The organism is Bradyrhizobium campsiandrae (genome assembly GCF_014529705.1).
Lineage (GTDB): Bacteria > Pseudomonadota > Alphaproteobacteria > Rhizobiales > Xanthobacteraceae > Bradyrhizobium > Bradyrhizobium campsiandrae.
The window spans coordinates 57,672-113,244 of the sequence record NZ_JAANIH010000026.1; the positions used below are offsets into that span (position 1 = coordinate 57,672).

Annotated in this window: 46 protein-coding genes, 1 tRNA gene and 2 pseudogenes (1 of these 49 running past the window's edge); 27 read left to right on the plus strand and 22 right to left on the minus strand. The window is 64.7% G+C overall.

Annotation, left to right across the window (positions count from 1 at the left end; genetic code table 11):
* On the plus strand, positions 1-314 hold the 3' portion of the coding sequence (locus G8O24_RS20315) for a LysR family transcriptional regulator (RefSeq protein ID WP_188102372.1). 646 nt of this gene lie to the left of the window's left edge; only the last 314 of its 960 coding nucleotides appear in the window; its start codon lies beyond the left edge, outside the window; its stop codon occupies positions 312-314.
* A 38-nt stretch (positions 315-352) separates the two neighbouring features.
* On the opposite strand, the gene G8O24_RS20320 is transcribed toward G8O24_RS20315, so the two are convergent.
* Positions 353-1,849: an aldehyde dehydrogenase family protein gene (locus G8O24_RS20320; RefSeq protein WP_188102374.1), complete on the minus strand. Its 1,497-nt coding sequence runs from the start codon at positions 1,847-1,849 to the stop codon at positions 353-355.
* 186 nt (positions 1,850-2,035) lie between these two features.
* Here G8O24_RS20320 and G8O24_RS20325 point away from each other — a divergent pair, with 186 nt between their 5' ends.
* Positions 2,036-2,878 carry an SDR family NAD(P)-dependent oxidoreductase gene (locus G8O24_RS20325; protein WP_188102376.1) on the plus strand — a complete coding sequence of 281 codons (843 nt, stop codon included), beginning with the start codon at positions 2,036-2,038 and terminating at the stop codon, positions 2,876-2,878.
* A gap of 9 nt (positions 2,879-2,887) precedes the next feature.
* On the opposite strand, the gene G8O24_RS20330 is transcribed toward G8O24_RS20325, so the two are convergent.
* The 8 genes from G8O24_RS20330 to G8O24_RS20365 all read right to left on the minus strand — a co-directional run bounded on the left by G8O24_RS20330 (position 2,888) and on the right by G8O24_RS20365 (position 9,364).
* Positions 2,888-3,094, minus strand: a complete 207-nt coding sequence (locus G8O24_RS20330; protein ID WP_188102378.1) for a hypothetical protein — start codon at positions 3,092-3,094, stop codon at positions 2,888-2,890.
* A 72-nt stretch (positions 3,095-3,166) separates the two neighbouring features.
* On the minus strand, positions 3,167-3,580 hold the full coding sequence (locus G8O24_RS20335; RefSeq protein ID WP_188102380.1) for a Rieske (2Fe-2S) protein: 414 nt from the start codon (positions 3,578-3,580) through the stop codon (positions 3,167-3,169).
* Positions 3,581-3,613: 33 nt separating this feature from the next.
* Positions 3,614-4,726 (minus strand): amidohydrolase family protein, encoded by a 1,113-nt coding sequence (locus G8O24_RS20340; RefSeq protein WP_188102382.1) that lies wholly within the window; start codon positions 4,724-4,726, stop codon positions 3,614-3,616.
* A gap of 16 nt (positions 4,727-4,742) precedes the next feature.
* Positions 4,743-5,807, minus strand: coding sequence for an amidohydrolase family protein (locus G8O24_RS20345; RefSeq protein WP_188102384.1), 1,065 nt, complete (start codon positions 5,805-5,807; stop codon positions 4,743-4,745).
* 140 nt (positions 5,808-5,947) lie between these two features.
* Positions 5,948-7,138 carry a hypothetical protein gene (locus G8O24_RS20350; protein ID WP_188102387.1) on the minus strand — a complete coding sequence of 397 codons (1,191 nt, stop codon included), beginning with the start codon at positions 7,136-7,138 and terminating at the stop codon, positions 5,948-5,950.
* The gene (locus G8O24_RS20355; RefSeq protein WP_188102389.1) at positions 7,135-8,160 is read right to left on the minus strand and encodes a hypothetical protein; all 1,026 of its coding nucleotides are present in this window, start codon (positions 8,158-8,160) and stop codon (positions 7,135-7,137) included. Before G8O24_RS20355 ends, G8O24_RS20350 begins: the two co-directional genes overlap by 4 nt.
* Before the next feature lie 177 nt (positions 8,161-8,337).
* On the minus strand, positions 8,338-8,622 hold the full coding sequence (locus G8O24_RS20360; protein ID WP_188102391.1) for a YiaA/YiaB family inner membrane protein: 285 nt from the start codon (positions 8,620-8,622) through the stop codon (positions 8,338-8,340).
* Positions 8,623-8,668: 46 nt separating this feature from the next.
* Positions 8,669-9,364, minus strand: coding sequence for a PspA/IM30 family protein (locus tag G8O24_RS20365; RefSeq protein WP_188102393.1), 696 nt, complete (start codon positions 9,362-9,364; stop codon positions 8,669-8,671).
* Positions 9,365-9,467: 103 nt separating this feature from the next.
* On the opposite strand from G8O24_RS20365, the gene G8O24_RS20370 reads away from it, so the two are divergent.
* The 3 genes from G8O24_RS20370 to G8O24_RS20380 all read left to right on the plus strand — a co-directional run bounded on the left by G8O24_RS20370 (position 9,468) and on the right by G8O24_RS20380 (position 13,361).
* Entirely contained in the window at positions 9,468-10,076 is a 609-nt protein-coding gene (locus G8O24_RS20370; protein WP_188102395.1) for a TetR/AcrR family transcriptional regulator, read from the plus strand.
* Positions 10,077-10,195: 119 nt separating this feature from the next.
* Positions 10,196-11,650, plus strand: coding sequence for a dihydropyrimidinase (hydA, locus tag G8O24_RS20375; RefSeq protein ID WP_188102396.1), 1,455 nt, complete (start codon positions 10,196-10,198; stop codon positions 11,648-11,650).
* 91 nt (positions 11,651-11,741) lie between these two features.
* The gene (locus G8O24_RS20380) at positions 11,742-13,361 is read left to right on the plus strand and encodes an ABC transporter substrate-binding protein (protein WP_188102398.1); all 1,620 of its coding nucleotides are present in this window, start codon (positions 11,742-11,744) and stop codon (positions 13,359-13,361) included.
* On the opposite strand, the gene G8O24_RS20385 is transcribed toward G8O24_RS20380, so the two are convergent.
* Entirely contained in the window at positions 13,337-14,701 is a 1,365-nt protein-coding gene (locus tag G8O24_RS20385) for a glycoside hydrolase family 3 N-terminal domain-containing protein (protein WP_188102450.1), read from the minus strand. The two genes, G8O24_RS20380 and G8O24_RS20385, sit on opposite strands and share 25 nt — an antisense overlap.
* Positions 14,702-14,889: 188 nt before the next feature.
* Here G8O24_RS20385 and G8O24_RS20390 point away from each other — a divergent pair, with 188 nt between their 5' ends.
* From G8O24_RS20390 to G8O24_RS20400, 3 genes are read left to right on the plus strand one after another with little or no spacing between them, the layout of a single operon-like run.
* Positions 14,890-16,389, plus strand: coding sequence for a DUF4153 domain-containing protein (locus G8O24_RS20390; protein ID WP_188102400.1), 1,500 nt, complete (start codon positions 14,890-14,892; stop codon positions 16,387-16,389).
* Positions 16,390-16,402: 13 nt separating this feature from the next.
* Positions 16,403-17,107: a response regulator transcription factor gene (locus G8O24_RS20395; protein WP_188102402.1), complete on the plus strand. Its 705-nt coding sequence runs from the start codon at positions 16,403-16,405 to the stop codon at positions 17,105-17,107.
* Complete coding sequence (locus tag G8O24_RS20400) at positions 17,104-18,690, plus strand: ATP-binding protein (protein WP_188102404.1); 1,587 nt, start codon at positions 17,104-17,106, stop codon at positions 18,688-18,690. The genes G8O24_RS20395 and G8O24_RS20400 overlap by 4 nt, the downstream gene beginning before the upstream one ends.
* Here G8O24_RS20400 and G8O24_RS20405 read toward each other — a convergent pair.
* The gene (locus tag G8O24_RS20405) at positions 18,687-18,827 is read right to left on the minus strand and encodes a hypothetical protein (RefSeq protein ID WP_164938899.1); all 141 of its coding nucleotides are present in this window, start codon (positions 18,825-18,827) and stop codon (positions 18,687-18,689) included. The two genes, G8O24_RS20400 and G8O24_RS20405, sit on opposite strands and share 4 nt — an antisense overlap.
* An 80-nt stretch (positions 18,828-18,907) precedes the next feature.
* On the opposite strand from G8O24_RS20405, the gene G8O24_RS20410 reads away from it, so the two are divergent.
* The 5 genes and pseudogenes from G8O24_RS20410 to G8O24_RS20430 form a co-directional block, all read left to right on the plus strand.
* Entirely contained in the window at positions 18,908-19,477 is a 570-nt protein-coding gene (locus G8O24_RS20410) for an alpha-ketoglutarate-dependent dioxygenase AlkB (protein WP_188102406.1), read from the plus strand.
* Positions 19,478-19,855: 378 nt separating this feature from the next.
* Entirely contained in the window at positions 19,856-21,430 is a 1,575-nt protein-coding gene (locus tag G8O24_RS20415; protein WP_188102408.1) for a S53 family peptidase, read from the plus strand.
* A gap of 225 nt (positions 21,431-21,655) precedes the next feature.
* Positions 21,656-22,153: a hypothetical protein gene (locus G8O24_RS20420; RefSeq protein ID WP_188102409.1), complete on the plus strand. Its 498-nt coding sequence runs from the start codon at positions 21,656-21,658 to the stop codon at positions 22,151-22,153.
* A gap of 134 nt (positions 22,154-22,287) precedes the next feature.
* A complete protein-coding gene (locus G8O24_RS20425) occupies positions 22,288-23,223 on the plus strand; it encodes an alpha/beta hydrolase (protein WP_376708126.1) in 936 nt (311 codons plus the stop codon).
* 235 nt (positions 23,224-23,458) lie between these two features.
* Positions 23,459-23,974 (plus strand): annotated as a pseudogene (locus G8O24_RS20430) (transposase family protein); the annotation flags it as partial.
* On the opposite strand, the pseudogene G8O24_RS20435 reads toward G8O24_RS20430, so the two are convergent.
* Positions 23,971-25,140, minus strand: a pseudogene (locus tag G8O24_RS20435) (c-type heme family protein); the annotation flags it as partial. The pseudogenes G8O24_RS20430 and G8O24_RS20435 sit on opposite strands and share 4 nt — an antisense overlap.
* Before the next feature lie 190 nt (positions 25,141-25,330).
* Between G8O24_RS20435 and G8O24_RS20440 the strand changes: the two are divergent.
* From G8O24_RS20440 to G8O24_RS20450, 3 genes are all read left to right on the plus strand, one after another.
* Positions 25,331-26,422, plus strand: coding sequence for an enolase C-terminal domain-like protein (locus G8O24_RS20440; RefSeq protein ID WP_188102411.1), 1,092 nt, complete (start codon positions 25,331-25,333; stop codon positions 26,420-26,422).
* Positions 26,423-26,430: 8 nt separating this feature from the next.
* Positions 26,431-26,898 carry an NUDIX hydrolase gene (locus G8O24_RS20445; protein WP_188102413.1) on the plus strand — a complete coding sequence of 156 codons (468 nt, stop codon included), beginning with the start codon at positions 26,431-26,433 and terminating at the stop codon, positions 26,896-26,898.
* A gap of 421 nt (positions 26,899-27,319) precedes the next feature.
* Positions 27,320-28,606: a heme-binding protein gene (locus tag G8O24_RS20450; RefSeq protein ID WP_188102415.1), complete on the plus strand. Its 1,287-nt coding sequence runs from the start codon at positions 27,320-27,322 to the stop codon at positions 28,604-28,606.
* A gap of 25 nt (positions 28,607-28,631) precedes the next feature.
* Here G8O24_RS20450 and G8O24_RS20455 read toward each other — a convergent pair whose 3' ends face one another.
* Positions 28,632-29,699, minus strand: coding sequence for an alkene reductase (locus tag G8O24_RS20455; RefSeq protein ID WP_188102417.1), 1,068 nt, complete (start codon positions 29,697-29,699; stop codon positions 28,632-28,634).
* A gap of 111 nt (positions 29,700-29,810) precedes the next feature.
* Positions 29,811-30,794, minus strand: a complete 984-nt coding sequence (locus tag G8O24_RS20460; protein WP_188102419.1) for a zinc-binding dehydrogenase — start codon at positions 30,792-30,794, stop codon at positions 29,811-29,813.
* Between the two features lie 132 nt (positions 30,795-30,926).
* On the opposite strand from G8O24_RS20460, the gene G8O24_RS20465 reads away from it, so the two are divergent.
* On the plus strand, positions 30,927-31,502 hold the full coding sequence (locus G8O24_RS20465) for a TetR/AcrR family transcriptional regulator (protein WP_188102421.1): 576 nt from the start codon (positions 30,927-30,929) through the stop codon (positions 31,500-31,502).
* A gap of 39 nt (positions 31,503-31,541) precedes the next feature.
* Here the strand turns inward: G8O24_RS20465 and G8O24_RS20470 are convergent, their stop codons facing one another.
* From G8O24_RS20470 to cpdR, 3 genes are all read right to left on the minus strand, one after another.
* Entirely contained in the window at positions 31,542-31,769 is a 228-nt protein-coding gene (locus tag G8O24_RS20470) for a hypervirulence associated TUDOR domain-containing protein (protein ID WP_188102423.1), read from the minus strand.
* Positions 31,770-31,912: 143 nt separating this feature from the next.
* A tRNA-Val gene (locus G8O24_RS20475) sits at positions 31,913-31,987 on the minus strand.
* A 74-nt stretch (positions 31,988-32,061) separates the two neighbouring features.
* Positions 32,062-32,421 (minus strand): cell cycle two-component system response regulator CpdR, encoded by a 360-nt coding sequence (gene cpdR, locus G8O24_RS20480; RefSeq protein WP_007597092.1) that lies wholly within the window; start codon positions 32,419-32,421, stop codon positions 32,062-32,064.
* Positions 32,422-32,752: 331 nt separating this feature from the next.
* Here cpdR and G8O24_RS20485 point away from each other — a divergent pair, with 331 nt between their 5' ends.
* The 3 genes from G8O24_RS20485 to G8O24_RS20495 all read left to right on the plus strand — a co-directional run bounded on the left by G8O24_RS20485 (position 32,753) and on the right by G8O24_RS20495 (position 35,964).
* Complete coding sequence (locus tag G8O24_RS20485; protein ID WP_188102425.1) at positions 32,753-33,643, plus strand: N-formylglutamate amidohydrolase; 891 nt, start codon at positions 32,753-32,755, stop codon at positions 33,641-33,643.
* Between the two features lie 526 nt (positions 33,644-34,169).
* Positions 34,170-34,952 (plus strand): histidinol-phosphatase, encoded by a 783-nt coding sequence (hisN, locus tag G8O24_RS20490; RefSeq protein ID WP_188102427.1) that lies wholly within the window; start codon positions 34,170-34,172, stop codon positions 34,950-34,952.
* A gap of 22 nt (positions 34,953-34,974) precedes the next feature.
* Positions 34,975-35,964, plus strand: coding sequence for a Bug family tripartite tricarboxylate transporter substrate binding protein (locus G8O24_RS20495; protein ID WP_188102428.1), 990 nt, complete (start codon positions 34,975-34,977; stop codon positions 35,962-35,964).
* Positions 35,965-36,132: 168 nt separating this feature from the next.
* Here the strand turns inward: G8O24_RS20495 and G8O24_RS20500 are convergent, their stop codons facing one another.
* Positions 36,133-37,023: a LysR substrate-binding domain-containing protein gene (locus G8O24_RS20500; protein WP_188102430.1), complete on the minus strand. Its 891-nt coding sequence runs from the start codon at positions 37,021-37,023 to the stop codon at positions 36,133-36,135.
* Between the two features lie 96 nt (positions 37,024-37,119).
* Here G8O24_RS20500 and G8O24_RS20505 point away from each other — a divergent pair, with 96 nt between their 5' ends.
* On the plus strand, positions 37,120-37,872 hold the full coding sequence (locus tag G8O24_RS20505) for a sulfite exporter TauE/SafE family protein (protein ID WP_188102431.1): 753 nt from the start codon (positions 37,120-37,122) through the stop codon (positions 37,870-37,872).
* A gap of 46 nt (positions 37,873-37,918) precedes the next feature.
* Here the strand turns inward: G8O24_RS20505 and G8O24_RS20510 are convergent, their stop codons facing one another.
* Positions 37,919-38,551, minus strand: coding sequence for a LysE family translocator (locus G8O24_RS20510; RefSeq protein ID WP_188102433.1), 633 nt, complete (start codon positions 38,549-38,551; stop codon positions 37,919-37,921).
* A 224-nt stretch (positions 38,552-38,775) separates the two neighbouring features.
* Between G8O24_RS20510 and G8O24_RS20515 the strand changes: the two genes are divergently transcribed.
* Positions 38,776-40,572: an adenylate/guanylate cyclase domain-containing protein gene (locus G8O24_RS20515; protein WP_188102435.1), complete on the plus strand. Its 1,797-nt coding sequence runs from the start codon at positions 38,776-38,778 to the stop codon at positions 40,570-40,572.
* A gap of 185 nt (positions 40,573-40,757) precedes the next feature.
* Positions 40,758-43,565, plus strand: coding sequence for a di-heme-cytochrome C peroxidase (locus G8O24_RS20520; RefSeq protein WP_188102436.1), 2,808 nt, complete (start codon positions 40,758-40,760; stop codon positions 43,563-43,565).
* 118 nt (positions 43,566-43,683) lie between these two features.
* Here the strand turns inward: G8O24_RS20520 and G8O24_RS20525 are convergent, their stop codons facing one another.
* A complete protein-coding gene (locus G8O24_RS20525) occupies positions 43,684-44,631 on the minus strand; it encodes an alpha/beta fold hydrolase (RefSeq protein WP_188102438.1) in 948 nt (315 codons plus the stop codon).
* 216 nt (positions 44,632-44,847) lie between these two features.
* Here G8O24_RS20525 and G8O24_RS20530 point away from each other — a divergent pair, with 216 nt between their 5' ends.
* Both G8O24_RS20530 and G8O24_RS20535 read left to right on the plus strand, forming a co-directional pair.
* Positions 44,848-45,312: an Hsp20 family protein gene (locus G8O24_RS20530; protein ID WP_188102440.1), complete on the plus strand. Its 465-nt coding sequence runs from the start codon at positions 44,848-44,850 to the stop codon at positions 45,310-45,312.
* 158 nt (positions 45,313-45,470) lie between these two features.
* Positions 45,471-46,241, plus strand: coding sequence for an alpha/beta fold hydrolase (locus G8O24_RS20535; RefSeq protein ID WP_188102441.1), 771 nt, complete (start codon positions 45,471-45,473; stop codon positions 46,239-46,241).
* A 141-nt stretch (positions 46,242-46,382) separates the two neighbouring features.
* Here the strand turns inward: G8O24_RS20535 and G8O24_RS20540 are convergent, their stop codons facing one another.
* Positions 46,383-47,114, minus strand: a complete 732-nt coding sequence (locus G8O24_RS20540; RefSeq protein ID WP_188102443.1) for a hypothetical protein — start codon at positions 47,112-47,114, stop codon at positions 46,383-46,385.
* A gap of 491 nt (positions 47,115-47,605) precedes the next feature.
* Here G8O24_RS20540 and gltB point away from each other — a divergent pair, with 491 nt between their 5' ends.
* A complete protein-coding gene (gltB, locus tag G8O24_RS20545; protein ID WP_188102444.1) occupies positions 47,606-52,339 on the plus strand; it encodes a glutamate synthase large subunit in 4,734 nt (1,577 codons plus the stop codon).
* Between the two features lie 146 nt (positions 52,340-52,485).
* Positions 52,486-53,937, plus strand: coding sequence for a glutamate synthase subunit beta (locus G8O24_RS20550; RefSeq protein WP_188102446.1), 1,452 nt, complete (start codon positions 52,486-52,488; stop codon positions 53,935-53,937).
* 257 nt (positions 53,938-54,194) lie between these two features.
* Here the strand turns inward: G8O24_RS20550 and G8O24_RS20555 are convergent.
* Positions 54,195-55,573 (minus strand): outer membrane beta-barrel protein (locus G8O24_RS20555; protein WP_438503268.1); only part of this gene is annotated, 1,379 nt, incomplete at its 5' end.

Genomic DNA, 55,573 nt, shown 5'->3' on the forward strand with positions numbered 1-55,573 from the left:
CGCTACCACCGCCAGCGGCGCGCGCCAGCGACGGCGAAGCGGCCCGCAATCTCGCGCTCGGCGGGGTCGGGCTCGCGCGGCTGGCGCTCTTTCATATCGGTCCGGATATCGAGGCCGGGCGCCTGATCCCGGTGCTGCAGGGCTACAATCCGGGCGACCGCGAGGATATCCACGCAGTCTATGTCGGCCACAGTGGACCGCTGCCGGCGCGCGTCCGCACCTTCATCGATTTTCTGGCCCAGCATGTCAGCGTCGGAGACCCCGCGCTCAAGCGCACAGCCGACGGGAAATGGAAGGTGCAGAGAGGTAGCTGACCGCGGGACTGCCGCTTCGCACTCTTTCGGATCATTCTTTAACCCGTCTTGATCCAGACGGCCTTCACGTTGAGATATTCCTCGACGTGCTGCTTGCCGGATTCGCGGCCGTAGCCGCTCATCTTGTAGCCGCCGAACGGCACGGCCGGGTCCATCGCCTGATAGCAATTCACCCACACCGAGCCGGCCCGCAGGCGCTTTGCGACCGCATGCGCCTTGGTGACGTCGCGCGTCCACAGGCCGGAGCCGAGGCCGAATGTGGTGTTGTTGGCGCGCTTGACCAGTTCGTCCATGTCCTTGAAGGCGATCGCGGAGATGACGGGACCAAAGATCTCCTCCTGCGCGATGCGCATGTTGTCCTGGACGCCCGCGAACACCGTCGGCGAGACGAAGAAGCCTTTTGACAATGCGCCCTCGGTGACCCGGCCGCCGCCGGCGAGAGCCTTTGCCCCTTCCTTCTGGCCGATGTCGAGATAGCCGGTGACGCGCTCGAGCTGCTGCTCGGAGACTAGCGGGCCGATCTGCACGTTGGGATCGAGCCCGTTGCCGACCTGCAGCTTCTTGCCGAACTCGGCGACGCGGCCGACGAACTCCTCGTAGATCGCCTGCTCGACGAACAGGCGCGTGCCGGCGCTGCAGATCTGGCCGGAATTGGCGAACACCGCCATCGCCGCACCCGGCACGGCAGCGTCGAGATCGGCATCGGCGAACACGATGTCCGGCGACTTGCCGCCGAGTTCGAGCGAGACGCGCTTGAGGTTGCCGGCCGAGGCACGGATGATCGACTGGCCCGTGATATGCGAGCCGGTGAAGGCGACCTTGTCGACGTCATGGTGCGCGGCGAGTGCCGCGCCCGCGGTCTCGCCATAGCCGGGCACGACATTGACGACGCCGGGCGGAATGCCGGCTTCCATCGCGAGCTCCGCGATCCGCAGCGAGGTGAGCGGCGCTTCTTCCGCCGGCTTGAGCACCACGGTGCAGCCGGTGGCGATCGCAGGTCCAATCTTCCAGATCGTCGCGGTCAGCGGGCCGTTCCAGGGAATGATGGCGCCGACGACGCCGATCGGCTCCTTCAGCGTGTAGGAGAAGATTTCGCCGGGCAGCGAGTTCTCGATCGTCTCGCCGTGGATCGCCGTGGTCTGCCCGGCGTAATAGCGCAGCATGCCGACGGCGCGCAGCCGATAGGCGCGGGTGCGGCTGAGCGGCGCGCCCATGTCGAGCGTGTCGAGCTGCGACAATTCATCGAAATTCTTCTCGACGAGGTCGGCGAGCCTGAGCAGCAGGTTCTGGCGCTCGAACGGCTTGACCTTGCTCCACGGACCTTCAAAGGCGCGGCGGGCCGCGGCGACCGCGCGATCGATGTCTTCCTTGTCGCCCTCGGCAACGGTCGCGAGCAGCTCGCCGGTCGCGGGATTGTGAGACTCGAAGCGCTTGCCGGAAGCGGCATCAACCCACTTCCCGTCGATCAGCATCTGCTTGTAGGACCCGTTGGCAAACGGATGGCGCGTGATCGGAATCGCCTGCGACACAGCCATGGCTGTACTCCCTAGGTAGCTGATTGATTGGGCTCGATCTTGCAGCGATCGTTAGGTCGAACAGAATACAGCGATGCCGGAATGGCGTAAAGTCGGCGCGGAACGAAGCGCTGCCATGCCGACTTGTGCAGTCGCACAACTGCCATGTTATAGCTCGACCAAGAACAAGTTCCGGAGAACTGCCATATGTCGCATCCTGTCATCGCTAAGGGCAATGTCGCCGTGATCACCGGCGGTGCATCGGGCATCGGTCTTGCTGCCGCAACGGCCTTTGCACGGGCGGGAATGAAGGTGTGCATCGTCGACGTCGACGAGAGCAGGCTGGCGGAAGCTGCAACAAAACTGTCATCCCTTGCGGGTGCGGCGAATGTGATGATTTCCGCGGCCGATGTCAGCCGGGCCGAGAGCGTCATGGAACTGGAACGCGCGGTCGGCGCGCGTTTCGGCGGCACCGACCTGCTGATGAACAATGCCGGCATCCAGCCGGGCAGTACGCTGTTCGGCGAGCCGGACAATTGGCAGCGCATCATCGGCGTCAACATGTGGGGCATCATCAACGGCACGCGCATCTTCGCGCCGAACATGATCGCGCGCGGCAAGGCCGGGTTGATCATCAACACCGGCTCCAAGCAGGGCATCACCACGCCGCCCGGCGATCCCGCCTACAATGTCTCCAAGGCCGGCGTGAAAGCCTTTACGGAAGCGCTCCAGCACGAGTTGCGCAATATTAGGGATTGCCACATCACCGCGCATCTCTTGATCCCCGGTTTCGTCTTCACCGGGCTCACCGCCAAGGGCCGCACGGAGAAGCCGGCCGCCGCGTGGTCGCCGGAGCAGACCGTCGACTTCATGCTGACGCGGCTCAAGGCCGGCGATTTCTACATCCTCTGCCCTGACAACGACGTGCCGCGCGCGCTCGACGAGAAGCGCATGCTGTGGGCCGCCGGCGACATCGTCGAGAACCGCCCGCCGCTGTCGCGCTGGCACCCGGACTACGCGGATGCGTTCGCGAGGTTCGTAAAGGGCTAGGCGGGACGCCTACAGCGTCTCCTGCTTGTGCCCGCAATTCTTGCAGGCGAATTTGACGCGGCTCTGGCCTTTTTCCGCCTGGACCCGGTTTGGCGCGCCGCATTTGCCGCAGACGGCCTCGATGCGGGTGGTGCCCTGCTTCACGACGATGGCTTTCTTTTCCATCGATTCGCGGATCAGGCGCTCGGCCTCTTCACGCAGGGATTGTTTCGACAAAGCTCGTCTCCGCCTTTGAAAGCGCGTGAGCCATATCGCACTTGCGTTGGAATCACAATCGGCAATGCCCGATCAGACCTCGACAATCACATAAGAGTCTTCGACGTGGACCGGAAACGTCTCGGCCAAATACGGCCCCTTCTGTAATTCGTCGCCGCGCTCGACCGCGACCGGATAGGACCGGATCTTGACCCGTTTCGGGTCGAACCAGGACTGGCCGCTCCGCATGTCGAACTCCCAACCATGCCAGGGACAGCGCAGCATCTCGCCGACGCGCGATCGCTGGTAGACGCCAGGCTCGGGCGAGGTCAGCCGCGCCACGCAGGCCGCTTTCTCTAGCGGCGCGCCTTCATGCGGGCAGCGGTTCAGCAGCGCGAAGTACTCGCCATTGACATGGAATACGACGATGTCGCGGCCGGCCACATCGACGACCTTGTTGCCGCCGGGCGGGATCTCCGAGGTCGATGCGACGATGTGACGGGCCATAGGGTACAGAACTCGGGATACAGAACTTGCGACCTAGAACTTGTAGACCGCGCGGGCATTGGTGCTGAAGATCTTCTTCCGCTCGGCTTCGGTGAGCGGGGTCTTGAAAGCGAAGCGCGGATCGTCGAAATCCCAGTGCGGATAGTCCGACGAGAACAAGAGACGGTCGATTCCGACCCATTCCATCAACGCGCGCAAATGCCGCGCCTCGTCGGGCTCGTCGATCGGCTGGGTGGTGAACCAGAAGCTTTCACGCACATATTCCGATGGCTTGCGCTTGAGATGCGGCACCTCGCTGCGGAAGCGCTCGAAGTGCTGGTCCATCCGCCACACCGCCGAGGGGATCCAGCCGAAGCCGCCTTCGATGAAGACGATCTTCAATTTCGGGAAACGCTCCGGCACGCCCTCGATGACGAGGCTCGCAAGCTGCGCCGCGATGGTGTGGGCGTTGGACTGGTGCTCCTCGACATAATAGGACGGCCAGCCGCCGCCTGATGGCGCGTGGCCGCCATAGCCGCCGACATGGATGCCGAGCGGCAGGTCGAGCGCCTGCGCGCGCTCGTAGATCGGCCAGTAGCGGCGGCGGCCGAGCGGCTCGTTGGCGCGCGGCGAGACGTTGATCTGGATGTATTCGCCTGTTTTGGCGCAGCGCTCGATCTCGGCGATGGCAAGGTCCACGCCATCCTGCCCGACCAGGATCGAGGCCTTCAGACGCGGATCCCGGTGCGACCAGAATGCCAGCTGCCAGTCGTTGATGGCACGCTGGATCGCGGCGCCGAATTCGAGGTTCTGCTGCGAGAAGATGAAGAGGTCGAGCACCTGCAAGATCCCGAACTCGACATCGAGCGGATCGAGGTGCTGCTTCTGCATGAAGGCGAGATCGGAGCCGGGCGGCCCGCCGGTCGGCGGCCAGGCGTCGCGCCGCGCGATCAGCGGCGAGGAGCGCGGATAGGGCGTGGTGAAGAGATAGGGCGTGCGCAGATGGCTGCCATATTCCTTCAGGTGCTGCTGCCAGCGCTTCGGCAGAAACTCGCTGAGATCGTCGGTCGAGCGCAGGCTCGGATGCACGTCGCAATCGACGATGCGCAAGCGTGTTGCGGCAGGCTTCTCGTCGCAGCGCAGCGGACGGTCGATGACGTCGCTCATGCGAACCTCCTAGAATTTAGTTGACCAGCGACAGCCGCGGAAACGTCTCCAGCGGATTGTCGACGCACATCTTCGCGATAATGCTCTTCGGCAGATGCGGCGGGATCGGATCATCGCCGTCGAACTGCCAATGCGGATAGTCGGACGCGAACAGGAACATCTTTTCCGAACCGATCTGATCGATGATCTCCGCGACGCTTTCGGCATCGCCCGGCGCATCGAACGGCTGCATGGTGACGCGGAAATTGTCGCGGATGATCGAAGCGGGCTCGCGCTCGACCCAGGGCACCTCGACGCGAACGCCGCGCCAGGTCTTGTTGGCGCGCCACATGAAGGCCGGCAGCCAGCTCACGCCCGACTCCATCAGCACGACCTTCAGGTTCGGAAACTTGCCGAACACGCCCTCGTAGATCAGGCTCAGGATCTGCGCCTGAAACGCCTGGGCCTCGACGAAGTAATATTCGTAGCGGTACGACGGCCAGCCCGCCGAGCTCGGCGCCTGGCGATATTGCGTGCCGGCATGAATCGCGAGCGGCAGCTTGTATTTCTCCGCGAGCTGATAGACCGGCCAGAAATGCCGGCGGCCCAGCAGCGTCTCGCCCTGCGCCAGCACCAGGATGGAGACGAATCTGTTGTCACCCGCGCGGCGCTCGATCTCCTCGACGGCGAGGTCAGGCGCCTGCATCGGCACCACGATGGACGCGCGCAGGCGCGGGTCGCGCGACAGCCATTCGGCGGCGATCCAGTCGTTGATCGCCTTGCAGAAGTCCGCCGCCATGTAGGGATCAAACACGGCCTGGGCGCCATAGAGCACGTTGAGGATCGCGTGGCTCGCGCCGAGCTGGTCGAAGGCACCCTGCTGCACCATCGCCAGATCCGAGCCCGGCTTGGCACCATTGGCCGGCCGCCAATCGGCCCGGCCCGACAGCGGCATATTGGGCGGATAGGAGGTGAGATCGAGGCCGTCGATGGCGCGGCTCACCACCTGCTCTTTCCAGTGATCGCTGAGATAGGGCAGCAGCGTGGTGCGCGTGCCACCAACCGCCGGGTGGATGTCGCAGTCGATCCGCGTCACCGCCATGGATGCTTCCTCGGGCCATCTTTATTGGCGGCATTCTCCGCACCGCCTGGGCAGAGTGCGCCGGCCCGTGTCCCGGCGCAAGAGAGCACGCATGCGCGATCCGTCATGGCTCGGTTGCATTTCGCAGGCGCGATATGCTGTCAGGTCGCCATGATCAAAATGCGCTGCACCAACGCGATCGCAGTCTCGGTGGCAGGATCGGCCGACGTCACGGGAACCGCGAGCGCGAGAATATCGACCGGATCGGACGAGAGCACGACGAGATGCGTCGCGTTGCTGGCAGCCATCAGCGAGGCCAGCCGCTCCACCGCGGGATCGATCGGCTGATGTCCCCATGGCGCATCCGCGCGCCGCAGCACACGATGGCTCGCCAGACGATGGCGCAGCAACAGCGGATCATAGGCCGCAAGCTCATCCTCGCGGTAACGTCTGGCGCTCTCGAACAAGGGATGACGCAGCAGCTCGGCGATGAGCTGGTCGCGCGTTGTCGCCGGCGAGCTCGCGACCGAGCTCAGCACGCCCGAGGCGCGGGATTCGAGCAAGGACCGCAAAGTATCGGTCATGAGGCCGATCGCCAGCACGCCTGACACGGCGATGGCGCAGAAGCGCACAACCTGTGCAGCGTCGACGTCGGGGGCGACGAAGGCGGCAACGAGCCCGAGCAGTGCCGAGCTGACCAGCCGGAGCACGGTGAGCAGCACCGCGTGCCAGCGCGCTTCGCCGCTGCTGCCGGCGATCAGCATGGCGGTGACCACGAGCAGCGCGCCGAGCGCGCCCAGCTTGACCGGCATGTTCGGCATCAACGCACCGAAATCGGTGACGATGAAAGGCAGCACGATGACGGCGCCAAGGGTCATGCGATCGATTGCGCGGTTCTCCGAGGCCATCAGCGACTGACGGTCGCGGGCTGCGAGCAGAACCGCGCAGGCCGCAAACCCGAAGAGCTGGAACAGTGCCAGCGCGACGGCGTAAGGCGTGTCGAAACGTTCGAGCCCCAACCCACCGCCAAGGCCGAGCACCACGGCGCCGATGATCACCGCAAGCTTGACGGCACGGGGCGCGTGCCGCCGCAGCATTCCCTCGGTCACGATCAGCGCGCCGAAGGGAATGGCGGCGGCGGGAATCACCGAGAGGTCGTCGAGCAGGCTGCTTGCGGTCAACCACGCGATGCTTCGCACCAGAAACAGCAGCGCAACGATGCCGAGCGCGATCAGGAAGCGGCCGGTCAGGGGACTCTGCGCGTCGCGGCGGTGAAGCGCCAGCATGGCGACGACGAGCCCGATCACGCCGCAGACATTGACGATCGCATTTGCAATCACTGATGATGTCATCGGCCACGCTCCTGCCGGGGCCGCAACGTGCCGAACGTCCTGTCGTCGTCGAGCCAGTGCAGGACCGGCAGCACCAGCCGCTGCAGTCCCAGGAACAGGGAAGCAACCAGCAGGCCGGGCAACGAGCCATGCGGCACCTGTTCGAACAGGTAGGCGCGCGCGGCGGCCAGATCGATGCGGCCGATCTGGAGCACGTCGTCGCCGCGCTCATAGTCCAGCTCCCGGGCGCAGAACTCGGAATATTGCGGATCGCGATGTTTCGGCGCCTCGTCGAACGTCTTCTTCAGCGCGTCGGAACCGCCGGTATAGGCGTTCGTAATGACGAAGCGGCTCTCGTCGAAGCCGGCCTCCTCGCCGACCCCGAACACGGCGCGATGCTGCCGCATGATGCCGCGGGCGAGCTGAAGATGGGCAAAGCTCTGGCGCGCCTCGGGCCGCGGCGACGGATAGACGTCGGAGAAGGTCGCGGTGACCATGCCGACCACGGACGGCACCTGGGTCACATTGGAGATCCAGCGCGGGCGCAGGCCGTCGCGCAGGAACAAGACGAGCGTGGTCAGGCCGTAGAGCACCCATGACAGCCCCTGCCCGCGCGCATCAGGATCGACCATCACGAGCCCGAGGTGGGTGACGTCGACGGGCGCACCGTCGAGCTCGACCTGCATCACCGACAGCGCGTTGAAGGCGATCGGGCGCCCGCTGTCCTCCTCGGAAATCAGTGTGACGATGGCGCGTGAAAGGCGCTCGCGCTCGCCCGGGAAGATACCGTAGGTCAGCTCATTGGCAGGCAATGTCTTCGCGGCCACGATGCGCAGCTGCGCGACCAGTTTTTCGAGTTCGTCCTGCGACAACCACCGACCGGGGCTCTCGACGATGCGGGTCAACTGGCCAGGGTGGGTCCGCAAGGAAAGGTCGATGGCCGGCTGGGCAAAGGCTTTGAACCAAAACGCGGCATGGTCGCTCAGCCGCCGGATAACGTTCCCGACTCGTCCCGCAGTTTGGTCGCTGCCAGATGCCACCATATCGCTTGCCCGTCATCCGAGCCGTTCTTCGCGCGAGGCCATTAAGGAGCGATAAGTACAACCTGCTGCGGTGCAGGCAGGGTAAAGGAATTGTTGCGGGCCCACCGCAAAACGGCGCGATGAAGCGGCGGATGCCTCGGCGTCCGCCGCTCAGATCGCAAGCGCGATCGCGTGGCGTTACGCCGCACGCGAGCCGCGCTCGACCTCCATCAGCAAACGCTCGGCCTTGGCATCTTCGATACGATTCACCAACCGGCCGCTCTCGTGATTGTCGCGCATCGTCTTTGTCATGGTGATGCAGGACTGCGTCAGCATCAGGAAGCCCATGGCAAGGTAGCCCTTGACCGAGAGATCGAGCGGCAGAAAGAAAATGCCCATGCCGACCATAAAGGCCGAGGCGGCGAACGAGACGTAGGTGAAAGTAACCCAGGCGTGGCTGTGGGACGGGGTGGTCGGGTTCATATTGGTCTCCTGTTGCTTGACGTCGAGGTGAATGATCATCGTTGAGTTAGGCAGTCGGTGCGCGCTTGGACTTCAACCGCGCCAGCACGTCGTCCGCGGTTGTCTTGAGGCGGGGGCCAAAGCCCTGTTCGGCGAGTTTCTCGGCGGTGGCCAGCGGGCCGGTGGCCGCATCCAGCTCGACCAGCGCGTCATCGGCGGCCTGGGCTTCGATCTGGCGCTCGCGCAAGCGGCGCAGGGTGCTCTCCGCCTCCGGCAGCGTGGATTCGTAAGGACGCGCCGCCTCGATGCCGCTGCGACGAAGCGAGCGCACGGCCTCCGAGGCGCGAGCGACGCGGCGGCCGCGATCGAGCTCGGTAATGCGCGCCTGCGCGTTCGCGACGTGACGCTTCAGCCTGACGATCTCGGTCGCGAACAGCGCCCGCGCCGTCAGCGCCGCATCGCGGTCGGCTTCGAGACCTGCGATGGATTCGGCGGCTTCCTTGGCGAGATCCTCGCGGCCGCCATCGAGCGCCGCGACCGCGCGGGTCTCGAGATCGGCGATGCGAGCGACGGTCGCCTCGAGCTTGCGGCCTTCCTGCTGGTCCTGCGCAATCGCCAGGGCCAGCGTCCGCTTGCTGCGCTCGACCGCTGCAGCCGCATCGCGCATCTGCTGGTCGAGGATCAGCAGGGCCGTACGATCCTCCAGCTCCTCACCGGCGGCGGCCACGCTGCCGCGGAAAAGTGTGACGACGGTCTTGAACATTGCTTGCTCCCTGTTATGAGCATTGCTCACAGACGCCTTCTAGCATATCTTGAGCGACGCTCAAGAGAAATTTTGAGCAATGCTCACGAATTTTGGTTAACAGATGACTAAAGCCTTGGAACGTCGAGAGAAACTTCGGATCGACCTGATCCGGTCGGCCGAGCGGATGATCGCCGAGAGGGGGCTGGCGGGCCTGAAGACGCGCGACCTCGCCCGTGAAATCGGCTGCGCCAATGGAGCGGTCTACAATCTCGTCGCTGACGTGGACGAGCTGATCCTCCGCGTCGGCTCGCGAACGCTGCATCGACTGGACGATGCGCTCAGCGCCGCGGAAGGCGCGGGCGACCCTCCCCCCCAGGAAACGCTGGTCCGCATCGCCATCGCCTATTGCGATTTCGCCGCGGAGAATCTCCAGCTCTGGCGCGCGCTGTTCGAGCATCGCATGGAAGCCGACAAGATCGTCCCCGACTGGTCGATCGACGATCAGATGCAATTGTTCAGGCACATCTACGTGCCGCTGGCCGCGCTGTTTCCCAAACGCAGTCCGGAGGAGCTCGGCATCACGGCGCGCAGCCTGTTCTCGGCGGTGCACGGCATGGTGGCGCTTGGACTGGAGCAGAAGCTGGTCGCCGTGCCGCTGCCGGCGTTGCGCAGGGAGATCGCGGGCCTCGTGCACGCGATGATCGACGGATTGATCGCGCGGGCGGCGTAGCGGCCGCGAGGGCGTCAGGGGGCCGAAAGCGAGCGCTGACTAAAATTTCGCCTGTCGCATCGCGACTGGCGCGCTTAGCCTTTGCCACGTCCCTCCCCCACTCTCCCTTCGGAGTTCCCATGTCCCTCCTCATCCGCGGCGGCACCGTCGTCAATCATGATCACTCGCGCCGCGCGGACGTGCTGATCGAGGGTGACAGCATCGTCGCGATCGGCGCATCGATCGCGGCGCCGACAGGTTGCGAGATCATCGACGCCGGCGGCGCCTACATCATTCCGGGCGGCATCGACCCCCACACTCATCTCGAAATGCCGTTCATGGGCACCGTCACCGCCGATGATTTCGAATCCGGAACGAAAGCCGCGCTCGTGGGTGGCACCACCATGGTGGTGGATTTCTGCCTGCCCGATCCTGGCCAGTCGATGCTGGCGGCCTATCAGGAGTGGCGGCACAAATCCGAGAAGGCCGCGACCGACTACGGCTTCCACATGGCGGTGACGTCGTGGTCGAAGCAAATCCATGACGAGATGGAGATCGTGGTCAAAACCTACGGCATCAACACCTTCAAGCACTTCATGGCCTACAAGGGCGCCCTGATGGTGAATGATGACGAGCTCTATAATTCGTTCGCGCGCTGCGCCCATCTCGGTGCGATGCCTGTCGTGCACGCGGAGAACGGCGATGTCGTCGCCCTGATGCAGGAGGCGCTGATCGCGCGCGGCGTCACCGGCCCAGAAGGCCATGCCTATTCGCGGCCGCCGGAGGTCGAGGGCGAAGCTACCAACCGCGCCATCATGATCGCCGATATGACCGGCACGCCCGTTTATATCGTGCACACCAGCTGCCGCGAGGCGCACGAGGCGATCGCGCGGGCGCGGGCCGCAGGCAAGCGCGTCTATGGCGAGCCGCTGATCCAGCATCTCTTGCTCGATGAGCGCGAATACCAGAACAAGGACTGGGATCATTCCGCCCAGCGCGTGATGTCGCCGCCGTTCCGCGACAAATCGCACCAGGACAGTCTGTGGGCCGGCCTGCAGTCAGGCTCGCTGCAAGTGGTCGCGACCGACCATTGTGCCTTCACGACCGAGCAGAAGCGCTTCGGCCTCGGCGATTTCAGGAGAATCCCGAACGGCACCGGCGGTCTTGAGGATCGCCTGGCGCTGCTCTGGACCGCCGGCGTCACGACAGGGCGTCTGACCAAGGAAGAATTCGTCGCGGTGACCTCGGCGAACATCGCCCGCATCCTCAATATCTATCCGCGCAAGGGCGCGATCGCCGTCGGCTCGGATGCCGATCTCGTGGTGTGGGACCCGAAGGCGACGAAGACCATCAGCGCGACGCGGCAGATGAGCCGGATCGATTACAACGTGTTCGAGGGCTTTGCCTGCACCGGCGGGCCTGCCGCGACGCTCTCGCGCGGTCGCATCGTGTGGAAGGATGGCGATCTGCGGGCCGAGGCGGGCGATGGGCACTATGTCGAGCGCCCGGCCTTCTCGCCGGTGCATGTCGCCAATTCCACCTGGAAAGAGCTGACCGCCCCGCGCGCGGTGACACGCGGAGCGGTCACCCCGTAGCGGCGTTTGATGTCGGCTGCGACGCCATGAAGCGCGGCCGATGGCACGCGCCTTGCCTCTTTGGATAGCGATCGCTCTCAAGGAGGCACCTTTGAGCCCATCGTCGTTCGATTTGACCCGCCGCAGCATCGTATTTGGCGGTCTCGGCGTCGCCGGAATGACGATCGTCCCGTCGCTCGTCCAAGCACAAGCGCGGGCCGAGACCTTGCTGGTGGTGCAGGAGCTCGGACCGAACTCGCTGGACATGCAGGGCGTCGGCTCCAACCAGACGGTGAACGGCCTGTCCTGGAACTGCTACGACCGCCTGCTGACCTATGCTTCGAAGACGCTGCCCGATGGCACGCTGTCTTACGACCGCGAGAAGCTTGCCCCCGAGCTTGCCGCGAGCTGGGAGGTTGCCGCCGACGGCATGTCCTGCACCTTCAAGCTGCGCAAGGACGCGAAATTCCACGACGGCACGCCTGTGACTGCCAAGGATGTCAAATGGTCGTTCGATCGCGCGGTGAAGGTCGGCGGCTTTCCGACCTTCCAGATGTCGGCGGGATCTCTGGAAAAGCCCGAGCAATTCGTTGTGGTCGACGACCACACGTTCCGGATCGACTATGTCCGGAAAGACAAGATGCTGCTGTTCAACGTCGCGGTCGTCGTGCCCTTCATCATCAATTCCGAGCTCGCCAAGAAGAACGCGACGGCGGAAGACCCGTGGGCACTGGCCTGGCTCAAGACCAACGAAGCCGGAGGCGGTGCCTACCGGATCGAAAGCTGGAAGCCTGGCAGCGAGACGGTGCTGACGCGGTTCGATGACTGGAAGAGCGGGCCGCTGCCGAAAGTGAAGCGCGTGATTGCGCGCGACGTTCCTTCCGCCGGCACCCGCCGCGCCATGCTGGAGCGGGGGGACGCGGACATCTCCAGCGGATTCGCCCCGCGCGATTTCGAGCAGATCATCCGAGAGGGCAAGGTCAAAGTTTCAGGCGTGCCGATCCCCAACGCGCTCTGGTATGTCGCGCTGAACACCGCGAAGCCGCCCTTTGACAACATCAAGCTGCGCCAGGCCATCGCCTGGGCGATGCCGTATGAGCAGATCCAGGGCAGCGCCTTCTTCGGTCGCGCTGTTCCGATGTATGGCGGCGCGGCGGACGTCTCTAAGCCGGTTTGGCCGCAGCCATTCCCCTATGTCACGGATCTCGACAAGGCCAAGGCGCTCATGAAGGAGGCCGGCTTCGAATCCGGCCTCGACACGACGCTGTCGCTCGACACCGGCACCGCCACCGTCGGGGAGCCGACCGCAATCCTGATCCAGGAGAGCCTCGCCAAGATCGGCATCAAGGCGGGGATCGAGAAGATCCCCGGCGCGAACTGGCGCACCACGCTGAACAAGAAGGAGTTGCCACTCGCGCTCAACCGCTTCAGCGGCTGGCTCGACTATCCCGAATATTACTTCTACTGGAATTTCCACGGCAACAATTCGATCTTCAACATCTCGTCCTATCAGAACAAGACGATGGACGCCCTGATCGACAAGGCGCGCTTCACCACGGATGACGCCGAGTACGACAAGGCCGTCAAGGATTTCATCGCGCTATGCATGCGCGACGTTCCTGTTGTCCCGCTCAATCAGCCGATCCATGATGTCGCTATGCAGAAGGGTATCTCAGGCTACGAATTCTGGTTTCACCGCGAGCCGGACTATCGCCAGTTCGTTAAGGGCTGATTCTTTTCGACGATGCGAATGGCGCCCAAGGCCGCCCGCGCCTGCTCGATCGCAAAGCCTTTCTCCAGCCGCGCCGCGCTCGCGCGCAACATGGCCCCATCCAGCTTGCCGTGCCGGGATCCGTCGAGGGCGCATCCAAAGATCCGATAGAATTGCGCGCCGTCATAGGCGACCAGCAGCAGGTCGACGCCGGCATTGATGGCTTCGACCACGGCCTTGCAGACGTCGTGCTGATAGATCGCGCCCATCACGAGATCGTCGGTCATCACGATACCCTGATACTTCCAGGTGTCGCGAATGATGCCGTCGACGACGCGTTTCGAATGCGAGGCCGCGCGATCAGGATCGACGGCCGTGAGGGTTACATGGCCCACCATGAGCGCGCTGCGCGACTGTGACAGCACCTCGCGGAACGGCAGCCAATCGGTCGCTTCCAATTCCCTGACCGAAGTGTTGAGATTGGCGCTGAAATGGTGGGTGTCGGTACGCACGCGGCCGATACCCGGGAAATGCTTGAGCGTGGCGCCGACGCCGGACTTCTCCAGTCCCCGCACATAGGCCGTCGCGATCGTGCTGACGACGGCCGGATCGGTGGCAATCGCGCGCTGGCCGATCAGCGTGTGGAAGTCGAGGCGGTTGCGCGGCTGCGGCGGCTTGAGATCGAGCACCGGCGCGAGGTTGAGATTGACGCCAAGGCCGGCAAGCTCGCGGCCGTGGATGCGACCGAACTCTTCCGCTTTGACCTGCTGATCGTCGGGTGCGAGCGCCGCCAGCGTCGCCAACGCCGGCACCTTCGTCAGCGGCGGTGCGAGATGTCCGACGATGCCACCTTCCTGGTCCGCCGCGACGATGAGTGGCGGCAGGCCGGCCGCACGCCTGATGTCCTGAAGCGCCGCGATCTCGGCGTGTAGCGCATCGACCGTCCGGCCGCGGATGTTATGCCGGGTGACGTAGACGCCGCCGATCAGCCCCTGCCCGGCAAGGCGCGCCACCTCGGGGAAGGACGAATAGCCGACCACGAAGTGCGGCCCGAGCTGACGCGCCTCGGCCACATCGGCGCTGAGCACGTCATGCTTGCGCAGCTCAAAGCTGACATGCGCGACCGCCATCAGGATCGGCGGCAGGCACCAGAGCACGACGAGCAGCTTGCCGGGCAGGCTGTGCCAACACCCGCGCCGGAGCAGCAGGGCGGCAATTACGACGCTTGCGACGACGAGCGCGACGTTTCCAACGCCACGCAACGCGAGCAGATAGGGGTCGTTCTTGTTTGCGGCTACGAATGCGAGGAGCGGCGCGGCAGACCAGAGCAGGACGAGGCCGATACGACGGAGGAATTGCATGATGCATCGCGTCCGAGCAGTGGCGGATGTCTCGCACCTATCAAGGCGATTGACGCGGCGCGAGAGCCAAAAGCGGGCCTGCACGAAATCTGCAAAAGACTCCTGAAACCATGCAGAGCTTGATCCCTCCTTCTGCATAAGCGCCGGTCAGACTTCGTGGTGCACATATCACGAAAGGTCTTTCGGACATGACGAGCCTGGCATCGATGATCGCAGCGGACCTGCAGCCGAACAGGGCATCCCCAATTCCAGCCAAGATCGGGCTTGCGCTGGCGCTGGCCGCGCTCGCGGACTGGTTGTTCTATGGCGAGCGGATCGGGCTGTCGCTCCCGCTCTTTGCGATCGCAATGGTCTGCGCGTCCATGCTGTTCAATCATGCGGCCCTCGATCGGCGGCGTGCCGTGACCGGCGCGGTCATTCTCGTCGCCGGTCTCGTGCCGGCCGTCGAGGAGCTCAACAGTTTGTCGTTCCTGATCCTCCTCGCCGCGCTGCTCATCGCCCTGCTGCTCGCAACCAATCCGGAGACGACTGGTCTGGCGGACCGCCTTCGCGCGCTCCGCAATTTTATCCTGCTCGGGCCCTTCAGGTTCTTCCTCGAAGCGCTCCAGGTCTTCAACATGTCGGCCTTCACCCGCGGCATTGCACTCTGGCTGCTGCCGGCCGCGCTCGGCACCGTTTTCGTCGCGCTGTTCGCGGCGGCCAATCCGGTGATCGAACAGTGGGTGCTCCTGCTCAATCCGAAGCTCATTCTCGACTATGTCAGCCTTCCGCGCCTGCTGTTCTGGACCATGATGCTGGCGCTGGTCTGGCCGTTCATCGATGTGCGCTGGCGGCGCAGGACGATTGCCACCACTGATATCGCCGAGCCTGACGAGCCGCCGGCACTCGCGCCGGTCATCTCGGCCCAATTCTTGGGACCATCGACGATCCTGCGCTCGCTGATCCTGTTCAATCTGCTGTTCGCGGCACAGTCCATTCTCGACGGGCTCTATCTCTGGGGGCACGTGGCGCTGCCGGCCAACATGACCTACGCGGCCTACGCCCATCGCGGGGCCTATCCGCTGATTGCGACCGCGCTGCTCGCCGCTGCCTTCGTGCTGGTCGCGATGCGACCCGACGGGCCTGCCGAGAAATCGAACGTGATCCGTCCGCTGGTCTATCTCTGGGTCGGACAGAATGTGCTGCTGGTCGCCTCGTCCATCTTCCGCCTCGATCTCTACGTGGACATCTACATGCTGACCTACTGGCGAATCGCGGCCTTCATCTGGATGGGGCTGGTGGCGCTGGGGCTGATCCTGATCACGGCGCGCATCGTGCTCGTCAGGTCCAACCGCTGGCTCGTCGCCGCCAATCTGATCGCGTTAACGATCGTGCTGTATGGCTGCTCCCTGATGAACTTCGACGCGTTCATTGCAGACTACAATGCGGCACACAGCCGGGAAGTCTCGGGCAAGGGCATGTCGATCGATACAGGCTATCTCGCGCGGCTCGGACCACAGGCTTTGCCCGCCATCGAGAGGATCATGCGGATTCGTGCCGACGGCACCCTTGTTGGGTGCCACGATCGCCTTGTAGATACTCAGCGCTTGGACATGGCCTGGCGGGCCTGGGGCTTCCGCAGCTGGCGGCTGCAACGCCGGCTGGAGGCGGAGGCCAGAGGCGCGTCCGGCGGCCAGCCGGCAGGGTAAGCGGAGAGTTTCCTTGGCGCATCGCATTCTCATCGTCGACGACGAGGGCCACATCCGCGAGGTCATCCGCGTCGCCTTGAAGAGAGCCGGCATGGACGTGATCGAGGCGCGCGACGGCAAGGAGGCGCTCGCCCGCTTTGCCGCCGACAGGCCCGATTTGATCGTGCTCGACATCGGCATGCCCGAGTTCGACGGCCTCGACGTCTGCCGCGAGATCCGCAAGGTCTCCGATGTGCCGATCCTGTTCCTGTCGGCCCGCGACGAGGAGATCGATCGCATCCTGGGCCTCGAGATCGGCGGCGACGACTATGTGACGAAGCCGTTCAGCCCGCGCGAGCTGGTGGCGCGGGTCAACGTGATCCTGCGCCGCCTGGCGCCCCGCAATGGCGAGGCCAAGGCCAGCCCCGCGGCGCTGTCGCAGGGCGGCCTCCTGATCGACGCCGAGCAGCATGTCGCGACTTTTGCCGGCACGCCGCTCAAGCTGACCGCGATCGAGTTCGGCATCCTGCGCGCGTTCCTGACCCGGCCGACCTCGGTGTTCAACCGTGAGCAACTGATGCGGGCCGCCTATCAGCTCAACATCCAGGTCTCCGACCGCACCATCGACAGCCACATCCGCAACATCCGCGCCAAGCTGGCGGCGCTGAATTGCGAGAACGTGATCGAAACCATCCACGGCGTCGGCTTCAAGCTCGGCCGCTGCGAGAAAGAGGCATGAGCGCGGCGCCGGACAAATGGCGGCCATCGCTTGGGCTCGTCATCTTCGCGGTGCTCGCAACCGTCGCCGTGCTGCCGCTGGTCGGCCTGTTCTTCTTTCGCCTCTATGACAACCAGCTGATCCGCCAGACCCAGGCCGAGCTGATCGCGCAGAGCCGCGTGCTGGCGACGATCTATGCGCAGGAGGTCACGGCGAGGCTCGACAGCGGCCTGACGCTCGGCGCCGAGGTGCCGGCGAACGTGCTGCCTGACCCCGGCGACCAGGTCACGCCAATCCGGCCCGCACTCGACCTCACAGCGAATGATCTGCTGCGGCGGCGGCCGGATGCGCTGCCTGCGCCCCATCCGGCACAAGCCGGCTATGTCGAGATCGGCGCCAGGCTGACGCCGATCATCCGCGAGACGCAGAAGGTGACGTTGGCCGGCTTTCGGATCCTCGACCCGCAGGGCGTGGTGATCGCCGGGCGGCAGGAGGTCGGGCAGTCGCTCGCCCATATCGAGGAGGTCGCCGACGCGCTGCATGGGCAGTACCGCGCGACCTTGCGCAACCGCGTGCCGGACAAACCGCCGCCGCCGATCTATTCCTTCAGTCGCGGCCTTGGCGTGCATGTGTTCTCGGCGATGCCCGTCATCGTCAACAACCGCGTTGCCGGCGTGATCTACACCACGCGGACGCCGAGCAACATTTTCGATCATCTCTACCAGGAGCGGGCCAAGTTCGTGCTGGCGGGGCTTGCGGTGATCCTCGGCACGATTGCGATCGGCCTCGTCTTCTCACGCACCATCACGCGGCCGATGCGCGAGCTGATCGATCGCGCAGCGCGGATCAGGAGTGGCGACCGCGAGGCCTTCCAGCCGCTGCAGCACTACGGCACGCGGGAGTTCGCCCAGCTCTCGCACAGCTTCCTCGGCATGGCCGAGCAGCTCGCGAGGCGGTCCGACTATATCGCGACATTCTCCGCCCATCTCACCCACGAGCTGAAATCGCCGCTGACTTCGATCAAGGGCGCGGCCGAGCTGTTGCAGGATTCATTTCAAGGCAAGTCCGACAGCCTGACCCCCGCGGAGGAGCGGAGCTTCATCGCCAACATCCTGTCGGACACAAGGCGGCTGGAGGCGATGGCGCAGCGGCTGCGCGAGCTCGCCCGCGCCGAGACCCTGCCGCAGAACGAGCGCACGGAGCTTGCGCCCGTCATCGCCGACCTCCGCAGCCGGTTTCCCGCAAGCCGCATCGAGGCGACCGGCAGCCTCGACCGGGTGATCGGCATGTCCGGCGAGAAGGCGCTGATCGTGCTGTCGCATCTCGCTGATAACGCGGTGCGGCACAAGGCCGGGACCATAAGGCTGGAGGCGGTAGACGAGCGGACGACGCTGAAGCTTGTGGTGAGCAATGACGGCGAGCCAATCTCGGCGCCGAACCGCGACAGGATCTTTGACGCTTTCTTCACGACCCGGCGCGACCACGGTGGTACCGGGATGGGCCTTGCGATCGCGCGCGCGGTGATGGCGAGCCATGGCGGCTCGATCAGGCTCGTGCCGACCTATGACGGCGTCGCCTTCGAGCTGCAATTCCCTGTGGCCTAGATTGCAAACACCCAGGCGGCGACGATGGTGCCGATGGTGACGAGACCAGCGATGGTCCAGCCAGCGGCGTATTCGAGCTCAGGATGACCGGTTGCCCGCATGATCTCTACCGGATCGGCACTATGCTTCTCTGCCATGACAGCCTCGCATGTTTCTTCCCGCGTCAATAGATAAGTCGCATCAGCCGCCATTAGGTTCCATCACGGAAATGCGAGGAATGACGCAGCTTGGTCTATTCGCCCAGGGAGAAGCGGGGCCCGCCGGCCTTCGGCACATCGACAATTTTATCGACACCATGACCGAGCAGGAGCTGATCGGCCACGTCGCAGCATTGCCGCTGCAGCGCTTCCAGTTCGGCGCCTTCGAGGGCAACCGGCGCGTGGCGTGGTTCGGCTATCAATACGACTATTCGCAGCAGCGGCTGACCGAGGCCGCGCCGATCCCAGACTGGGCCGCGCCGATCGCGCGGCAGGCGGAGGCATGGGCCGGCCTGGCTGAAGGCAGCGTGCGACAGGTGCTCTGCACCTGGTATGATCAAGGGGTCGGCATCGGCTGGCATCGCGACAAGCCGCATTTCGACAAGGTGCTTGGACTGTCGCTCGGCACGTCCTGCAAATTCCGCTTCCGGCGCCGCCGTGGCGAGCAATGGCAGCGCTACACGCTTGAGGCGCTGCCGCGCTCGCTCTATCTGATGGACGGCGAGGCGCGCTCGCAATGGGAGCACAGCATCCCGCCGGTCGAGGCACCCCGCTGTTCGATCACCTTCCGGACGATGAAGCAGACCTGACCAATCCAAAACTCGAAAACAACCCCATGCACAGTAGAACGCTGTGCCTGTGATGATCTGACGCGATTGTGAGACACGCGCGGCGCGATCGGCTTTGCCGCATCGACATCCCGCTGTTAGGATGCATCGCCTACGTTTGCTATTTTAGGTTTGGTCTACTGACCTGCCGGCTTTTTCTGCCGGCCGCACATCGATCCGTTTTCGAACACCTGAACGCTTTCGATCCAACAGGACGTGCGTCCGCAATCCAGGTTTTCAAGTCCAGGTTTTCCAGCGCGCCAACCCGTACAAGGAGGAAATACTATGTCCCCTAGTGCAACTCCCCACATGGTCGAACTTCCCAACTCAGTCCATCAACTGCCGACAGGCTCGAAAGCGATGCGCCGAACCAACGGCCAGCGCTGGATCGAGCTGACGCTCGGCGTCAAGCGATCCGCCGATCTGCCTGATCTGTCCGATCTCGACAAGAAGCTTCCGAGAGAGCGCAAATACATGACGCGCGACCAGCTCGCGAGCAATTACGGCTCCGATCCCAAGGCCATCAAGTCGATCGAGGACTTTGCCAAGGCGCACAAGCTCGTCGTCACCCGCAACGAGCCCGCCGCCGCGCGGCTCGGCATCGCAGGCACGGTCGACGACGTCAGCGACGCCTTCGGCGTCACGCTGTTCGACTATTCCCATCCGAAGCTCGGCGACTTCCACGCCCGCACCGGCCCGGTGCACGTTCCGGCGGAAGTCGGCGATGCCATCACCGGCGTATTCGGCCTCAACAACCATCGTGTGCTGCACCGCTCGCGTCATTCGGCGACGAGCGCAAAGCCGGATTTCGCCAGCTCGGTGCGGCACTGGTTCATCCCGACCGAGCTCGCGGGCATCTACGATTTCCCCAAGATCGACGCCAGCAAGCAATGCATCGGCCTGCTCGAATTCGGCGGCGGCGTGGAGACGCCCGACGTCGCGGCCTATTTCGCCAAGATCGGCGTTCCCGCGCCGGAGGTTGCGGTCATCGCGGTCGACGGCGTCTCGACCGATCCGGCCGGCGATCCGGATTCGACCGGCGAGGTGATGCTGGATGTCGATGTCGCCGGCGCGCTCGGCGGCGGCGCCAAGATCGCGACCTACTTCTCGACCTTCGACGAGAAGGGTCTGGTCGATTGTCTCGCCAAGGTCGTCAGCGATTCCGTCAACGATCCCTCCGTCGTCTCGATCAGCTGGGGCTGGGACGAGAATCAGGCCTTCAACAACAGCGGCGTGATCTGGTCGCCGGCGGCGATCGACCATTGCAACCACAGCTTCCTCGCGGCGGCCCATCTCGGCATCACGTTCTGTGTGTCGACCGGCGACGACGGCTCGGAAGCCCAGATGCAGGACGGCAGGGCGCATGTGAACTTCCCCGCAACCAGCCCCTATGTGCTGGCGGTGGGCGGAACCACCTTGCATGCGCGCGCGAACGCCAAGAAGCAGGTGCAGATCACCGAAACCGTCTGGAACGACGGCCCGGGCAGCGGCACCGGCGGCGGCGTCAGCGACATCACGCCTGTGCCGAGCTGGCAGAACGGCATCGTGCCGAACTCGATCAATCCCAGGCATTTTGCCGGACGCGCGATCCCCGACGTCGCGGCCAATGCCGATCCGGCCACGGGCTATCTGACGATGTCGGGCGGCAAGCTCGAGATTGCCGGCGGCACCAGCGCCTCCGCACCGCTGTGGGCGAGCCTGATCGCCCGGATCAATGCTGCGCTCGGCGCACGCTCCGGCAATTTCAACGCCCTGCTCTATTCCAAGTTCGGCCCATCAGGCGTGCTGCGCGACATCACCGTCGGCAACAACGACACCGACGGCCTGCTCAGTGGACAATACAAGGCAGGTCCCGGATGGGACGCCTGCACCGGCTGGGGCGTGCCTGGCGGCAACAAGCTGCTCAACGCGCTTCAGGGCGGGCCGAGCAGCTAGACGAGCGGATGAGGCGCAGGCGGGCAGGTCGCCTGCCTGCGCGCCATATCGATGTCGGCCGCGTGCCCCGCGCGGTCGATTTCATCTTGATCTCCCCTGCATCGGGTAGGACAACAACGATCGGGATGTTCGCGAACGCACCACGATGTAGCTTCCCCGGGACGAGACATCTATCATAGGCTCAGCCAGCGCCGCGGCCGAGACGCCGCGACCGGAGAGGCGATCATGAAGCTAGCGATCTCAGCCTGCCTTGCCGGTGCCGTGCTCGTCGCCGGCGCCACGCATGCCGCAGGCGCTTCCGGCGCCACATCGACGAAAATCTCCGGCTCCACCGCGCTGGCGCTGGCGGGCGTGATCGCGCCGCTGTCGCCGCTGCTCTCGGGCGCCGAGAAGAAGGCGGTGGCGATGCTGTTCGCCGCCAATGCCGACATTCCCTACAAGAAGCCGATCGTGGTGACCGCAGACAGGATCGTCTGCCGCACCAGCAATGTCGACATCACCTTGCGCAACTGCGAGGTCTCCTTCGGCAAGAAGGTCAAAACCGTGAACGGGTCCACGGCCAACGAGATCTTCGCGACCGAGGCGCTGGCAGGCATTCCCTCCGACGGCGCGGCGGGTTCGAATTTCGAAAGCCTGACCAAGCTGAGCTGCACGATCGACCCCAACGCGATCAGGCAGAAGGACGGCAGCGGGGCGGACTGCACGTTCCAGCCGGGCAACTGATCCAGACGCGAAGAGCGCAGCGAGAGTGCCGTGAAATCGCCGCAAGATGATCTGACAAGATGACGTAATAAGGCGATTTGAAAAGACAGGCCAAACCCGCCTTCCAATATGGAGCGCGCAAGGCCGGCACCCCCATGATGAAGAATTGTCTCGTCCTCCTTCTTGCTCTGACCGTGACAGCCGCCTCCGCGCATGGCCCGTCGCCGGCGCGGCCGAGCGTGCCGTCCGACCTCGTGCTGACAGGCCTCACCGACAACGACACCACCGCCGGCGGCGCCGCACGGCTGTGCGAGCAGGTCACCTTTTCGCGCGGCCTGCGCTATGGCGACAGCGAGGCCAATGTGCTCGACGTCGCCACCAGCGAGGCCACCAAGGCGGATACGCCGCGGCCGGTGCTGCTGTTCGTGGCGGGCGATACCTTCACCGGCGACCGCGGGGCGCCGGACCTGTCCCGCGAGATCCAGGACGAGGCGATGTGCTTTGCCGCACGCAACGGCATGATCGGCGTGCGCGTGAACTATCGTCTGGCTCCAACGGCGACCTGGCCGATGGGCGCGACCGACGTCGGGGCGGCGCTGTCCTGGATCCACGGCAATATCGACCTGTTCAACGGCGATGCCCGCGAGATCGTCGCGGTCGGTTACGGCGCCGGCGCCTTCCATGTCGCGAGCCTGCTGGCCCATCCCGAGCTCCAGGCCGATCGCGCCGATGTCGCTGCCGTCGTGCTTGTGTCCGGCATCTATCGCGCCGGCAAGGATGCCAGCGACAGCGAAAAGGCCTATTTCGGCGCTGATGCCTCGCAATATGACAAGCGCTCGGTGTTTCCCGGCATCCTCAATGTCGAGGAGCCGATCGTGCTGGCGTGGTCCGCCAACGATCCGGCGGGCCTGGTCGCGCAGGGAGAGACCCTGAAGAAGACGCTGTGTGGCGCCGGCCACTGCCCGCGCACCACGATCCTGCGCAGCCGCGACGGCATCGCGGCCGCGTTTGGGCTGGACGGTTCCGGCGACAGCCTCGCCGAGCCGACGCTGCTGCTGGTGCATCAGTTGGAGGCCCGCGGGCTGCCGTAGGGTTGCTCGACTAGCCATTCGCGCCGTTTGCTGGGCCACCCTCTCCCCGCCCTCCCCCACAAGGGGGGAGGGAGCGGAGCGGAGTGCGAGACGACGCTTTGCGCTCATCTCTCTGGTGCGACCAAGACATTCACCACAACAAAAGTGCGTTCCCTCCCCCCTTGTGGGGGAGGGCTAGGTGTTTAGTCCCGGGCTTTGATGGTGCATCCTTATCGCACGATTCGAAGGAAGCGCTATGGGACAAGTTTTACACGGCTGCGCCACCACGACGGAGGCGGTCCGTCGAGCAATACAAAATAGTCAAGAGAGCTTAAGAGCGCTGGCTAAGCGCTACGGAATCAATCCCAAGACTGCCGCCAAGTGGAAGAGGCGAGGTTCCGTCAGTGATCTGAAGACAGGACCCAAGGAGCCAAAATCCACCTCTCTATCGGTGGAGGACGAGGCCATCATCGTGGCCTTTCGCAAGCATACACTGTTGCCACTCGACGACTGTCTCTACGCTCTTCAGGCCACGATCCCGCACCTGACCCGCTCATCGCTTCATCGATGTCTTCAGCGTCACAGCATTTCACGGCTGCCGGACGTGGAAGATGGCAAAGGCATCAAACGCAAGTTCAAGAGCTATCCAATCGGCTACTTCCACATCGATATAGCTGAGGTCCGCACCGCCGAAGGCCGACTCTATCTCCTCGTCGCAATCGATCGCACCTCGAAGTTCGCCTACACAGAGCTGCACGAGAAAGCCACCAGGCGCGAGCGGAACGGCTGTTCGATGCCGGACGCCCGCCATTTCGCGTTGAGCTCGGCAAGACGCTGCTGCATGCGCCAGGCCATCTGCAGACAGGCCTGCGCGTCCGCGCGGTCGCCCTTGGTCTCGGGATCGCCGAAGAAGATCAGCATGGCGTCGCCGATGAACTTGTCGACGGTGCCGCCATGCTCGTGCGCGATCGCGGACATCTCGGTGAAATATTCATTGAGGAGCTGGGTCAGCAGTTCGGGCTGCAGCCGCTCGGTGGTCGCGGTGAAATTCTGGATGTCGGAGAAGAAGATGGTGAGCTTCTTGCGCTCGGTGTGGATGGTGACGTCCTTCTGGCCGGAGAAGATGCTCTTGTAGACCTGCGGGGGGATGTAGCGCGAGATCTTCATCGACAGCGAGGCCAGGAAGTCGTTGGCGGATTCGAGCTCCTTGTTCATGCCCATGATGCGGCTGGCCTGGCGGCGCTGCAGCGACAGGAACGACAGGCCGCAACCGGCGGCGATCAGGAAATAGGCCAGCAGGAACTTGAACGAGAAGATGTTGGCGGCGATCGGCTGGGCGATGATGACTTCCTGGATGCCGCGGACGTCTCCCACCTTCCAGTCCTTCTTCGGGCTCTCGGGGTGGCTGTTGTGGCAGCTGACGCAGGCCGGCCCCATCGTGACGGGGGCGACCAGGCGGACCTTGTCGGAGAACAGCGAGGTCTCGGTATCGACGATCTTGCGCTCGGGATCGGCGCGCAGCGCGGCCAGCGCATCCTTCTCGAACGTATCGAGCTGGTGCGGGGCGCGGTTCTGGAACGGGAAGTCCGAGACGAAACGGTAGGTGATGTTCTCCTGCTGCGCGCCGATCACCCGGCCGAGTTCCAGCGACAACGTCGCCGGGATCGGGATCGCGCCGGGAACGGCTTCGTAATTGTGCACGACCTTGGTCGTGCCATTGGGATTGGCGAGGATGCGTCCGACCACGTTGGACGCATAGTAGCTGCGCACGCTCGATATGACGGAATTGAGATCGGCCGCCTGCCGGCGCAGCGCCCTCTTGCTCAGTTCGGTGAGGTCCAGCCAGACCGCGAGCGGCAGAGCCAGCAGGAGGAAGGCGATCACGGCGCCGGTCAGGATGCCGCTCTTGCGCTGCTCTTCGGCGATCTCTCGTTTCACGTTTCGGCTCCGTTGTGCGCTATTGTCGCAAATTCGGGGGATTTGCGGCGCGGCATGCGCCCTGCACAGAGCCAATAAACGCGCGCCCGCGCAACCCCATTTTATGGTGGGTCGGGCGAGGTCACCTTTTCGTTTCATGACGAATGTTTAAGATCGATATCAACCTGCATTGACAATCCGGACCGATACCATGACCGACACCATCCGCATCGTCAGGTTCACCGCGCGCGCCGTGATCGTGCCGATGAACCTGCCGCTTCTGACCTCGACCGGTGCGGTGGCAAAGGCGCCGCTGGTGCTGATCGACTGCGAGACCGACCAGGGCGCGGTGGGACACGCCTATCTGTTTGCGATCACCCCCTCGGCCCTGAAGCCGCTGACCGCGATGGTGGCGGACATGGCGGACCTGCTCAAAGGCGACGAGCTGCTGCCGTTCGAGATCGAGCGCAAGCTGACCCAGCGCTTCACCCTGCTCGGCCTCGCCGGCCTGCAACGGCTGGCGCAATCGGGGATCGACATGGCGGCCTGGGATGCCCTGGCCCGCGCCCGCGGCCTGCCGCTCGCCCGGCTGCTCGGCGGCGCGCCGAAGCCGGTGAGAGCGTACAATTCGAAAGGGCTCGGCATCATGCCGGCGGGCGCTGCCGTGGACGAGGCCCACAGGCTGCTGGCCGAAGGTTTTCACGCCGCAAAAATCCGCGTCGGCCGGCCCGATGCGCGGGAGGATCTCGCCGTGGTGCGCGCCGTGCGCAAGGCCGTCGGCGATGAGGTGACGCTGATGTGCGACTACAATCAGGCGCTGACGGTGACTGAAGCCATCCGCCGCGGCGAGATGCTCGACGACGAGGGCCTCTGCTGGATCGAGGAGCCGATCCGCCATGACGACTACGAAGGCTGTGCCCGCATTGCCGATGCGCTGCGCACCCCGGTCCAGATCGGCGAGAATTTCGACAGCGCCTTTTCGATGCAGGCGGCGCTGGCGGCGGAGGCCTGCGACTACGTGATGCCCGACGTGCAGCGCATCGGCGGCGTCACCGGCTGGCTGCGCGCCGCCGCGCTCGCCCATGCCGCCGGCATCGAGATGTCGACGCATCTGTTCTCGGAGGTGAGCGCGCATCTGCTCTGCGTGACCCCATCAGCGCACTGGCTGGAATATGTCGACTGGGCCGACGCGGTGCTGGCGAGGCGGCTGACGATCAAGGATGGCTTTGCGCTGCCTGGCGAGGAGCCTGGCAACGGCATCGAATGGGACGAGGCCGCCGTGAAGACATATCTGGTCGGCTGATCCGCCCCATGACCACATGGCGCCCGCATCCGCATATCCGCGTCGTCGCGATCGGCCTGCACTGGCGGGCTGGGCGGCTGCTTGCGGCCGAGGTGCGGGACGACGCCGGGCGGATCAAGGGGGTGCGGCCGCTCGGCGGCGAGATCGAGTTCGGCGAGAGCTGGCGAACGGCGCTCCTGCGCGAGTTCAATGAAGAGCTGGGCATCGAGGTGACCATCACGGCCGAGCCGCTGATGATGGAGAACATCTTTACGCACGAAGGCGCCATTGGTCACGAGGTGATGTTCATCGCCGAGGTCGCGTTTCCACACCGCGCGTTCGATGGCCAGGACCGCATCGATTTCCGCGAAGACAACGGCGAGGCGATCGTGGCCCGCTGGTTCGACCTCGCCGATCTCGACGTGCCGGGAGGACCGAGTCTCTATCCGACCGGGTTGAAGGGCCTGCTGCTCGGACACAAGGACGGGCACGACTGACAATCGCTGGCCTGCAGCGCCTTGACCGGCGGCACCAGGACCTGCGCCTGGATCTTTGCCTGTTCGATGACGGATATGCTCATCGTCGGCGCACATTGTGAAATGGAACACATTTGAAGCCCCGCCAAGGTTGTATCATATTCAAGATGTAACCAAGGCGAACGGGCGAACGAACCCGTATCCGTTTCTCGATTACTTCATTTGCGAACACCGAGTTGGAGTCCTGCGCAGGAGACGTTGAACACGCCCTGCGACGGAAGCGCCTCAACAGATCGCGGTCAGTTTCGAAAAATTCCGGGCATCGCCGTCCCCGGCGATGCGACGACGCTTCATGCCCCGCACACACGATTGACCCGGATCGCCGGCCCGGGAGAGCGCCGGCATCGACGCTCGCGCTTGCAGCCATCGAGAGGAACGCCCCATGGACGAACCCAAGCCGCTCATCAGCGCCTTCAGCAAGACCGCCAACTTCTCCATCCACCAGGTCGACAATGTGTTCAGGGCCGCCGCGCAAGCCGCCGCCGTTCCCGCTGCCGTGCCTGTGACGCTGCCGCCCACGCTCGGGCCGCTGGCGGCCTTCACCGGCACCTTTACGGGACAGGGGTTCAACACGATCTTCCGGCCGGACAGCGCGACGACGCCGACGCAAATGCCGGGGCCGATCAACACCACCGATCCGCCCGACAATGTGCTGGAGCTGAACCTCACCGACGAGACGCTCTCGTTCTCGAACAATCTCGGCGCGATCCCCAATCGCGGCTCGGGACCGCAGGCCGATGCCTTCCTCAACGGCGTGCCCTATCTGCAGACCATCAACGACGTGACCACGGGAACGCCCGTCGGCATCCACTTCGAGCCCGGCATCTGGCTTGCGGTGCCTGCGACCACCAATCCGCACGAACCGTTCACCCTCGCGCGCATGGCCTCGATCCCGCACGGCACGACGATCACCGCGCAAGGCGCCGCGCTACCGCCCGTCGCCGGCAAGCCTGTGATTGCGGCGATCGACATCACGCCGTTCTTCGGCGGCAATCCGGCCAACAAGTTCACCTTCCAGAATCAGACCGCGGCCAACAAGACGACACGCAGGCTGCCGCAGGATCTCACCACGCTGATGGCCGCCGGCAGGCTGACGCAGGCCATGATCACCGATCCGAACACGGTGCTGCGCAACCAGATCGCGCATCAGACCATCAGCCAGACCATCATCATCGAGACCTCGACCAAGCCCGGCTCGCCGCTGTCGGGCGGCCCGTTGCCGGCGGTCGCTTCGCCGGGACCGCATCCGCCGGCGCCGAATTTCGCCGGCGGCACGGCGAACATCGCGTTTCTGCAAGGCGTGCCCGCACCGCCGCCGGGCGGCAATGGCGCCAATGCCAATGCGTTCCAGATGGATGCGGTGTTCTGGATCGAGACCGTCATCTACGACATCGACGTGCCGCACATCGCGAGCGGAGAGCCGCCGATCATCCTCCAGCCGTTGCAGAAGGGCACCGTGCCGCTGGTGCCGAGCTTCGTCGCCACGCTTCCCTTCGTGCCGGGCAAGGCGTTTGCCGGCGGCCGCGTGCGGGTGGCGACGACGCAGATTCAGTATTCGCAGAAAGTCATGCTTGATTTCAACGGCCTGACCTGGCCGCACGTCTCCGTCGCCTCGCTGGTGCCGGCCGCCCCGGTGCCGATCCCGGAGCATCTGCTGCCGCTGACATGAGGGCGGCACGCCCCGCGTCGCCAATTCAGCCGATGGCCTGAAGCTGCAGGGCGGGATAGTCGATATAGCCCTCGGCGCCGGACGCGTAGAAGGTCGCCGGCCGCGGCTCGTTCAACGGCGCGCCGGCGCGCAATCGCGCCGGCAGATCGGGATTTGCGATGAACGCCTTGCCGAATGCGACGGCATCGGCCCATCCAGCATCCAGCGCATCCTGCGCGGTTGTTGCGGTAAAGCCTTCGTTGGCGATGTAGACGCCGCCAAACGCCGCCTTCAGTTGCGGACCCAAGCTGTCGGCCGCGGCATGCTCGCGGACACAGAGGAAGGCGATTCTGCGGCGGCCGAGCTCGCGCGCGACATAGCCGAACGTTGCGGCGCGATCGGAATCGCCCATCGAGTGCACGTCGCCCCGCGGCGCCAGATGCATGGCGACGCGACCTGACCCCCAGACCTCGATGGCCGCATCGACCGCCTCGAGCATGAGACGCGCCCTGTTCTCGATCGATCCGCCATATTGATCGCTGCGCTGGTTCGATCCATCCTGAAGAAACTGATCGAGCAAATATCCATTGGCGCCATGCAGCTCGACGCCATCGAAACCGGCCGCCTCGGCAAACTGCGCGGCCCTGCGGAAATCGGCAACGACGGCGGCGACCTCAGCGGCCGGCAGTGGCCGCGGCACGACAAAGGGACGTTCGGGACGCAGCAGGCTGACATGGCCCTTGGCCGCGAGCGGACTCGGTGCCACCGGCGCCTGTCCATTGTGAAACTCCGGGTCGGAAATCCGGCCGACATGCCAGATCTGCATGAAGATGCGGCCGCCCGCCGCCTTCACCGCCCTGGTCACGTTTCGCCAGCCGTTGACATGCTCGTCCGCCCAGATGCCGGCGACGCCGCGATAGCCGACACCCTGCTGCGAGACTGGGACACCTTCGGAGATGATCAAGCCGGCGGACGCGCGCTGCGCGTAATAATCGGCCATGATCGGGGTCGGAACCTTGTTCTGATCGGCGCGCAGGCGCGTCAGCGGCGCCATGATGACGCGGTTTGGCAGCGTCAGCTCGCCGATGGAAAGCGGATCGAACAAGGACGGCATGGGATTCTTCTCCGGTGCTCGGGATGACAACGGCTCTGGTCAAGTTTCTATACCAATAAGTATAGAAAGTGATTTCAAAGGGCAGACCGCGTGAGGATTTTCGATCTCCAATCAGGCGCGGTTCGGCGTGAAGATGACCTTGCCCTTGAAGTTGGCGGCGACGGCGAGCGCCTCGGAAAACCGCTCGAGGCCATAGGTCGCGGCGACCGGCGCCGTGAGCGCTCCCGACGTCACCAGCGTCGTCAGATGATCATACATCTTGCCCATGGTCTCGTCCGAGGCGGTCTTGAGCCAATGCACCAGCCAGAAGCCGCGCAGCGACACGTCGGCAAAAATCGCCCGCTGGCTCGAGCCGGAAAAGGGCTGCCCGCTCATGGCGCTATAGACCACCACCACGCCCTTCGGCGCGAGGCAGTTCATCAGATTCAGGGTCGATGCGCCGCCCACCATGTCGAGCGCCAGAGGGATCGCGGCTCCCCCTGTCTCGCCGGCGACGCGCTTGGCGAGGTCCGGACCGTCGACGAGCACCACATCCGCTCCCAGTGCGCGCAGCTCCGGCACCAATTCCTCGCGCCTGACCACGTTGACCAGCTTCAATCCCAGCGATTTCGCCACCGCGATGACCGCGCGCCCCGTTGCCGAATTGGCGCCATTCTGAATCACCCAACCACCGTTCGGGACCTTCACCATATCTGTCAGCATCAGATACGCCGTCGCGGGATTGACGCCGACCATCGCGAGTTGCTGAACATCGGCCTGCAACGACAAGGGCCGCTGCCATGTCGCGGTGAACTTCACCCGCTCGGTCCAGGTCGGTACCATCAGCGGTATCAAGGTTCGGTCGCCTTCCTTCAGGTTCTTGACGTTCGCACCGGCCGCAACGACGCGGCCGACGCCCTCGATCCCCAGGGTGGCCGGCAATGGCGGCAGGAATCCGTAGCGTCCGGCCGTGATCATGAGGTCGGTGGCGTTGACGGGAGCGGCCTCGACGGCGACCACGACTTCATCAGGGCCGGGAGAGCCCACATCGGCGATTTCATTGAGCTTCACCGCGTCCACCGGCTTTCCAAACGCCACGACCTGAACCGCCTTCATCGGCCGTCCTCCTTTGCTCCGTTATGTACTCTGTAGTACACAATTGGACGAAGGTCAACGAAGGCGCCGATCGGGCCGGTCACGTCTCCTTGAGGACTTAACATCGGCCGCTGGAATGCATAAAAAGGCTGGATGGCAAGACCACGCAGTTTCGATCCCGACGACGTGCTCGAAGTCGCGCGCGAGGTTTTCTTGCGCAAGGGCTATCAGGCGGCGTCGCTCGACGAGATCACCGCGGCGAGCGGCATCGCCAAGCCGAGCCTCTATGCCGCGTTCGGTGACAAGCACGCGTTGTTCCTGCGCGTGCTCGATCGCTATCACGACGGTATCCTCGGCTGGGCGGAGCGCGTCCTGGCCCAGCCCGGCCCGGCCCGCGACGCGATCAGGCAGTGGCTCACCGGGTTCGTGCCGTATTGCTCGGGCGCAAAGGGCGCGCGGGGCTGCCTGTCGATCAATGCGGCAACCGACGGCTCGCTCGATCAAGCCGAGATCCGCAAGAGCATCGAGCGCTATAATCGACGGCTCGAGCAGTTGCTGCGCGCGCGCCTCAACGCCGACCGGGCCCAATTCAAGAAGGGCTTCGATCCCGATCTCACCGCGCACACGGTCATGGTGGTGCACACGGGATTGATGACGCTCGCGCATCAGGGGTCCGATGCGAAGCAGGTGCAGGCGGTGATCGACCAGGTGATGACGCTGCTGGCCTGAAGCGGAATGGCTTGCAAGGCCGTAGCTCGCCTGCACGACTCAATGCTTGAGCCGGCGCAACGCCCTGCCCCTGTGGAGCGCGACGTGATCGGTCTTGTCGCTCTTGATCTCGTATTGCGGATCGTCCGCGGTCGCGTGATGCGTGTAGCCCTTGTAGTCGACGTCCTTGGTGTGGACACGCAGGATATGGCCGCGGACGCGGCCGGCCTCGGAATTCCAGCTGACGTGATCGCCGCGGTGGAAGGGTTTTGCGCAGGCTTTGGGCATCGCGGAACAATGCCGGAATGTGCGGGCGTGTTCCAGAACAGCGGAGAATGACGCGCCAGTCCGTCTACGCTCTGCGAGCTACGCTGGACACGCTTCGCCTTTATTGGGCGTGGCTGCGCCACGCGAAGCCTTTTGGCGAAGCGTGGTGGGCACGACAGGGATCGAACCTGTGACCCCTACCATGTCAAGGTAGTGCTCTCCCGCTGAGCTACGTGCCCTAAAGTCCACTTCCGTCGGGTGGGGTCCCTATAACGGCTCAGCGGACCGTGCGCAAGGACGGAACAAGGCCGATTTAGGCCGCCAGCATCTTGTTCACTTCGCTCACCAATTCACGCAGGTGAACGGGCTTCGACAGCACCTTGGCATTCTTGGGGGCGTCCGAATCCGAGTTCAGAGCGACTGCGGCAAAGCCGGTGATGAACATGATCTTGATGTCGGGGTCGAGTTCCGAAGCCCGCCGCGCGAGCTCGATGCCGTCCATCTCCGGCATCACGATGTCGGTCAGGAGCATCTCGAACGGCTCTTCCCGCAGGCGCTGATAGGCGGCCATGCCATTGTCGTGGGACGAGACCTGAAAACCGGCGTTTTCCAGCGCCTTGACCAGGAAACGGCGCATGTCGTTGTCGTCTTCGGCGAGCAGGATCTTTGGCATGGCAGGAACGTCGAATCCCCAGAGGACAGGCAGAGGTCACTTAGCCCGACAGAGGGTAAATTTGGGGTGAAAATCTTAACCCTGGGCCGGTCGCGCAGCCGTGGTGTTGTGAACCCGAACGGCTGGCGAATCAATCGGGCCGCAGCCGGGCATCCCCGCCTGCCTGCCCACACGGTTAAGACATGTTCCAGCGCCGATCACGCTTTTTCGCTTGGCAGAATGGTTGTGATTCCGGACAATGACGACGACATAAGAGCCGCTCGACCGGCCGAATCATTCGATCCGGACTCCGTGCCGGGTGACGCGGCGTGAAGGGACGAAGCCTGAGAAGATGACCCGGATTGACGGCGAGGTGTCGCCAGCCTTCGAGATCGTGGAGCCCGCCGAGTGGCGGGCGCCTGTTATCTTCAACTCGCCCCATTCCGGCTCGACCTATCCGGAGGAATTCCTGAGCGCATCGCGGATCGACCTGCCGCAATTGCGCCGGTCCGAAGATTCCTTCATGGACGAGCTGATCGGCCATCTCAGCGCGCGCGGCTTTCCGACCGTACGGGTCAACTTTCCGCGCTCCTTCGTCGACGTCAACAGAGAGCCCTATGAGCTCGACCCCCGCATGTTCACCGGCCGCCTGCCCAGCTTTGCCAACACGCGCTCGATGCGGGTCGCGGGCGGCCTCGGCACCATTCCCCGCGTGGTCGGCGACGGCCAGGAGATCTATCGCGACCGCATCGCGGTCGACGAGGCGCTGACGCGGATCGAGACGCTGTACAAGCCCTATCATCGCGCGCTGCGCCGGCTGATCAACAAGGTGCACCAGATGTTCGGCACCGTGGTGCTGGTCGACTGCCATTCGATGCCGTCGGTCGGGATCTCCAGGGACGAGCCGCGCCGGCCCGACGTCGTGATCGGCGACCGCTACGGCACCAGCTGCACGCCGCTGCTGCCCGACCGGGTCGAGGAAACCATGACCGGCCTCGGCTATTCGACCGGCCGCAACAAGCCCTATGCCGGCGGCTTCATTACCGAGCATTACGGCAACCCGGCGAGCGGCCTGCATGCCGTGCAGCTCGAGCTCAACCGCGCGATCTACATGGACGAACGGCGTCGGGAGCGCGGCCCTCGTTTTGCGCAAGTGGCGAGCGACTTCGGTATCCTCGCGGACGTGCTGGCGACGACGATCCCGTTCGGCGATCTCGGCCCGTTCCAGGCCGCGGCGGAATAGACGACAGCTTTTCTTCGAACGGCCTGGTTGCGCCCGGCTGGCGCGGACGCGTTTTCGAATCCCGCCAACACGCGCGTGAAACTGAAACAGAGGCCCAAAGAAAAAAGGGCCGCTTCTGATGAAGAAGCGGCCCAAGTCTAGGGAGGAAACGCCCAAGGAGGGCAGCGGTAACGCGAGAAGCGCTACCGCACCGCAACAATATGCGGCCGCGCCGCACAAAGCGCAAGGGCTTTTGAGCCATTTCCCATGCAAAAATACATGGCTCATTTGCTTCCAGCGAAATCCAGATTCAGTTTCTTTGATAAGGAATTTCAATGGGTTGATAGTCATTTGCATACGAACAAGGCATACAAGGAACTAAGTTCTCAACACGGTGATCGATATTTGACCAGCGGATGGCTCGGACACTCGAGTGCTTGGGCGGATCCAAAATACCAGGGTGCAAATCAACACAGCGCTGCACGCGAGAGCCGATTTGAGCTAGGCAGATGCGAGCTTCACCCCACTTTCGTTTTGAGGATGCACCGTGACGGTGATCGACTTCTCAGCCTTCATCGGACGGCTCGCCACCGCCTCCGGCGAGACCATCCTGCCGTTCTTCCGCACCTCGCTGTCGATCGACGACAAAAGCAAGACCAAGGATTTCGACCCCGTCACGGAAGCCGACCGCGCCGCGGAGGCCGTGATGCGGCGGCTGATCAAGGCGAGCTTCCCCCAGCACGGCATCGTCGGTGAGGAATTCGGCAATGAGCGCGAGGACGCCGACTACGTCTGGGTGCTCGACCCCATCGACGGGACGAAATCCTTCATCGGCGGCTTTCCGATCTGGGGCACGCTGATCGCGCTGCTGCACAAGGGCACGCCGGTCTACGGCATGATGCACCAGCCCTTCATCGGCGAGCGCTTCTCCGGCGACAACGGTTCGGCCACCTATAAAGGCCCCACCAGTGAGCGCCGGCTCCAGGTCCGCCGCTGCGCCTCGCTGTCGGAGGCGACGACCTACACCACCTCACCGCTGCTGATGAACGAGCGCGACCGCGCCATTTTCGGCCGGATCGAGCAGGGCGCGCGGCTGTCGCGCTATGGCGGCGATTGCTATTCCTATTGCATGCTCGCGGCCGGCCATGTCGATCTCGTGGTCGAGACCGAACTGAAGCCCTACGACATCGCCGCGCTGATCCCGATCGTGACCGGCGCCGGCGGCGTCGTCACCACCTGGGAAGGCAAGCCGGCCCAGGGCGGCGGCCGCATCGTTGCGGCGGGCGATGCCAGGGTTCATGAAGAGGCGCTGAAACTGCTGAACCAATAACAAACGCGAGCGGGAGGCTTGCATGACGATCTCACGCAGGCTTCTCGCTGATTTGTTCTCGAGAGTGCTTCTGGGATCGTTCCTGCTGCTGCCGTCAGCAGCCTCCGCCCAGAACTTTCCGGCAAAACCGATCAAGCTGATCGTGCCGTTCCCGGCCGGCGGCCCCAACGACATCATCGCCCGCGTCGTCGGCCAGCGCATGTCGGAACTATCAGGGCAGCCGGTGCTGATCGACAATCGCGGCGGCCAGGGCGGCGTGCTCGGCACCGACGCCGTCGCCAAGAGTGCGCCCGACGGCTACACCATCGCGATCTCGTCGGCCGGCGCGCTCGCGATCAGCCCGAGCATGGAGAAGGTCGCCTACGACGCGCTCAATGACCTTGCCCCGGTGACGCTGGTCGCGACCGTGCCGGAAATGCTCGTCGTCGCCACCAACGTGCCCGCCAAGGACATCGGCGAATTGATTACGCTTGCGAAAGCGCAGCCGGGCAAGCTCAATTTCGCCTCCTCCGGCCCCGGCAGCCTGCCGCATCTGGCCGGCGAATTGTTCAAGCTGACGGCGAAAATCGACATCGTGCATGTGCCCTATCGCGGCGCCGCCCCGGCCGTGAACGATCTGCTGGGCCAGCAGGTGCAGATGACGTTCCTCGATCTTCCGGTGCTGCTGCCGCAGGTCAAGGCCGGCGCCTTGAGACCGATCGCAGTCGGCTCGGTGGAGCGCGCCCCGACCGCCCCCGACGTGCCGACCACGAAGGAAGCGGGCTTTCCTGAGCTGCGCATCGAGAACTGGTACGGCATGGTCGCGCCCAAGGGCACGCCGAAGGAGATCGTCACTGCGCTGCATGATCTCGCGACCAGGGCGATGGCGGATCCCGCCGTGAAGGAGAAGCTCGCCGCCCAAGGCGCAACACTTGTCGGCGACGAGCCGGAGCATTTTCGCAGCTTCATTGCGGACGAGACCGCCAAATGGGCGAAGGTGATCAAGGACGCCGGCGTGGAAACGGGGAAGTAGCTGGTTCTACACCTCTCCCGCTTGCGGGAGAGGTCGGCGCGAAGCGCCGGGTGAGGGTTCTCTCCTCTTGGGGAATCTCCCTAGCGGAGACACCCTCTCCCCAACCCTCCCCCGCAAGCGGGGGAGGGAGCCGACCACCCCTGTTGAAGCACATCGCATCCATCCCCCTCACACCGCCTCCGCCCTTAAATGCTCCACCAGCATCTTCGCCGGCCGCGGCAGCGCCTTGAAGCTGCGGGCGCAGATCACGAGCCTGCGATTGGCGAAGGCGTCGCGCAGGCGCACCATGGCGAGCGGCATCAGCTTGGCGCAGCGGCGGGCGGCGGCCTCGGGCACGAGTGCGACGCCGACGTCCGCCGACACCAGTTGGCAGATCGCGTCGAAGTCGCGCAGTCGCGCGCGGAAATGCGGGCGCATGCCGAGCCGGGCGGCGTGCTTTGAAATGTGCATCTGAAGCGCGGTCGCGCTGGTGAGGCCGACGAACTCGCAAGCGCCCGCCTCCTGGAAATCGATCTGGCGGCGGCCGGCGAACGGGCCGCGCCTGGACGTCACCAGCGTCAGGCGGTCCTCGCTGAACACGAAGCGCTCGATATGATCGGGCAGCGCGTGCTCGGCGGCGAAGCCGAGATCGGCCGCGCCGGCCGTGATCGCCGCCGCGATGTCGGTGCTCTCGCGCTCCTCGATGTCGATGGCGATGTCGCGATGCTCGCGCAGGAAGCCGGCAAGCGCCTTCGGCAGATGCTCGGACAGGCCCGATGTGTTGGCGAGGAAGTGCACGCTCGCACGCAATCCGCTGGCAAAACCGGCGAGATCGCCGCGCATGGCGTCGACCTGGTGGATCACGAGCCGCGCATGATCGAGCAGGCTCTCGCCAGCCACCGTCAACTCGACGCCGCGGCGGCCGCGCTTGAGCAGCGCGACGCCGAGCGCATCCTCGAGCCCCTTGATACGGGCACTGGCCGAGGCCAGCGCCAAATGCGACCGCTCCGCGCCACGGGTGATGCTGCGCTGATCGGCGACCGCGATGAAGAGCTGGAGATCGACCAGATCGAAGCGCATGGCAGCTTCCTCCAAATTCAGCCTTCGTCTGTGTCGAAGGCTAGCTCCGTAACCTCCAGATTGTGCTCCAGCGCAGCTTCGGTCAATGTGGCCGGCATGCTCGACCCTCTCCTCATTCTCATCGCCGCCGTCTTCCTGATCGCCGGCTTCGTCAAGGGCGTCGTTGGACTGGGACTGCCGACCGTGTCGATGGGTCTGCTCGCGGTGAACATGGCCCCCAGCCGCGCCATCGCCATCGTGATCGTGCCCGCCATCGTCACCAACATCTGGCAGACGTTTGTCGGCCCATACTTGCGCGACATCCTGAGGCGGCTGTGGCCGCTGATGATCGGCACCGTCATCGGATGCTGGCTCAACGCCGGCGCGCTGACCGGCCCGTATGCGCGCTACGGCACCGTGGTGCTCGGCGTGCTTCTGGTGATCTACGCCATCATCGGGCTCGGCAAGTTCAAGTTCCACATCCCACCTCGGAACGAGAAATGGGTCGGCGGGGTGGTCGGTGTGATCACCGGAATGATCTCGGCCTCGACCGGTGTGCAGGTCATCCCCTCGATGCCGTTCATGCAGGCGATCGGCATGGAGAAGGACGAGCTGGTGCAGGCGCTCGGCGTGTTCTTCACCACCGCGACGCTGGCGCTCGCCTTCAACCTCACCGCCGGCGGGCTGCTGACCCCGGCCAATGCCGTGCCGGGCGCTGTCGCCATGGCGATGGCCTTTGCCGGCATGTTCGTGGGACAGGCGGTGCGGGCGAAAATGCCGGCGGAGGCGTTTCGCCGCTGGTTTCTTGTGGCGATGATCCTGCTCGGCATCTATCTCGCCGGCAGCGCGCTGCTGAAGGAATTCTCCTGAGAGACGATCGTAGCGTGGGTCAGCCCGCCTCATTCGTTCGAATGAATTATCGCGCCTCCAGCATGGCGACGCGGATGCCGAGATAGATGAAGAGGCCACCAAGGGCACGGTTGACCCAGGCGATCACGCCCTCGGACTGCCGCAGCCGGTGAGCGGCCCTGGCCGCGAACCCCGCCAGCACCAGGCACCACAGCGTGCCCGTGCAGATGAAGATCAGGCCGAGCGTCAGGAAGGCCAGCGGCTTGTGCGGCGCATCGGCTGCGACGAATTGAGGCAGGAACGCCAGGAAGAACAGTGCGACCTTGGGATTGAGCGCGTTGGTGAAGACGCCCTGGAGGAACACAAGCCGCAGCGAACTCCGCTCCGCCTCGTCCTTGATCGCCACCAGCGCGGGGCGCGACCACAGCATCTGAAGCCCGGTCAGGACCAGATAGGCCGCGCCGACCAGCTTCAGGATCGAGAATGCGGTGGATGAGGCCATCAACAGCGCCGAAAGGCCGATCGCGGCGCCCGCGACATGGAAGAAACAGCCGCAACTGATGCCGAAAGCCGCCGCCGCTCCGCCGCGCCAGCCCATCTGCATGCTGCGGCCGATCACATAGACCGTATCCGGCCCCGGCGTGATGTTGAGCAGCACACCGGACAGGACGAAGAGCCAGATTTCGTGAATGCCCAGCATGACAAAGGCTCCTGCCGCCGGCCCGGCGGCCTTGAGCATTGGGCTTAATCGGTTCGCTTCCCGCCGTCCACCACCGGAACTGCCTGAGATTTGCATCAAATTTGCAATGCGGATCATACTTTCGCTCGGCCGCATCTGCTCTATAAAGGCCCGGTTCTTGAAATGCGGGATTCGCGGGCCCGCCACGCAAGTGGCCGGGCTGTTTCCCTTGGAGCTCCGAGGATATGGAAAGACGTCTGGCTGCCATCGTCTGCGCCGATGTCGCCGGCTATTCGCGCATGATGGGCACTGACGAGGCCGGCACCCACGCCGCCTTCAAGGCCCATCGCAGCGCGATCCACCCGATCATCCTCAATCACGGCGGCCGTGTCGTCAAAAACACCGGCGACGGCTTCCTGCTGGAATTCCCCTCCATCGTCGGTGCCGCTGAAGCGGCGATCGCGATGCAGGTGCTGATGGCCGAGCGCAATCACCATTTGCCCGCCGACCGCGCCATGCAGTTCCGGCTCGGCATCCACATGGGTGACGTCATCGCCGACGAGGACGAGGTGTTCGGCGACGACGTCAACATTGCCGTCCGGCTGGAATCGGTGGCGAGCCCCGGCGGATTCGCGATCTCGGCCAAGGCGTACAAGGAAGCCAGCAAGCATCTTGCGGTGCCGCTGGTCGACGGCGGCAACCACCGCTTCAAGAACATCAAGGATCCGGTCGGGGTCTGGACCTGGACGCCCGACGGCGCCCCCGCACGCGCGCCCGAGCTGAAGGAAGGCGCGGCGCTGTCGCAGGCCTACCGCACGGCGATCGTCGGCGTTCTGCCGTTCGCCAATCTCAGCGACGCGCAGGACGAGTATTTCTCCGACGGCCTGACCGAGGATCTGATCCACGCGCTGTCGCTGCAATCCTTCTATCGCGTGCTGAGCCGCAACTCGACCTTTGCCTTCAAGGGCAAGAATGCGAGCACCCGCGTGATCGCGCGCGAGATCGACGCCACCTATCTGATCCAGGGCTCGGTGCGGCGCGCCGGCGCCAAGATCCGCGTCACGGCCGAGCTGATCGCGCCGGAGACCGGCGAGCAGCTCTGGACCGGCCGTTACGACCGTGACATCGGCGACCTCTTTGCGATGCAGGACGAGATCACCACCAATCTGTCCGCGGCCATCGCCACCGAGATCGTCCGCGCCGAGGCCTCCGCGCCCGCGCGCCCGACCAACGACGTCACCGCCTGGGACCGCTTCCTGAAGGGCCTGTCGCATTACTACAGGCAGACCAAGGAAGACCTGAGCACCGCGGTCGCGCTGTTCCGGGAGGCGATCGCGCTCGATCCAAAACTGTCGATCGCGCATGCCTATCTCGCCACGATCCAGATCCAGAGCATCCAGTTCGGCTGGGTCAAGGGTACGCGCGAGATGTGGGCGGAAGCGATGAGCCTCGCCGAAACCAGCGTGCGGCTCGACCCGCGCTCCTCCTTCGCCTTCTCGATCCTGTCCTGGGCGCATGCGATGGAAGGCCACGACGAGGCTGCGATGGATGCCGCCAAGCGCGCGGTCGCGCTCAACCCTTACGACATGGGCGCGCGCGGCGTGCTCGGCATCTGCCACTTCGTCATCGGCGAGCAACGCCAGGCGATCGAGCTGTTCTCGATGGCGGCCCAGCGCGACAACAGCGATCCGCGCTATCAATGGGCGGCATTGAACGCCTTCAGCCACTATCTGCTGCGCCAGTATGACGCGACCCTGTCCTGGGCTCGCGAGCAGCTTTACGTCAACCCGAACCACATGCAGGCGCTGGCGATCCGCGCCGCCGCGCTCGCGCAGATGGGCCGGACCGGCGAAGCGACCGAGGCAACGGCCGTGCTGATGCGCAACTACCCGACCCTGAATGTCGACCGCCATTTGCGCAATTTTCACTGGAAACGGCCCGAGGACATCGCGCATTACCGCGATGGACTGCTGAAGGCCGGTGTCCCGGCCAGCAAGCTCACCCTGGTCCAGAGCGACGTCAGACGCGCCGCCGAATCCTGAGGGCACGCTGCGATCTCGCCTTTAGGCTTTATTGACACGACAGTGAATTGGGCCACACTTCTTTGCACGTTGAAGTAGTATAGGGTCGCTGTCGGTTTGTTAGGACTTTCCGCGCTGTATCGGCGCGTCCGTATTCATGATTCGCTGTCGTCAGGATTTTGTCGCTGTCTGCAGGATTTTGGGCCATGCACGACCCCGTCTCGAAGCCCCCCTTCGACCCTTCGATCCAGGTTTCGCCGAACAATCCCTGCCCGTTCCTGCGCGGCCTCGTCGGCGAAGGCTTTGTCGACGGCGGGACGGTGCCGCTCCGGACGCTGTCGCAGACCATCGCAAATGCGAGCGGCGAGACCGGGCTGAAGAAGATCTCGGCCCGCATCCAGGTCCGCGGCGTCGCGCTGATCGCCAATGGTGCCTGTCACATCCTGCAGAGCATCTTCTGGGGCGCGCAGCTCAACCGCTTGCGCGGTGGCCCGCTCGACAAGCTCGGAGCCGGCTCGCGCATCCTCGGCGTCGACGGCAAGGTCAACGAGGACGAGATGGCGCGGCTCGCCGGTTTCGGCGCCACCTATGCTGATCCTGACGGCGGCGCCGAGACCGGGCTCAACGCCTCGCAGATCCAGACCTTCATGAACGACAATCTCAAGCGCGCCGGCAATCAGGCGCGCTGGTACTACCCGATCCTGATGAAGTTCGAATGGCCGATCCTGCTCAAGATCATGGGCAAGGGTCAGGGTGACGACCGCTATCTCAGCGTGGCCGAGGTGAGGACATTGTTCAACGAGCGCAAATTCCCTGACAGGATCACCCAGCGAGTGGTCGCCCAGCCGGTCACCCCGCCCTCGCTGATCTTGCGCGCGATCGGCGGTCTCGCCGCCGCAGCTCTGGTCCTTGGCATCGTGGCGCTGCGCTTTCCCGATCAATTCCAGCCGATGCTGCCGCACGTCATCGGCCAGTTCGTGGCCCCGCCCTTGCCGAAGCTTGTCGAGCCGCGGGCCGCATACTGGCTCGAGCAGAACTGGGCGCTGGAGGACCGGCACTGGTTTCATCACGCCAGCCAGGGCACCGCGACCTTCCCGGTGCCGTATAGCTGGTTCATGGCGCTCGAGCAGCCGCGGCTGCATTTCTTCGCAAAGCCCGGGATGCTTCATGACAGCGACCATCTCCAGCGTTTCGGCTTCATCCCCAGCCCGCAGACGATCAACACCGACGACGCCACGCTGCGCCGGTTCGGCTATGCCAATGTCTACGACAAGACCAGGCCGGTGCCGGCGCGTCTGTGGGATCCGCCGGTCAATTGGGGCAGGCAGGCCGAGAATGTCGACGGCCTGCCCGTCGGCTTTGCGCGCATGAGCGGCGTGCCCGATCCTGCGACCGGCAAGCTCGGCGAGGACCGGATCGGCCTGACCTGCGCCGCCTGCCATACCGGCCAGATCCACTATAAAGGCATCGACATCCGCTTCGATGGCGGCCCGGCGATGACCGACCTCAGGAAGCTCGAGATCACCACCGGCCTGTCGATCGCCTACACGCTGCTCGTGCCGGGTCGCTTCACGCGCTTCGCCGACCGCGTGCTCGGCGCCTCCGCCAGCGACGCCGATCGCGATGCGCTGAAGCAGAAGTTGCAAGCAATCGGCACGTTCCTGAAAGACTGGGAAACGACCTACGACAAGACCATCGCGGGCAAGACGAGGTTCAACCAGAAGACCAAGCGGGACGAGCAGCAGCAGGACACCGAGGAAGGCTACGGCCGCCTCGACGCGCTCAACCGCATCGGCAACCAGGTGTTCGCCCAGGATATGACGATCAGCGGCCTCAGCGGCTTCGAGAAGAATCTGCATGCCAAGGACGCGCCGGTCAGCTTCCCGCCGATCTGGACCGTGCCCTGGCTCAAATATGCGCAATATGACGCGTCCATCGAACAGCCGCTGATCCGCAACGCCGGCGAAGCGCTCGGCGTCACCGCGCTGCTCAATTTGTCCGACGCCACCCCTAAGGACGCGCTGTTCCGCTCGTCGATGGACATCAAGAATTTGAACTGGATCGAGGACCTGCTGAAGGGGTCGGCGCCCTATCCGAAGAAGCAGCTCTCCGGACTGACATCGCCCAAATGGCCATCGGACATTTTCGGCGACGCGGCGTGGAAGATCGATGGCGAGCGCGTCACGCGCGGCCGCAAGCTCTACGCGGAGATCTGCGTCGAATGCCATCTCGGCCCGGTCAACGATGCCGTGTTCGACACAGAGTTTCCCGACAAGAGCATCTGGTCCTCGTCACGGTGGGAGACCATCGGCGAAGCCAAATTCCTGAACGAGGTGCAGATGAGCGCCAAGGGGATGGGGACGGACCCCGCCCAGGCCAGCGTGCTGGCGACGCGGACGGTTCAGGTGCCGGGCTTCCTCAAGCTCGATCCCACGCAGAACCTCAATACCTGGTGGGACTGCAAGCTGCCCGAGGTGTCGTCGACCGACATGCCCTATTCGCTCGGCCTGATGGTACTGGTCGACATCGTCAGCCGCAAGGCGATGGACGATGCCGGGATTCCTCCAAAGGCCCAGGATCTCTGGTGGGGCAAGCGCAAGAACTGCCCCAATCCCGGTCCGCAATCGACCGAGAAGAACGAGCCGCCGCCCTGGTATCGCGCGCGCCCGCTCAACGGCGTCTGGGCCACCGCGCCCTATCTGCACAACGGATCGGTGCCCTCGCTCTGGTGGATGCTGAGCCCTGCGGCCGAGCGTCCGAAATCGTTCTGCATGGGTGGCGGCCGCGATTACGATCCGAAGCAGGTCGGCTTTGCGGTCACCGACGGCGAGAGCTGCAAGACCGGGCAATCGCGCTTCTCGACACGAGACTCCGACGGCACCGAGATCTACGGCAACAGCAATGCCGGCCATTCGTTCGATGGCCCGCCAGGTCCCGGCAAGTACGGCACGATCGGCCGCCTGCTCAAAGAGCAGGAGCGCTACGATCTGATCGAGTATCTGAAGACGCTGTGAGGTGTTTCTCACACCGTCATCGCGAGCGAAGCGAAGCAATCCAGAATCGTTCCGCGGAGGGACTCTGGATTGCTTCGTCGCAAGGGCTCCTCGCAATGACGGAGAGCGGAGCCGCACCTCACTTGAACAGCGGCGTGCCCGGCACGAAGGCGTCGAACGCCGCCCAGAACTGGGATCGGTAGCGGTCCTGCTCCTGGAGGATCTCGTGCTTGGAGCCGGCGATCACCAGATGAGAGCCGGCGCGCAGATGATAGGCGAACTCCTCGATGGCCGCGGTCGAGACGACCGTGTCGTTGGAGGCCGCCAGCATCAGGATCGGCTGGCGGATCTCGGACGGGTAGTTCACGCCCTTGAAGGTGTGCATGGCGCGGAAGGCGGTATCGGCCCAGGCGACCGTCGGCGAGGCGAGACCCAGCGTCGGGTCCTCCTCCAGGATCGCGGCGTTGCGCGCATAGCGCACGGGATCACTGGTGAGGGGATTGTTGATGAAGGGCGACAGCCCGGTGATCTGATCGCCGCCGCCGGGAACGTAAGCACTGCCGCGCCCCAGCATGCGCATCGTCTTCAACAAGGCCCGCACCGGAAACGACGTGGCCCGGCCGGGCAAGTCGATCATCGGCGCGGTCAGCACCATGCGATCGAACCAGCGCTTCTGCGCATGCGCCAGCCGCAGCAGCACCGCGCCGCCCATGGAATGCGCCAGCGCGAAGAACGGCGGCGGACAGTCCGGCAGCACCACCTGCTGCACGAAGGTCTCGACGTCGATCTCGTAGTCGGCGAAGTTGCGCACATAGCCCTTGCGCGGATCGCGCAGGCGGCGCGAGGAATGCCCCTGCCCGCGCCAGTCGATCATCGCCACGGCAAAGCCGCGGTCACGCAAATCGCGCACGGTCTCGAAGTATTTCTCGATCTGCTCGCTGCGCCCGGTGAAGACGCAGACCGTGCCCTTGCGGTTCGCCGGCGGCGCCCAGCGCGCGAATCGCAGCTCGACGCCGTCGGGCGTCTTGATGGTGCCACTGACGACATTTTCGGGCACGGGGTTGGACGGAATCGAGACCAGCGTCATGAGAGTGCGTAGGCGCCAAGTGCTGCAAATCAAGGGGCGGGAGCGCCGAAAAGGCGCCGCTACCGCCCTCTTGAACGCCGTCTGGACCCACCCATATCATCTCAGTGCAGGCCGCTACCAGTGTTTCGGACCCGGAACATCAGGCTGCACACAGAGATGAGCCCGGCCCGATTGGCGGGCGGGTTTACCAACAGTCGCTCAATGGAGGACTTGACCATGCGCACCTACGATCTCACCCCGTTCTATCGTTCCACCGTCGGCTTTGACCGCCTCTTCAACCTGCTCGACCAGGCCGGTTCGGACGGCAGCAGCCCCGGTTATCCCCCCTACAATATCGAGCGCACCGGCGAGAATGCCTACCGCATCACCGTTGCGGTCTCCGGCTTTGCCAAGGATGAGCTCTCCATCGTCGCGAAGGAAAACACGCTGACGATCAAGGGCGAGAAAGTCGCCAATGAGAACAGCAAATCCGAGGTGCTCTACCGGGGCATCGCGGCCCGCGCCTTCGAACGCGCCTTCCAGCTCGCCGACTTCGTGCAGGTGAAGGACGCCTCGCTCGAGAACGGCCTGCTCCATGTCGACCTCGTACGCGAGATTCCCGAAGCCAAGAAGCCGCGCCAGATCGCGATCAACACCGGCGCCGCCAAGGCGCAGGTGATCGAGAGCTCGGTCGCCGCGTAAAGCCAATCGACAGCCAGCAAGTTGCGAAAACGCCCCGGTGCCCCGGGGCGTTTTTTTCGCGTTTTGCACCGCATCACAGAGCGGTGAAGCGCGTAACGCTGCGGCCGCACGCTCCGTCTTTTGGACATCGCGACCCAAAAACAAGACGGAGAACGAACATGACTTTCTGGCGCAGCCTTTTCGTCGCCGCGAGCCTGCTGGCGGCTCCCCTCAGCCTTGCCCATGCGCAGACAGCGCAGACGGTGAAGGCCAAGAACGTCGTGCTGGTGCACGGCGCCTGGGCCGACGGCTCGAGCTGGTCGGAGGTGATCCCGATCCTCCAGGCCGCCGGCCTCAACGTCACCGCGGTGCAGAATCCGCTGGGCTCGCTCGCCGAATCGGTCGAGGCGACCAAGCGTGTGCTGGCCGAGCAGGATGGCCCGACGGTGCTGGTCGCGCATTCCTGGGGCGGCACCGTGATCAGCCAGGTCGGCACCGATCCGAAGGTGACGGGCCTCGTCTACGTCGCCGCGCGCGCGCCCGACGCCAACGAGGACTTTGTCGCGCTGTCAAAGCAGTTTCCGACCGGCCCGGCACGCGCCGGCATCGTCGAGCGCGACGGCTACACCAAGCTCTCGGAAGACGCCTTCCTGAAATATTTCGCCAACGGCGTCGCGCCTGAGCGCGCCAGGGAACTCTACGCCGTGCAATGGCCGACCGCCGCCTCGATCTTCGCCGGCCGCACCACGGAAGCCGCCTGGCATACGAAGCCGAGCTGGTACGCGGTGTCGAAGAATGACGGCACCATCAATCCCGATTTCGAACGCTTCCTCGCCAAGCGCATGAACGCCACCACGATCGAACTCGATGCCGGCCACCTCTCGCTGGTGTCGCATCCGAAGGAGGTGGCGAATCTGATCCTGGAGGCGGCGGGATATCCGCGGAGCTGAGGTGATTGCGTACAATGCAAAGGCGCCTGAATCTCAGGCGCCTTTTGTTTTGCCCAACTCCCTCCACGATGTCGTCCCGGCCTAGTGCGCAATTGCGCATTAGGCCGGGACGACACCGTTGGTATGATGCGCAGGGGTGCCCTAATCCAGCCCCTGCACGGCCGGCATCTCCTGTGTCGGCAAGATGGTAAGGGCGGACTTGGCCTGACCGACGGTCGGGGGCGTGGCTGGCGCGACCTCGGCAGGTTTGGCTTGCACGGCGGCGGTCTGCTGCGCGGCCGGCTCGGCGGGCTTGGCAGCTGCCACCGGCGTCTCGGCGCGCTGCGGAGAAGCCTTCGGCAGCGGGACGTTCCGGCTGGCGACGTGCGGAATCGGTGCCGGCGGACGCGGCGGGCCGCCACGGACCATGGTCGGCGGCGGCAACGCACTTTGCGGCCGATAAGGTGCAACCGACGGCTCCTCATAGGGCGGCGCCATGCCATAGGCATCGGCAGCCGGCATGAAGCGCAAGATTCGTCCATCGCGGGCGTCGATCACGAGCCGGCCGTCGTCGCCGTGGCGATCGATCACCGCGATGGTGTAGACGGCGCCGCGCAGGCGCGGGATGCCGAGCGGCGAGAAACCGTTGTCGCGCAAGACCGCGTAGACCTCGGTTGCCGGCAGCAGCGCCGGCCCCTCGCCACGTTCCTCGTAGCCATAGCCGTAGCCGTAACGCGGCGGTGGCGCGGCTTCGGGTGAGCGATAGGGTCCGTCGAAATCCGAGACCGCGATCAAGGCCCCGCGCGCGGGTCCGTTCGTCGGCACCTGGGCTTCTGCGGCGTTTGCCACCAGCGCCAGCGCTGCGGCGGCCACACATCCTGTGAAAAACTTCATGGTCGACACGCTCCTGTCAGGCCCCTGACGACGCGCGCTGTTTCGCTTCCTGCGGCGTGGCGCGCCCTTCGAAGGGCTGATCCGAAGCTTCATTCGGGATTTCGGCGCGGCTTGGGCCGGATCAGGGCGCGTTTGCTTCAAAACCGGGGCCGCGCAACTTTCGGAAAGCGATTGATTGACTTATCGGGAATCGGGACTTCCGCGCGCTTGTGTGCTAGACAAAAATTTGGCAAGGTGATGGTTAGGACAGGAAAGCTGTCTCAATTTTGCTTGCGGTTCCGGCATAGGGATTGCAACGAAAGTCGGTGCTTCCGAGCACCATAAGGCTAGCAGGAAAAGCCGTTCTCGGGGACGAAGAACGCCTTGGCCTGAATTTAAGAAAATGCGGCTCGCAGCGGACGAGCGGTGACCCAGAGGCGGGTGCCGCGGAACGCCGAAGGTGCGCCGAAGATGGCGGTGAGACAGCTTGCCGCACGGAGAGGATTGGAACAATGAACGGGTCGCAATTCGAGCGCGGAAACATCGTGGCAGAACAGCTGTCGGCGACGGTCGCCTCGAAAACGACCGATCCGATTCAGGAACACAATTCGCGCCCCAAAGCCGAAGGCCTGTACGATCCCAGCCTGGAGAAGGACTCCTGCGGCGTCGGCTTCATCGCCAACATCAAGGGCAAGAAGTCGCACGAGATCGTCTCGGACGCGCTCAGCATCCTCTGCAACCTCGAGCATCGCGGCGCCGTCGGCGCCGACCCGCGCGCCGGTGACGGCGCCGGCATCCTGGTGCAGATCCCGCACGCCTTCTTCAGCCGCAAGGCCAAGGAGAACAAGTTCGAGCTGCCGGCGCCGGGCGAATACGCCATCGGCGCGCTGTTCATGCCGCGCGACACCGCCTGGCGCAACGTCATCAAGAGCATCATCGCCGACCAGATCAAGGCCGAAGGCCTGACCCTGCTCGGCTGGCGCGACGTGCCGACCGACAATTCCTCGCTCGGCGTCACCGTGAAGCCGACCGAGCCGGCCTGCATGCAGGTGTTCATCGGCCGCAACGGCACCGCCAAGACCGAGGACGAGTTCGAGCGCCGGCTCTACATCCTGCGCAAGTCGATCTCGCAGGCGATCTACCAGCGCCGCGACCGCGGCCTTGCGGGCTATTACCCCTGCTCGATGTCCTGCCGCACGGTGATCTACAAGGGCATGTTCCTCGCCGACCAGCTCGGCAAGTACTATCCTGATCTGCACGAGAAGGATTTCGAGAGCGCGCTCGCGCTGGTGCACCAGCGCTTCTCGACCAACACCTTCCCGGCCTGGTCGCTGGCGCATCCCTATCGCATGATCGCCCATAACGGCGAGATCAACACGCTGCGCGGCAACACCAACTGGATGGCGGCGCGCCAGGCCTCGGTGAGCTCCGAGCTCTACGGCAAGGACATCAGCCGGCTTTGGCCGATCTCCTACGAGGGTCAGTCGGACACCGCCTGCTTCGACAACGCGCTCGAATTCCTGGTCCAGGGCGGTTACTCGCTGCCGCACGCCGTCATGATGATGATTCCGGAGGCGTGGGCCGGCAATCCGCTGATGGATGAGAAGCGCCGCGCCTTCTACGAATATCACGCCGCGCTGATGGAGCCGTGGGACGGCCCCGCCGCGATCGCCTTCACCGATGGCCGGCAGATCGGCGCCACGCTCGACCGCAACGGCCTGCGGCCGGCGCGCTATCTCGTGACCAAGGACGACCGCATCGTGATGGCGTCCGAAATGGGCGTGCTGACGATCCCCGAGGACCAGATCATCACCAAGTGGCGGCTGCAGCCCGGCAAGATGCTGCTGGTCGACCTCGAGCAGGGCCGCCTGATCCCCGACGACGAGATCAAGGCCGAGCTCGCCAGCAGCCATCCCTACAAGGAGTGGCTGGAGCGGACCCAGATCGTGTTGGAGGACCTGCCGAAGGTGCCGACCACGGGCGTGCGCTCGAACTTGTCGCTTTTGGATCGCCAGCAGGCGTTCGGCTACAGCCAGGAAGACATCGCGATCCTGATGACGCCGATGGCGGCCACCGGCGAAGAAGCCGCGGGCTCGATGGGCAACGACACGCCGATCTCGGCGCTGTCGGACAAGGCCAAGCCGCTGTTCACCTACTTCAAGCAGAACTTCGCGCAGGTCACCAACCCGCCGATCGATCCGATCCGCGAGGAGCTGGTGATGAGCCTCGTCTCCATCATCGGACCACGGCCGAACCTGTTCGATCTGCAGGGCCTTGCCACCACCAAGCGCCTGGAAGCGCGCCAGCCGATCCTGACCGACGCGGATCTGGAAAAGATCCGCTCGATCTCGGATGTCGCGGAATCGCACTTCAAGTCGCGCACGCTGGACACCACCTTCCACGCCGGTCTCGGCGCGGCCGGCATGGACCAGGTGCTGGACGAGCTCTGCGCGCGCGCCGAAAGCGCCGTGCGCGAGGGCGTCAACATCATCATCCTGTCCGATCGCATGGTCGGCACCGACCGCGTGCCGATCCCCTCGCTGCTGGCCTGCGCCTCCGTGCATCATCATTTGATCCGCACCGGCCTGCGCACCTCGGTCGGCCTGGTCGTCGAATCCGGCGAACCGCGCGAAGTGCATCACTTCGCCTGCCTCGCCGGCTACGGCGCCGAAGCGATCAATCCCTATCTCGCGTTCGAAACCATCATCGCGATGAAGGACCGCCTGCCCGGCTCGCTCGACGATTACGAGATCGTCAAGCGCTACATCAAGTCGATCGGCAAGGGCCTTTTGAAGGTGATGTCCAAGATGGGCATCTCGACTTACCAGTCCTATTGCGGCGCTCAGATCTTCGACGCGGTCGGCCTCAAGGCGGATTTCGTCGCCAAGTTCTTCGCCGGCACGCATACCCGCGTCGAGGGCGTCGGCCTGGCCGAGATCGCCGAGGAAGCCGTGCGCCGTCATGCCGACGCGTTCGGCGAGGCGCTGGTCTACAAGACCGCGCTCGATGTCGGCGGCGAATACGCCTATCGCAGCCGCGGCGAGGACCATGCCTGGACCGCCGAATCGGTCGGCCTGCTTCAGCATGCCGCGCGCGGCAATTCGCTGGAGCGCTACCGTGCCTTCGCCAAGATCCTCAACGAGCAATCGGAGCGGCTGCTGACGCTGCGCGGCCTGTTCCGGATCAAGAACGCGGAGGAAGAGAAGCGTAAGCCGATCCCGATCGAGCAGGTCGAGCCGGCCAAGGACATCGTCAAGCGTTTCGCCACGGGTGCGATGAGCTTCGGCTCGATCTCGCGCGAGGCGCACACCACGCTCGCGATCGCCATGAACCGGATCGGCGGCAAGTCGAACACCGGCGAAGGCGGCGAGGAAGCCGACCGCTTCAAGCCGATGCCGAACGGCGATTCGATGCGCTCGGCGATCAAGCAGGTTGCCTCGGGCCGCTTCGGCGTCACCACGGAGTATCTCGTCAACTCCGACATGATGCAGATCAAGATGGCGCAAGGTGCCAAGCCCGGCGAAGGCGGCCAGCTGCCCGGCCACAAGGTCGACGCTGTTATTGCCAAGGTGCGTCACTCGACCCCGGGCGTCGGCCTGATCTCGCCGCCGCCGCACCACGACATCTACTCGATCGAGGATCTGGCGCAGCTGATCTACGACCTCAAGAACGTCAACCCGACGGGTGACGTCTCGGTCAAGCTCGTCTCCGAGATCGGCGTCGGCACGGTGGCCGCGGGCGTTGCCAAGGCGCGCGCCGACCACGTCACCATCGCCGGCTTCGAGGGCGGCACCGGTGCTTCGCCGCTGACCTCGATCAAGCATGCCGGCAGCCCCTGGGAGATCGGCCTTGCCGAGACCCATCAGACGCTGGTGCGCGAGCGGCTGCGCAGCCGCATCGTGGTCCAGGTCGACGGCGGCTTCCGCACCGGCCGTGACGTCGTGATCGGCGCGCTGTTAGGGGCCGACGAGTTCGGCTTCGCCACCGCGCCGCTGATCGCGGCCGGCTGCATCATGATGCGCAAGTGCCATCTCAACACCTGCCCGGTCGGCGTCGCGACGCAAGACCCCGTCCTGCGCAAGCGCTTCACCGGCCAGCCCGAGCATGTCATCAACTACTTCTTCTTCGTTGCCGAGGAGGTCCGCGAGATCATGGCCTCGCTCGGCTTCCGCACCTTCAACGAGATGATCGGCCAGGTCCAACTGCTCGACCAGACCAAGCTGGTGGCGCACTGGAAGGCCAAGGGCCTCGACTTCTCCAAGCTGTTCGTCAAGCAGAAGGAAGAGAAGGGCCAGAAGATCTATCACTCCGAGCGCCAGAACCATCATCTGGAAGCCGTGCTCGACCGCTCGCTGATCGAGAAGGCGCAGCCCGCGCTCGACCGCGGCGCGCCGGTGAAGATCGAGGCTGCCATCAACAGCACCAACCGCTCCGCCGGCGCGATGCTGTCAGGCGCGGTCGCCAAGATCTACGGCCATGCGGGCCTGCCGCACGACACCATCCATGTCAGCCTCAAGGGCACGGCCGGTCAGGCCTTCGGCGCCTGGCTCGCCCACGGCGTCACCTTCGAGCTCGAGGGTGAAGGCAACGACTATGTCGGCAAGGGCCTGTCGGGCGGCAAGATCATCGTCAAGCCGCCTGCCAACAGCAGCATCGTGCCGGAAGAGAGCATCATCGTCGGCAACACCGTGATGTACGGCGCCATCCAGGGCGAGTGCTACTTCCGCGGTGTCGCCGGCGAACGCTTCGCCGTGCGCAACTCGGGCGCGGTCGCCGTGGTCGAAGGCGCCGGCGATCATTGCTGCGAATACATGACCGGCGGCATCGTCGTCGTGCTCGGCAAGACCGGCCGCAATTTCGCGGCCGGCATGTCCGGCGGCATCGCCTACGTGCTCGACGAGAGCGGCGATTTCGACAAGCTGTGCAACATGGCGATGGTCGAGCTCGAGCCGGTGCTGTCGGAAGAGCTGATCAACGCCGGCACCTATCATCACTCCGGTGACCTCGAGGCGCATGGACGGGTCGACGTGTTCAAAAACCTGCTCGCCTCCGACGTCGAGCGGCTGCACGTCCTGATCACGCGCCATGCCAAAGCGACCGGCTCCAAGCGCGCCGCCGACATCCTTGCCAATTGGAAGGAATGGCTGCCCAAATTCCGCAAGGTGATGCCGGTCGAGTACCGGCGCGCGCTGCGCGAAATGGCCGCCAACGCGGACGCCGAGCCGAAAATCGCGATCGGGGCGTAACGAGCATCACACCCCGTCATTGCGAGCGCAGCGAAGCAATCCAGACTTTCTTCCTTGATGCAGACTGGATTGCTTCGTCGCTTCGCTCCTCGCAATGACGGTTGAGGAACAACAGACGAACTAGCCGGCAGGGACTTCGAGCTTTAATGGGCAAGATCACGGGTTTTCTCGAAATCGAACGGCACGACCGCAAGTACACCCCGGTCGCCGAGCGCGTAAAGCATTACAAAGAGTTCGTCGTTCCCTTGACCGAGAAGGAAACGCGCGACCAGGCCGCGCGCTGCATGAATTGCGGCATTCCCTATTGCCACGGCACCGGATCGGTCGCGCCGGGCACGCCCGGCTGCCCAGTCAATAACCAGATCCCTGACTTCAACGACCTCGTCTATCAGGGCAACTGGGAAGAAGCCTCGCGCAACCTGCACTCGACCAACAACTTCCCTGAATTCACCGGCCGCATCTGTCCGGCGCCGTGCGAAGCGTCCTGCACGCTCAACATCGACGACAACCCCGTCACCATCAAGACGATCGAATGCGCGATCGTCGACCGCGCCTGGGACAATGGCTGGCTGAAGCCCGAAATCGCCGCCCACAAGACCGGCAAGAAGGTCGCCGTGATCGGCTCGGGTCCGGCCGGCATGGCCTGCGCGCAGCAGCTCGCCCGCGCCGGCCACGACGTCCATGTCTACGAGAAGTACGCCAAGGCCGGCGGCCTGCTGCGTTACGGCATCCCCGACTTCAAGATGGAGAAGGGCGTCATCGACCGCCGCGTCAAGCAGATGGAAGGCGAAGGCGTCACCTTCCACTACAACAGCCATGTCGGCGCGGCCGGCAATGTCGATCCGCGCGAGATGCTCAACCAGTACGACGCGATCGCGCTGACCGGCGGCGCCGAAGCTCCGCGCGACCTGCCGATCCCCGGCCGCGAGCTCGAAGGCATCCACTATGCGATGGACTTCCTGCCCCAACAAAACCGCCGCGTCTCCGAGGAGCCGCTGAACGGCGTCAAGGATATCCTGGCTGGCGGCAAGCATGTCGTCGTGATCGGCGGCGGCGACACCGGCTCCGACTGCATCGGCACCTCGCTGCGCCAGGGCGCGCTCAGCGTGACCCAGCTCGAGATCATGCCCGCCCCGCCCGAGCGCGAGAACAAGGCCCTGACCTGGCCGAACTGGCCGCTGAAGATGCGCACGTCCTCCAGCCAGGCCGAAGGCGCGATCCGCGAATTCGCCGTGCTGACGCAGAAGTTTTCCGGCGAGAACGGCAAGATCAAGAAGCTGCACTGCGTGCACGTCGACGACAAGTTCAAGCCGATCGAAGGTACCGAGTTCGAGTTAGAGGCCGAGCTGGTGCTGCTCGCGATGGGCTTCGTGCATCCGGTGCATGAGGGCCTCTTGAAGCAGCTCGCGGTCGACCTCGACCCCCGCGGCAACGTCAAGGCCAACACGCTCGACTACCAGACCTCGCGTCCGAACGTGTTCTCCGCCGGCGACATGCGCCGCGGCCAATCGCTGGTGGTCTGGGCCATCCGCGAGGGCCGGCTGTGCGCACGGTCGATCGATACGTTCCTGATGGGGAAGACGGATCTGCCGCGGTAAGGTGCGGCGAGCTGTGCAGTCTGAGACAGACAGCAAGTGAGTTGCAACTCCGCTCGCCCAACAAAGCGTGTCGTCCCGGCGAAGGCCGGGACCCATAACCACAGGGAGTAGTTTGGCGAAGACTGGTAGTTATTCAGCTTCGCGCGGTACTGATACCCGTGTCTATCGATGGATCACGCGGTATGGGTCCCGGCCTTCGCCGGGACGACACCTGAGGGTTGGCTCCGCCGGAGGCCACGCTCTGCCGCCGAGCATCCTCAATTCTGCAACCTCACGCCCAGCATCACCACCGTCCCCTGCGAGCTGGAGCCCGGCTGGTTCGAATCCAGGATGTCGTGGCGCAGCGAGCCCTTGATCCAGATGTTGCGGTTGAGCTTGTAGATCAGATTGCCTTCGAGCGAGTAGGTTTTGTCGTTGCGGCCCTGGTTCTGGTAGTCGTAGGTGCCGTAGGTGAACTTGCCGATCGCGGTGAGCCAGCGGCGGAAGTCGTGGTCGACTTCGGCGGCGTAGGTGTGCACCAGCACGCCGGAGGAGCCGGGGATGGTGGTTTCCGCGATCTGGGTGTCGGTGTTGAACTTCACCGTCGTCAGCCCGCTGGCGTTCCAGATCAGCGAGCCTGAGGTGAGGAAGCCCGAGAGCTGGCTGAGGCGCGGATCGACATAGCTGCGCGCGGAATAGCCGATCGAGACTTCGCCGGTGAGAATGCGCGAGAACTCGAATGACGAGCCGACCTTGGCGTAGCCGCCGGATGAGTCGCGCAAATAGCCGTTGCGGTCCGCGGCCTGGTCGTGAACGCGGTTGTCGCCCTCGATCTCGACAAAGGGCTTGAGGCCCGGCTTCAGCTCATAGGAGAAGCGTCCGACGCCGCCATACTGGTTGAAGTCGCGATCGTCATTGCTGAAGGTCGAGCCGTCGGTGAGCTTTGAATCGGTATAGGCGGTGCGATCGATGGTGGCGCCGGCCGCGACCTGGAAGCGGTTGAAGGTCTGGTCGAAGCCGAGGGTGGTGCCGTAGGCGGCATAGACGGGATATTTCTGCAGGCCGGCCTGCACGTTCGGGCTGCCGGGATTGTCGGTGGCGAGCCGCAGCCGCAACTGCGAGGTCAGCTTGAGGTCGCGGTCGACGTCGAAGCGGCCGTCGACATGGCCGGTGAAATCGGGGCGGTTGATCTCGACCGGCGACGGCGAGGCGAAGCCGTCGATCGTCGCCGGCATGTTGTTGGTGTAGCCGGAGAAGGAGCCGCGCAGATCGGCGACCAGCGCGTGGCGCTCCCAGTCGGACACCACGAGCAGGTCAGGCGCGACGACATAGACCGGCGAGCCGACCGGCTTGTTGAGACGCGCGGGGTTGGTGTCGTAGCCCGCCGAGAGCTCGAGCCCGCCCTTGATCAGAAAGCTGCCGGCGTAGTCGCCGACCGCGCCGAACGCATCGTCGTCGGCCCTGAGGCGGCGCCGCAGTGGCTGGCCGGGCACGTTGCCCGCCATCGCCGGCGGCACCGGGGCCTTGTGCGCGGTCTCCGACGGCCGTCTCTTATACCCCTCTGCAGCCGCCGACGAAGGGGGTGGTGGTGAGACCGGCCGGTCCCGGATCCTTGTAACACAACAGTACGCAACAAGATGCCACGACCAACCGTCTG

Bases quoted from the DNA above. Each gene is read 5' to 3' on its own strand.
- G8O24_RS20320 (WP_188102374.1), bottom strand. From the start codon at position 1,849: ATGGCTGTGTCGCAGGCGATTCCGATCACGCGCCATCCGTTTGCCAAC.
- G8O24_RS20325 (WP_188102376.1), top strand. From the start codon at position 2,036: ATGTCGCATCCTGTCATCGCTAAGGGCAATGTCGCCGTGATCACCGGC.
- G8O24_RS20335 (WP_188102380.1), bottom strand. From the start codon at position 3,580: ATGGCCCGTCACATCGTCGCATCGACCTCGGAGATCCCGCCCGGCGGC.
- G8O24_RS20340 (WP_188102382.1), bottom strand. From the start codon at position 4,726: ATGAGCGACGTCATCGACCGTCCGCTGCGCTGCGACGAGAAGCCTGCC.
- G8O24_RS20345 (WP_188102384.1), bottom strand. From the start codon at position 5,807: ATGGCGGTGACGCGGATCGACTGCGACATCCACCCGGCGGTTGGTGGC.
- G8O24_RS20350 (WP_188102387.1), bottom strand. From the start codon at position 7,138: ATGACATCATCAGTGATTGCAAATGCGATCGTCAATGTCTGCGGCGTG.
- G8O24_RS20355 (WP_188102389.1), bottom strand. From the start codon at position 8,160: ATGGTGGCATCTGGCAGCGACCAAACTGCGGGACGAGTCGGGAACGTT.
- G8O24_RS20360 (WP_188102391.1), bottom strand. From the start codon at position 8,622: ATGAACCCGACCACCCCGTCCCACAGCCACGCCTGGGTTACTTTCACC.
- G8O24_RS20365 (WP_188102393.1), bottom strand. From the start codon at position 9,364: ATGTTCAAGACCGTCGTCACACTTTTCCGCGGCAGCGTGGCCGCCGCC.
- G8O24_RS20370 (WP_188102395.1), top strand. From the start codon at position 9,468: ATGACTAAAGCCTTGGAACGTCGAGAGAAACTTCGGATCGACCTGATC.
- hydA (WP_188102396.1), top strand. From the start codon at position 10,196: ATGTCCCTCCTCATCCGCGGCGGCACCGTCGTCAATCATGATCACTCG.
- G8O24_RS20385 (WP_188102450.1), bottom strand. From the start codon at position 14,701: ATGCAATTCCTCCGTCGTATCGGCCTCGTCCTGCTCTGGTCTGCCGCG.
- G8O24_RS20390 (WP_188102400.1), top strand. From the start codon at position 14,890: ATGACGAGCCTGGCATCGATGATCGCAGCGGACCTGCAGCCGAACAGG.
- G8O24_RS20400 (WP_188102404.1), top strand. From the start codon at position 17,104: ATGAGCGCGGCGCCGGACAAATGGCGGCCATCGCTTGGGCTCGTCATC.
- G8O24_RS20405 (WP_164938899.1), bottom strand. From the start codon at position 18,827: ATGGCAGAGAAGCATAGTGCCGATCCGGTAGAGATCATGCGGGCAACC.
- G8O24_RS20410 (WP_188102406.1), top strand. From the start codon at position 18,908: ATGACGCAGCTTGGTCTATTCGCCCAGGGAGAAGCGGGGCCCGCCGGC.
- G8O24_RS20415 (WP_188102408.1), top strand. From the start codon at position 19,856: ATGCGCCGAACCAACGGCCAGCGCTGGATCGAGCTGACGCTCGGCGTC.
- G8O24_RS20420 (WP_188102409.1), top strand. From the start codon at position 21,656: ATGAAGCTAGCGATCTCAGCCTGCCTTGCCGGTGCCGTGCTCGTCGCC.
- G8O24_RS20425 (WP_376708126.1), top strand. From the start codon at position 22,288: ATGATGAAGAATTGTCTCGTCCTCCTTCTTGCTCTGACCGTGACAGCC.
- G8O24_RS20440 (WP_188102411.1), top strand. From the start codon at position 25,331: ATGACCGACACCATCCGCATCGTCAGGTTCACCGCGCGCGCCGTGATC.
- G8O24_RS20445 (WP_188102413.1), top strand. From the start codon at position 26,431: ATGACCACATGGCGCCCGCATCCGCATATCCGCGTCGTCGCGATCGGC.
- G8O24_RS20450 (WP_188102415.1), top strand. From the start codon at position 27,320: ATGGACGAACCCAAGCCGCTCATCAGCGCCTTCAGCAAGACCGCCAAC.
- G8O24_RS20455 (WP_188102417.1), bottom strand. From the start codon at position 29,699: ATGCCGTCCTTGTTCGATCCGCTTTCCATCGGCGAGCTGACGCTGCCA.
- G8O24_RS20460 (WP_188102419.1), bottom strand. From the start codon at position 30,794: ATGAAGGCGGTTCAGGTCGTGGCGTTTGGAAAGCCGGTGGACGCGGTG.
- G8O24_RS20465 (WP_188102421.1), top strand. From the start codon at position 30,927: ATGGCAAGACCACGCAGTTTCGATCCCGACGACGTGCTCGAAGTCGCG.
- G8O24_RS20470 (WP_188102423.1), bottom strand. From the start codon at position 31,769: ATGCCCAAAGCCTGCGCAAAACCCTTCCACCGCGGCGATCACGTCAGC.
- cpdR (WP_007597092.1), bottom strand. From the start codon at position 32,421: ATGCCAAAGATCCTGCTCGCCGAAGACGACAACGACATGCGCCGTTTC.
- G8O24_RS20485 (WP_188102425.1), top strand. From the start codon at position 32,753: ATGACCCGGATTGACGGCGAGGTGTCGCCAGCCTTCGAGATCGTGGAG.
- G8O24_RS20495 (WP_188102428.1), top strand. From the start codon at position 34,975: ATGACGATCTCACGCAGGCTTCTCGCTGATTTGTTCTCGAGAGTGCTT.
- G8O24_RS20500 (WP_188102430.1), bottom strand. From the start codon at position 37,023: ATGCGCTTCGATCTGGTCGATCTCCAGCTCTTCATCGCGGTCGCCGAT.
- G8O24_RS20505 (WP_188102431.1), top strand. From the start codon at position 37,120: ATGCTCGACCCTCTCCTCATTCTCATCGCCGCCGTCTTCCTGATCGCC.
- G8O24_RS20510 (WP_188102433.1), bottom strand. From the start codon at position 38,551: ATGCTGGGCATTCACGAAATCTGGCTCTTCGTCCTGTCCGGTGTGCTG.
- G8O24_RS20515 (WP_188102435.1), top strand. From the start codon at position 38,776: ATGGAAAGACGTCTGGCTGCCATCGTCTGCGCCGATGTCGCCGGCTAT.
- G8O24_RS20520 (WP_188102436.1), top strand. From the start codon at position 40,758: ATGCACGACCCCGTCTCGAAGCCCCCCTTCGACCCTTCGATCCAGGTT.
- G8O24_RS20525 (WP_188102438.1), bottom strand. From the start codon at position 44,631: ATGACGCTGGTCTCGATTCCGTCCAACCCCGTGCCCGAAAATGTCGTC.
- G8O24_RS20530 (WP_188102440.1), top strand. From the start codon at position 44,848: ATGCGCACCTACGATCTCACCCCGTTCTATCGTTCCACCGTCGGCTTT.
- G8O24_RS20535 (WP_188102441.1), top strand. From the start codon at position 45,471: ATGACTTTCTGGCGCAGCCTTTTCGTCGCCGCGAGCCTGCTGGCGGCT.
- G8O24_RS20540 (WP_188102443.1), bottom strand. From the start codon at position 47,114: ATGAAGTTTTTCACAGGATGTGTGGCCGCCGCAGCGCTGGCGCTGGTG.
- gltB (WP_188102444.1), top strand. From the start codon at position 47,606: ATGAACGGGTCGCAATTCGAGCGCGGAAACATCGTGGCAGAACAGCTG.
- G8O24_RS20550 (WP_188102446.1), top strand. From the start codon at position 52,486: ATGGGCAAGATCACGGGTTTTCTCGAAATCGAACGGCACGACCGCAAG.